Source organism: Bacteroides sp. D22, from assembly GCF_000163675.1.
Taxonomy (GTDB): Bacteria; Bacteroidota; Bacteroidia; order Bacteroidales; family Bacteroidaceae; genus Bacteroides; species Bacteroides xylanisolvens.
Window position 1 is genome coordinate 57,672 of record NZ_GG774816.1, and the last position, 44,578, is coordinate 102,249.

General features: G+C 45.0%; 29 protein-coding genes (1 of these 29 running past the window's edge). 20 read left to right on the forward strand and 9 right to left on the reverse strand.

The window, feature by feature from the left end:
* A protein-coding gene (locus HMPREF0106_RS06170; protein WP_032851568.1) for an efflux transporter outer membrane subunit crosses the window boundary here: on the forward strand, positions 1–626 show its final stretch. Its footprint begins 739 nt before the window's first position; 626 of the gene's 1,365 nt are visible here — the last part of the coding sequence; the start codon falls outside the window, past its left edge; the stop codon is at positions 624–626.
* Positions 627–783: 157 nt separating this feature from the next.
* Here HMPREF0106_RS06170 and HMPREF0106_RS06165 read toward each other — a convergent pair whose 3' ends face one another.
* The gene (locus HMPREF0106_RS06165; protein ID WP_009040683.1) at positions 784–4,728 is read right to left on the reverse strand and encodes a hybrid sensor histidine kinase/response regulator transcription factor; all 3,945 of its coding nucleotides are present in this window, start codon (positions 4,726–4,728) and stop codon (positions 784–786) included.
* A gap of 36 nt (positions 4,729–4,764) precedes the next feature.
* On the reverse strand, positions 4,765–7,212 hold the full coding sequence (locus HMPREF0106_RS06160; RefSeq protein WP_009040684.1) for a glycosyl hydrolase family 95 catalytic domain-containing protein: 2,448 nt from the start codon (positions 7,210–7,212) through the stop codon (positions 4,765–4,767).
* A gap of 142 nt (positions 7,213–7,354) precedes the next feature.
* Between HMPREF0106_RS06160 and HMPREF0106_RS0125020 the strand changes: the two genes are divergently transcribed.
* Positions 7,355–7,603 carry a hypothetical protein gene (locus tag HMPREF0106_RS0125020; RefSeq protein WP_232286789.1) on the forward strand — a complete coding sequence of 83 codons (249 nt, stop codon included), beginning with the start codon at positions 7,355–7,357 and terminating at the stop codon, positions 7,601–7,603.
* Between the two features lie 136 nt (positions 7,604–7,739).
* A complete protein-coding gene (locus HMPREF0106_RS06155) occupies positions 7,740–9,497 on the forward strand; it encodes an AAA family ATPase (RefSeq protein ID WP_009040686.1) in 1,758 nt (585 codons plus the stop codon).
* A 48-nt stretch (positions 9,498–9,545) separates the two neighbouring features.
* On the opposite strand, the gene HMPREF0106_RS06150 is transcribed toward HMPREF0106_RS06155, so the two are convergent.
* Entirely contained in the window at positions 9,546–9,746 is a 201-nt protein-coding gene (locus HMPREF0106_RS06150) for a hypothetical protein (protein WP_225450101.1), read from the reverse strand.
* Positions 9,747–10,554: 808 nt separating this feature from the next.
* Here HMPREF0106_RS06150 and HMPREF0106_RS06145 point away from each other — a divergent pair.
* From HMPREF0106_RS06145 to HMPREF0106_RS06125, 5 genes are all read left to right on the forward strand, one after another.
* Positions 10,555–12,207, forward strand: coding sequence for a glycosyl hydrolase family 18 protein (locus HMPREF0106_RS06145; RefSeq protein ID WP_009040688.1), 1,653 nt, complete (start codon positions 10,555–10,557; stop codon positions 12,205–12,207).
* Between the two features lie 29 nt (positions 12,208–12,236).
* The gene (locus HMPREF0106_RS06140; protein ID WP_004312870.1) at positions 12,237–15,593 is read left to right on the forward strand and encodes a SusC/RagA family TonB-linked outer membrane protein; all 3,357 of its coding nucleotides are present in this window, start codon (positions 12,237–12,239) and stop codon (positions 15,591–15,593) included.
* Between the two features lie 13 nt (positions 15,594–15,606).
* Positions 15,607–17,421 carry a RagB/SusD family nutrient uptake outer membrane protein gene (locus HMPREF0106_RS06135; RefSeq protein WP_008023680.1) on the forward strand — a complete coding sequence of 605 codons (1,815 nt, stop codon included), beginning with the start codon at positions 15,607–15,609 and terminating at the stop codon, positions 17,419–17,421.
* A gap of 43 nt (positions 17,422–17,464) precedes the next feature.
* Positions 17,465–19,288 (forward strand): DUF5006 domain-containing protein, encoded by a 1,824-nt coding sequence (locus tag HMPREF0106_RS06130; RefSeq protein WP_008023682.1) that lies wholly within the window; start codon positions 17,465–17,467, stop codon positions 19,286–19,288.
* 98 nt (positions 19,289–19,386) lie between these two features.
* Positions 19,387–21,711 (forward strand): family 20 glycosylhydrolase, encoded by a 2,325-nt coding sequence (locus tag HMPREF0106_RS06125; RefSeq protein WP_009040689.1) that lies wholly within the window; start codon positions 19,387–19,389, stop codon positions 21,709–21,711.
* A gap of 205 nt (positions 21,712–21,916) precedes the next feature.
* On the opposite strand, the gene HMPREF0106_RS06120 is transcribed toward HMPREF0106_RS06125, so the two are convergent.
* Positions 21,917–23,596, reverse strand: a complete 1,680-nt coding sequence (locus HMPREF0106_RS06120) for a SulP family inorganic anion transporter (protein ID WP_009040690.1) — start codon at positions 23,594–23,596, stop codon at positions 21,917–21,919.
* Positions 23,597–23,845: 249 nt separating this feature from the next.
* Here HMPREF0106_RS06120 and rbr point away from each other — a divergent pair, with 249 nt between their 5' ends.
* Positions 23,846–24,424 carry a rubrerythrin gene (gene rbr / locus HMPREF0106_RS06115; RefSeq protein ID WP_004298806.1) on the forward strand — a complete coding sequence of 193 codons (579 nt, stop codon included), beginning with the start codon at positions 23,846–23,848 and terminating at the stop codon, positions 24,422–24,424.
* Positions 24,425–24,581: 157 nt separating this feature from the next.
* Here the strand turns inward: rbr and HMPREF0106_RS06110 are convergent, their stop codons facing one another.
* Both HMPREF0106_RS06110 and nadB read right to left on the reverse strand, forming a co-directional pair.
* The gene (locus HMPREF0106_RS06110) at positions 24,582–24,857 is read right to left on the reverse strand and encodes a DUF4884 domain-containing protein (protein ID WP_004312856.1); all 276 of its coding nucleotides are present in this window, start codon (positions 24,855–24,857) and stop codon (positions 24,582–24,584) included.
* 2 nt (positions 24,858–24,859) lie between these two features.
* On the reverse strand, positions 24,860–26,431 hold the full coding sequence (nadB, locus tag HMPREF0106_RS06105) for an L-aspartate oxidase (protein WP_009040691.1): 1,572 nt from the start codon (positions 26,429–26,431) through the stop codon (positions 24,860–24,862).
* Positions 26,432–26,537: 106 nt separating this feature from the next.
* Here nadB and HMPREF0106_RS06100 point away from each other — a divergent pair, with 106 nt between their 5' ends.
* From HMPREF0106_RS06100 to dacB, 3 genes are all read left to right on the forward strand, one after another.
* The gene (locus tag HMPREF0106_RS06100) at positions 26,538–26,990 is read left to right on the forward strand and encodes a PH domain-containing protein (protein WP_009040692.1); all 453 of its coding nucleotides are present in this window, start codon (positions 26,538–26,540) and stop codon (positions 26,988–26,990) included.
* A gap of 41 nt (positions 26,991–27,031) precedes the next feature.
* A complete protein-coding gene (gene lpdA, locus HMPREF0106_RS06095; RefSeq protein ID WP_009040693.1) occupies positions 27,032–28,375 on the forward strand; it encodes a dihydrolipoyl dehydrogenase in 1,344 nt (447 codons plus the stop codon).
* Positions 28,376–28,531: 156 nt separating this feature from the next.
* Entirely contained in the window at positions 28,532–29,938 is a 1,407-nt protein-coding gene (gene dacB / locus HMPREF0106_RS06090) for a D-alanyl-D-alanine carboxypeptidase/D-alanyl-D-alanine-endopeptidase (RefSeq protein WP_009040694.1), read from the forward strand.
* A 314-nt stretch (positions 29,939–30,252) separates the two neighbouring features.
* Here the strand turns inward: dacB and HMPREF0106_RS06085 are convergent, their stop codons facing one another.
* Positions 30,253–31,752, reverse strand: coding sequence for an acetyl-CoA hydrolase/transferase family protein (locus HMPREF0106_RS06085; protein ID WP_004312851.1), 1,500 nt, complete (start codon positions 31,750–31,752; stop codon positions 30,253–30,255).
* 177 nt (positions 31,753–31,929) lie between these two features.
* Positions 31,930–32,391, reverse strand: coding sequence for a hypothetical protein (locus tag HMPREF0106_RS06080; RefSeq protein WP_009040695.1), 462 nt, complete (start codon positions 32,389–32,391; stop codon positions 31,930–31,932).
* A 336-nt stretch (positions 32,392–32,727) separates the two neighbouring features.
* On the opposite strand from HMPREF0106_RS06080, the gene miaB reads away from it, so the two are divergent.
* Positions 32,728–34,101 carry a tRNA (N6-isopentenyl adenosine(37)-C2)-methylthiotransferase MiaB gene (miaB, locus tag HMPREF0106_RS06075; RefSeq protein ID WP_009040696.1) on the forward strand — a complete coding sequence of 458 codons (1,374 nt, stop codon included), beginning with the start codon at positions 32,728–32,730 and terminating at the stop codon, positions 34,099–34,101.
* Positions 34,102–34,284: 183 nt separating this feature from the next.
* Here miaB and HMPREF0106_RS06070 read toward each other — a convergent pair whose 3' ends face one another.
* Entirely contained in the window at positions 34,285–34,998 is a 714-nt protein-coding gene (locus HMPREF0106_RS06070; RefSeq protein ID WP_008023698.1) for a S24 family peptidase, read from the reverse strand.
* 484 nt (positions 34,999–35,482) lie between these two features.
* Here HMPREF0106_RS06070 and HMPREF0106_RS06065 point away from each other — a divergent pair, with 484 nt between their 5' ends.
* The 7 genes from HMPREF0106_RS06065 to HMPREF0106_RS06040 all read left to right on the forward strand — a co-directional run.
* Positions 35,483–35,884 (forward strand): hypothetical protein, encoded by a 402-nt coding sequence (locus HMPREF0106_RS06065; protein ID WP_009040697.1) that lies wholly within the window; start codon positions 35,483–35,485, stop codon positions 35,882–35,884.
* A 21-nt stretch (positions 35,885–35,905) separates the two neighbouring features.
* Positions 35,906–36,775 (forward strand): DUF4373 domain-containing protein, encoded by an 870-nt coding sequence (locus HMPREF0106_RS06060; RefSeq protein ID WP_009040698.1) that lies wholly within the window; start codon positions 35,906–35,908, stop codon positions 36,773–36,775.
* Between the two features lie 204 nt (positions 36,776–36,979).
* Complete coding sequence (locus tag HMPREF0106_RS06055) at positions 36,980–37,498, forward strand: HU family DNA-binding protein (protein WP_004302871.1); 519 nt, start codon at positions 36,980–36,982, stop codon at positions 37,496–37,498.
* Between the two features lie 101 nt (positions 37,499–37,599).
* Positions 37,600–38,136, forward strand: a complete 537-nt coding sequence (locus HMPREF0106_RS06050; protein WP_009040699.1) for an N-acetylmuramoyl-L-alanine amidase — start codon at positions 37,600–37,602, stop codon at positions 38,134–38,136.
* A 5-nt stretch (positions 38,137–38,141) separates the two neighbouring features.
* A complete protein-coding gene (locus HMPREF0106_RS27195) occupies positions 38,142–38,237 on the forward strand; it encodes a smalltalk protein (RefSeq protein WP_005681936.1) in 96 nt (31 codons plus the stop codon).
* Between the two features lie 126 nt (positions 38,238–38,363).
* Complete coding sequence (locus tag HMPREF0106_RS06045; protein WP_009040700.1) at positions 38,364–41,450, forward strand: RHS repeat protein; 3,087 nt, start codon at positions 38,364–38,366, stop codon at positions 41,448–41,450.
* Between the two features lie 50 nt (positions 41,451–41,500).
* Positions 41,501–44,578, forward strand: a 3,078-nt coding sequence (locus tag HMPREF0106_RS06040; RefSeq protein ID WP_009040701.1) for a DUF6443 domain-containing protein, incomplete at its 3' end; no start/stop codon positions are given.

Sequence of the window (44,578 nt, forward strand, 5' to 3'; positions counted from 1 at the left end):
GCAACTATGAGCGTGGTGTATTGGCAAAGCAACAGTTTCCTGCCGACTTCTCGATAGGAATTCCTGTACGGATGCTTTCTTCCCGTCCGGATGTCCGTTCGGCAGAGCGGACGTTGGAAGCGGCGTTCTATGGCACCAATGCGGCACGTTCGGCTTTCTATCCTTCCATCACTTTGAGCGGGAGTGCCGGATGGACAAACTCCGCCGGGGCGATGATTATCAATCCGGGTAAGTTTCTCGCGTCGGCGGTAGGTTCGCTTACGCAGCCGCTCTTTAACAGAGGACAGGTGGTGGCACAATACCGCATTGCCCGTGCGCAACAGGAAGAAGCGGCGCTCGGTTTTCAGCAAACGTTGCTCAATGCCGGTAGTGAGGTGAATGATGCGTTGATTGCCTATCAAACCAGTCAGGGAAAAAGAATCTTGTTGGATAAACAGATCACTTCCCTGCAAACGGCTTTGCGAAGCACTACTCTGTTGATGGAGCATGGTAATACAACCTATCTGGAAGTGCTTACCTCCCGGCAGTCGTTGCTTAGTGCGCAACTCTCGCAGACGGCCAATCATTTTACTGAAATACAAAGTTTAATTAACCTATACCGTGCTTTAGGAGGAGGTCAGGAATAAACTGTATCATACTCTCTGTTTTTTAATTTAATGAAAGAAGGGCTGCCGGAGAAGTGATTCTGTGGCAGCCCGTTTGTTAATCGGTCAATATCGGTCAATATGCGGCGAATTGGCTTGCAGCCGGAAACTTCAGCCAGCATAAAGAATAATGATGGTATTATTTATCAGCCAGACCTTTCTTTTTTCTTTCTTTATATTGACTGGGTGTTTCCCCGGTATATTGCTTGAAAGCCGTACTGAAATAACTCGGAGTGGTAAACCCGGTTTTCTCTGCAATTTCAGAGAAGGGCATATCCGTGCCGGATATCAATGTAATAGCTTTTTCTATACGGAGCTTACTGATATACTCGTTCGCTCCCATGCCTGTAAGTGCTTTCAGTTTGTTATAAAGCGAAGAACGGCCCAATCCTACTTCCTGGCAGATAAACTGAATGCCCAGATTGGAATTTTCTATATTTTCCTGGATGATACTATTCAGTTTAATCAGGAATGTTTCGTCTGTCAGGCTGATGGTGCTTTCTTCCGGTGTGGGGATTAATCCTGCATTCAGATACCTTTTCTTGGTATATTCCCGGTTTTTCAACCGGTTGCGGATAAGTTCCATTAGCATTTCCACTTCGAAAGGTTTGCTTAAATAGCCGTCCGCTCCATTCTTGTAACCGCTTATTTGGCTTTGCCTGTCATCTCTGGCAGTTAGCAGAATGACTGGGATGTGACTGATATTGATATCCTCTTTAATCGTTTTACAAAGTTTATACCCGTTCATCCGAGGCATCATCACGTCACTGACTATAATATCAGGGACATGGCTTCTGACCAGTTGAAGGGCTTCCACCCCGTCTCCGGCGATAATTATCCGTTTGAAGTATCCTTCGAACGTTCTTTTCAGAAAGTCTGTCATATCCGGATTGTCATCCACTACGAGAATAGTGTATGGAGTGGTGTCGAATACCTCTTTCGCGGACGGCTGCCCGCTGTTATCATCCATCATCAACTCGTTCAGATAAGCTTTTGGCTCGCAGATGATTTCTTCCGGTTCCTGCCTCAACGGCAACTCAAAGAAAAAGCTGGCTCCGGTTTCTTCATTATCCTGTGCGCCGATAGAGCCGCCGTGCAGTTCCACCAGAATCTTGGAGTAAGACAAGCCGATTCCTGTTCCGCTCTGTTCTCCCGTTCCCTGGTAGAAGCGGGTAAAGAGCTTGTGCGTATCCACTTGCTTTAGTCCACATCCCTGGTCGATGACGGAGATACGCACCCGGTTTTCTTCGGGCAGCAGTTCCGAAGCAATCGTTATTTCCGTGTCCTGCGGACTGTGTTTCAAGGCATTGATAAGCAGGTTACTTAGGATAATCTCGCATTTGTCCTTATCGAAACTGACTTTCTCTATCCGTGGGTCGAGCTGATAGCGGATATGCACATTCTTTGCTTCCCCCTCACTGATAAAATCCTGCGAAACGTGTTCAATCCATTGATTGAGCGGATGAGGCTGAATTTGCAGTTTACTCTCCCCTACTTCCATTTTCCGCACGTCGAGCACCATATTAATCAAGTTCTTCATCCGTTGTGCCTGCCGGTAGATGGCTTTTAACGGCAGATATTGGCTGTCTCCGGAAGAGAGCGACTTCAAAATCTGATTGAGTGGCGCATGAATCAGCGTCAGCGGAGTCCGTAGTTCGTGGCTGATATTGATAAGAAAACGTACCTTTTCCTCGTACATCTGTTTCTCATGCTCTTTCATCGCCCATTTCAGTTTTTCCTGATTACGTTTCAATGTTCTGCGGAAAGTTTCGATGATTATGGTGGCAATGAGAATGGTGCAACCGAGAATGAACCACCACGTGCGATACCATGGTGGGAGTACGGTTAGTTCCAGTATTTTCTGGTTGGGAATCCAGCTACCGTCTTTCGCTGTGCATGAAGCCATAATTTTGTAATTGCCCGGCGGTAATGACCGGATTACCAATTCCGGCTGGTACGATTCGATATACTGGTCGTTCAGCCCCTCTATCCGGTAGCGGTAGACTTTCTTGCGGAAGATATCCTCTTCTTTCGACATGATTCGGATAGTGATATTGCTGTCCCATGGGACAGAGATTGCTGCCGGATGACTATATAGTTTGTTCTGTGCAGGCTCACCATTGATGATAATATCCAACAGTTGCAGTTCCGGCATTTCCGATGTATTCAGCAGCAGCTGGCCGTCAATGCGCAGCATACCCTTTACACCGCCGATATAGACATCCCCCTCATTGTTTACCAACCGGGCGTTGGGCAGATATTCGTTTTGGATAGCTCCGTTCGACTCTCCGAAGAGAACGAACTTCTGTTCCTGTATAAGCCAGGCGAAAAGCAGATTATCCGCACCTATCCATACTTTGCCCCTCTGGTCGCATTGCACCATGTTGACTTCGGTAAACAGGTTGGTAGGGATGTGCGTCTGCTTTTGGGAAACGGGGTTGTAGTGGATAAGGCCGAAATTGCTTCCTATCCAGAAATCGCCGTGCTCGTCGTGTGACGCCGAACTGATTACGGTATCCTGATAACATTCGAAGGTTGTTTGCAGCAAGGAATCCCCATCGTGCAGTTCGTAGATATGTTTGAAATCGTTGATGTAAGTCCGGTTGTTCTCGTGCTTGAAGGGGACGAGCGTGCCGACAATACTTTTCCCTTCTTCTCCGGTGACCTTGTCGAATTTCTTTTCTTTCAGGTGATACTGGTAGACATGGTCGCCCAGTAATAACACGGTGTTGGGGGTGTTCTGATATAAGTTGACCGATTTACCCCGGTTGCAAAGTTGTGTCGTAGTTTCTTTGTCGACAATGGTAAAAGGCTGTTTCTCCCCGGTTGCGGGGTTGAATATGAATACTCCTTTGGAGAAAAGGGAAATCAGTAGTTTTCCGGGAGTGAATCCGCTGATAAACGCTATTTTATCGTTCCAGGTAGAAAGATAATGGGTGAATTTCTCGGTACGCGGGTTAAAGAGGTTGATACCGCCGCCGTCCGTACCAATCCAGATACTGTCGGTCGATTGGCGGTAAAGGCTTCGCACGGTGCTGTTGCTTAGTCCGCGGTCGTTGCCGGGGACTACGTCGGTGTAGGTTTTCATGAACACTTCCCGGATGCTGATTAATCCGTTGCAGGTGCTTCCTGCCCATATATTGTTATTGTGGTCGTTGTGCAGGCAGAGAATGGAGTTGGCGGGGAGAGAGTAGTTTTCACGTCCCGGGATATATTCCAGTTGGGAGATTTCCCCGGTTTCGGAGGTGAGGATATTGATTCCGCCGCCATCTGTTCCTATCCACAGTTGCCCTTCCCTTTCGGCGAGGCTTAGGACGATGTCGTTGCTAAGGGCGGAGTTGCGGGTGGAGTACGAAGCCAGTAGTTTGCCGTCGTATGAGTAGCAACGAAGTCCGCCGCTGTAAGGGGCAATCCATATTCTTTTCCGGCTGTCGGTCATCATGGTGGTAATTTCCGGCCCGCAGTCGAAAGGGGGCCGGCTGTGCTCTCCGGTATGCAGGTCTACGAGGTATATGCCTGTCCAACGGCTGCAACAAAGCAACGTCTTTGAATCCCACATACTGAGAGCGTTGATTTTAAAAGAGTTGGCGTTGAAATATTGCAGAAGCCGGAGAGAAGAATCGTTATAACTATATTTGTAAATCCTGTCCTTGCCGCCAAAGAGGATTCCGTCCGGGACAAGGCAGAAGGAATAGGCGGTGATATTCTTCCCGTCCTCGTCCGTGGGGAACGTGAAGTCGTTGCTCTGCTGTTGGTAGCGGGCAATACCTTTTTCAGTCAGTACCCAGATGTTGTGTTGCTTGTCTTCGGCAATCTGATAAATCAGGTTGTGGAGAAGCGAGTTCGGGTCGTTTGCCTGGTGTTTGTATCTTTTCAGTTCGTGCCCGTCGAACTTTCCCAGTCCCGATTTGGTACCTATCCATACGAAACCCTGCTCATCCCGGAGAATACAGCGCACGTTGGAAGGCAACCCTTCTTTCAGAGAGATTTGTTTAAAGTAATAGTGTTCTGCCCGGAGAGGGAGAACACCGACTAACTGTATGATAAAGAAAAGGCTTGGCAGAACAGCGTATTTGGTTTTCATGTAAAGCAGGTTTGTTTATGAGGACAGATGCCTTCTTTATAATACGGCTAACTTGTCCCCTTTTAAGGTGATTTCGTATTTTTTCCCTTTTACGGTCTTGAACTTGAGCGTCTTGTCTCCGTATCTTACGTTACAGGGGATTCCGGATTTGGAATGGATGATAGCTTTCTCCAGTTGTCCCTCTTTCCAGGAGATGGAAACCTCAAAATTTCCTTTGGCGCAGATTCCGCTTATTGAGCCGTTTGCCCATGCATCCGGCAAAGCGGGAAGAAGTTGGATGAATCCCATGTGGCTTTGCAATAACATCTCGGTTATTCCTGCCGTACCGCCGAAGTTTCCGTCTATCTGGAAAGGCGCATGGGTATCCCAGAGGTTGTCCAGTGTACCGTTTTTCAATAAGTTGCCGTATAGTTTATACGCATGGTTTCCGTCTTGCAGGCGTGCCCATTGGTTGAGCTTCCAACCCATGCTCCAACCGGTAGCGCCGTCTCCGCGATGTTCCAGTACCACTCTGGCTGCCTGTGCAAGTTCGGGGGTAGTCACGGGAGAGATGGTATGCCCCGGATGCAATCCGAACAGGTGGTTGACGTGGCGATGTTCATCTTTCGGGTCGTCTATGTCGGTAGACCATTCCAACAACTGACCGTAGCGTCCTATGCGGTACGGAACTAGTTTTGCCAATACATTCTCCCATTGCTTGCGTTCTTTGGCGTCCGTTCCGAGCACCTTGCTTGCCTGGATAGCGTCCAGTAATATTTCACGTACTACGGCATGCGCGAAAGTGACTCCCTCGTCCACCGGGCCGTGTTCGGGAGAAGTGGAAGGAGCGGCGGTGTAAGTCCCGTCGGGCTTGTGCCACAAGTGGTCTACCGCAAACTGTGCGCTGCTTTTGATAAGGTCGTAGCCGATTTCCTTTAAGAATTTCGTGTCACGGGTATAATCATAATACTCCCATATATGCGTTGCCAGCCACGGACCGGCGGTAGGATTCAGGTTCCATGCCATAGATTTGCTGGATAAGGGAGCTGTGAATCCGAAGATATTGGCAGAGATGGATGCTGTCCATCCGCGGGCGTTGAAATAGGCTTGTGCTGTCTTCTCGCCGGGTTTTACCAGGCTGCGTATAAAGTCAATCAAAGGCCATGTACATTCAGAGAGATTGGTGGGGCACGCAGGCCAGTAGTTCATTTGAATGTTGATGTTATTGTGGTAATCTACCCGCCACGGGCCGTCGGTATTGTTGTGCCACAATCCTTGCAGGTTGGCTGGCATGTTGCCGGGGCGCGAACTGGCTATGAGCAGATAGCGTCCGAACTGATAGTACAATTGTTCGAGCTGATAGTCCGGCACGCCTTTCTTATAGCTAGCCAGTCGTTTGTAGGTCGGCAGGTTGGGAGTGCCGATTTCCGGATTGATTTCAAAACGTACCCGATTGAACAGCGCGGTATAATCGGCTTCGTGATTACGATAAAGCTCGTCATAACCTTTTTTCAGGGCATTGTCCATCATAGCCAGAGTCGTTTGTGACGGGTCGTTGCCGACGTAGGCTTTCGGGTCTTTGAAGTCTGGGGCAAAGTTCATCTTATAATCGGTATCTGCCGTAAGCAGGAATACCACTTCGTCAGCATCCTTCACAATAATCCGGTCGTTTTCTGCTTTCAGTGTTCCCCCTTTGTGGATAGCTTTGATTCGGAAAGCGAATTTCATTCCGTTGTTATTGAGAACGCCGGTATATACTAATCCGTCGTTTCCATCTGCTTCCAGATGGCTTTTTGCTTCGTTGTTGGGACAATAGCTAAGTACAAGATTCTGTTTTCCGCCTTTATCGGCAGCAAACTTCATGACCATAACGCTGTCCGGATAGGATATGAAGTATTTACGTTGATACCGTATCCCGTCTTTGTCAAATTGCACCACAGCCATCGCCGAATCCAACGACAGGATGCGGCGGTAATTGCTCATATTGATTTCGCTGAGTCCGGTTTCCACATAAAGCTCTCCCATCGTGGTAAAAGCGCCGAAGCGGAACGGAGTCTCGTCTTTTTCTTCATAAGCTCCCAGCCCGTTGAAGTTTTCTTGTGTGAGATACCCCGCCTTTTTAGAATCCCCGTTCAGGAAAGCCTGCCGGATTTCTTTCAGTACACCTGACGACTGTTTGTTTACGTTCCAATAATACTCGGCGCCTTTGGCGGTATTCGGCCCCCCTTTCCAGAGAGTTTTTTCATTCAGTGTGATTCGTTCTGCGGATATGGAGCCCATGATATTCGCTCCTAGGCTGCCATTCCCGATAGGTAGCGAACGGCTTTCCCATGCTTTGTCCGGATTCGCCCCTGTGCCGTTGGCACGTAGCCAGATAGCTTGTCCATCGAGATTGTTGGGAGTGTCGAACCATACGGAAAGCCCTTGAGTATAATCCACCGTCTCTATGGACGCTGCGGAAAGAGAAAAAAGTGTGCAAAGAATAAGAGGGCAGAGTTTTTTCATAATATGTGTTGTTTAAAGGAATGTGAGATACAAAGGTACTTGTTTTTTAAGATTCTGTCTAGCGGGTTGGTTTCAATTTTTACCAATAGGCTTTTAAAAATCGCTAAAAGTGCTTCTTTGTGGGTTTGGTAAGATGTTTCTAATGAAGAACCGGGTCTGGTTTGCATTCAGTATATCCAACTTTCAAAGAAAAACACTCCGACGGATGATGTCCGGTCTGGAGATAAATACTACCTTTGTTTCCTATATAAAAACAAGTATGTATCTGACAGGTATGAGCCGGGAAGAATTATATGCCGAAGCATATAAGGACCTCATTGCAATATCGACCCCAATGAACATGTTTATAGATAAGGTGTGTAAGAAAGCAACGATGATGAGTCCATTTTGATCTATTGTTTCTTGCAGTACTCATGGAAGAGTATCAGGGCAGAGAACATTTTTAAAATCATTTGTTTGTGAAAGTAGCGGAAAGAGCGTATCTTTGTTTGCACTGATAAAAAGTGAACTCATAAATACACCGGATTATGGAATATGTATCATCAGAAAGAAAGTTGCTGCCATACGGCATGATGAACTTTGCGGATATTCGTCTTGATAATTATTATTATGTGGATAAAACCTCGTTCATCCCTGTAATAGAACAATCGGACAGATTCTTCTTTTTCATCCGCCCGCGCCGGTTCGGCAAGAGCCTTACGCTGAACATGTTGCAACACTATTATGATGTGCGTACACGTGACAAGTTCGATGCTCTGTTTGGCGATCTCTATATCGGAAAGCATCCCACACGAGACCGTAACAGTTATCTGGTGTTGTATCTCAATTTCTCAGGAATTAGTGGAGAGTTGCACAACTACCGTCAAGGGTTGGATGCACATTGCAATACCAGCTTCGATTATTTCTGTGATATTTATGCAGAATACCTGCCGAAAGGCATTAAGGAAGTCTTGAATGAAAAAGCAGGAGCTGTTGAGCAGTTGGATTATCTATATCATCAGTGTGAACTTGCCGGGCAGCAAATATATCTTTTCATTGACGAATATGACCACTTCACCAATGCCATCCTCTCGGATGCCGAAAGCATTCACCGATATACGGAAGAGACCCACAAGGAAGGCTACTTGCGCGCCTTCTTCAATAGGGTGAAAGCCGGAACCTATTCCAGCATCAAGCGTTGCTTCATCACCGGAGTGAGTCCCGTCACGATGGATGACCTCACCAGTGGATTTAATATCGGCACCAACTATTCCCTCACACCGAAATTCAACGCAATGATGGGGTTCACCGAGGACGAAGTCCGCGAAATGCTGACTTATTATTCTACTAAAGCTCCATTCCATCACACTGTAGATGAGTTGATAGAACTTATGAAACCGTGGTATGACAACTATTGCTTTGCGCAGGAGTGTTATGATCAGCCAACCTTGTACAACTCCAATATGGTGCTCTATTTCGTTAAGAACTATATTGATAATAACGGAAAGGCACCGCGAAATATGATAGAAAGTAACATTCGTATCGATTACGAGAAACTGCGTATGCTTATCCGCAAGGATAAAGAGTTTGCGCACGATGCCTCCATTATCCAGACTTTAGTGAGCCAGGGATACATCACCGGCGAGTTGAAAGACGGTTTCCCAGCTGCCAACATTGTAGATTCCGATAATTTCGTGAGCCTGCTCTATTACTTCGGCATGCTCACCGTGAGCGGAACGTACAAAGGTAAGACTAAACTTATCATTCCCAACCAAGTGGTGCGTGAACAACTCTATACTTATCTGCTGAATACATACAATGAAGCCGACCTCAGTTTCAACAACCATGAAAAAGATGAGTTATCCTCTGCTTTGGCTTACGATGGCGCATGGCAATCTTACTTCGACTACATCGCCGATTGCCTGAAACGCTACGCCTCTCAGCGCGACAAGCAGAAAGGAGAGTCCTTCGTACATGGCTTCACGCTTGCCATGACAGCGCAAAACCGTTTCTACCGTCCCATTTCCGAAGCAGACACGCAATCCGGATATGTTGACATTTTCCTGTCTCCCATGCTGGAGATTTACCCTGACATGAGCCATAGCTACATCATCGAGCTGAAGTATGCCAGATACAAAGACCCCGAAAGCCGGGTGGAGGAATTGCGGGCGGAAGCTATTGCCCAGACCAACCGCTATGCTGACACCGACAGGGTGAAGAACGCTATTGGCACTACGCAACTACACAAGATTGTGGTAGTGTATAAAGGTATGGAAATGAGAGTTTGCGAGGAGGTAAATTCTTGAGATACAGCATTCGATAGCTGTTAATTATCAGGAAAAGAAGTAGAGAGCTTATAAAGTAATATTCATTTCGGTATAGTACTGAATCATTACAGTATCGAATAAATTTCCCCACTGGATATTTATTTTCCATCTTTCCATCTCCCCTTTCACCTTTTCTCTGTCTCTCCGATGAATAAGGAGTTTGCGGGTGAAGTGCAATAACTTCACCATCTCTTCACCTGTGGCGATTAGTTTCAAAAATTGTTTCAAGGCTTGAAACAATCCGTTTCACACCGAGAAACACTTCGTTTCATACGGTGAAACACTTTGTTTCCCGGCGTGAAACTTTTAGTTTCAAATAGGGTTGAAACTAATTACGAAATAGCTTTACTAATTTTGCTCGATGGTGATGCGGTAAGGAATAAAACTATGTGTGGATGAACTTGTTCAAACCAGTACTGAAGTAAGCAGAGCCATGTACTTGACTTGCTCAAGTCTCTTACATCATTTCATTGTATGTAGTACTCCATCCCCCACTCAAAGGAACCCAAGCCCACATTCCACCGACTTTTGCCCACGTGATGAATCTATATACCCCGCTTGTTGGGCATATATATTCAGCGTGGTGAGTATATATACCTACTACGCTGAATATATAGATCCATCAGCTAATTTGAGAAAACTGAATGCGCTGAAAGCACTCTACCTTGTTTGCAGTATCTTTCTGCGAGGGATGTCTTTTTCCGCTTTCAGCCGCTATTTCCTCCTATCAAGGCGTTTGCAGACAACACTGAAACGGCTGAAACCGGATTATAACATGAATATTCAATAAGAGGGTTTTGGCAAGGTCAGAACCGGATAGTTGGGTGTTTTAATCATTGTCTTTTTGAGATAAGAACCATTTCTCCGATGGAACGGGTTGATTTGGTGAAAAGTGAATATTTAATGGCTATTTTTTAAATATTGATTTTTGTTGTTGTACCTATTTTTGTGACGTTGATTTTAGGAGAAAAACCAATTGTTTGATTAATGGAGACTCTTATTGTCAGCGAATAGAAAATCTTAATAACTTAAATTTATGAGAAACAAATTCTTTTTATGTCTTTTCGTGTTAGTATCGCTAACAGCTTGTAAAGACACTAAATGGGTAGAAGTTCCGGGTGGAATGCCCCCTGAAGGAGCAATCACCGGACAGCCGGGAGTGGATGATCCGGCTGAGAAAACATTAATCAATTGTCAATACATTGGTGGTGACCCTTTCGAATTAAACCGTATTCCGGTAGAAAATCTGATTGTCAGCAATGATCTTATTTATTTGGCTGCGCGTCCTTATGCTAATGGAGATATAGCTTTTGACTTGCCTATAAATGATGCAACTTTTACAGGCGGGGTTTCGCATGAAGCTACTTATGAGGGACGTAGCGGTGTGATAAAATTTGACGGAACCGGAAAAATGAATGGAAAAGATGGATTATTGCATTCTACAGAAGAGACATTTAATAAAAGTTTCACTTTTGCTACCTATATATTTATAGATGAGTGGGTGCCCGGAGCATATATCTTTAAAAAAACAAGTGGAGATAAAGTGTTGGCTGCCTTACAATTAGGTGCTAACGAGCAGACTGTGAGCTGGGCGTTGGGAAATGCATCAGTGACAGCAGGTACCTATGTGGATGCCAAGGGTTTGGCTCCGGGAGCTTGGCATTATCTGGCGGTAGATTATGATGGCAATAAAAAGCAATTCAGGATTTTTGTAGATGCGTGGTCTTCTACGCTTGACAAAGAAATCGTATTGCCTACTGCCCGTGCCGATTTTTATATAGGTGAAAACTTCAAAGGCCGTTTGGATGGAACTTCTTTTTGGAGTATGGCAGCAGGTACTGGTGGGAAGAATGGTATAAAATTCGATAATTGGAATATGGTAGCAAAAGTGTTGGCTTATTGGCAATATGATGATTCTACCAATCCGGGGAAGGACTCTCACACTTGGTTGGACCGTTGGAAAAAAATACGCGAAATCTTGGCAGCTCAGGTAGGTAATGACAGCCGAAAATTACGATTAGGATTCGGCAGCGGGCAATGGAGGCAAATGATGAGTGCTGATAATACGCGTACCGCATTTGCTAATAATTTGAAGAGTGTTTTGAAGGAATATGAATTTGATGGAGTAGACCTTGATATTGAATGGCCTACTACGGAGACAGAATATGCTAACTACAGTGCGACGATTGTGAAAATCAGACAGATACTTGGCAAAGACGTATGTTTCTCCGTATCCCTTCATCCGGTTGCTTATAAAATTTCGAAAAATGCGATTGAAGCTTTGGATTTTATGTCTTACCAATGCTACGGACCGGCAGTGATGCGATATTCTTACGAGCAATTTGTAAAAGATGCAGAAATGGCTGTTGAGTACGGGATTCCGGCAGATAAACTGGTTCTCGGTGTGCCTTTTATCGGGACTACCGGTGTAAATGGAGAACAAGTCTCTTACTCTGATTTTATAAATGGTGGACTTTCGGATGTTGCTTTGGATGAATTTACGTATAATGGCAAAACGTATACTCTTAATGGTCAGAATACGATTCGTAAAAAAGCGAAGTATGCTTGTGAGGAAGGCTATAGAGGAATAATGAGTTGGGGGTCCGATGTGTCGGTAAATAATGAAAAATCATTGTTGAAAGCGATACAAGAGGAGTTTGTTGCTTATGAGATTAATAATCCCAAGTAAATGTAATCTTAATTATTAAATGTAATATTATGAAAAAAGAAAAATTAATGAAGATACAAGAACGACTTGTTTTTCTTCTGATTTTCCTATTCTTATTGCCGATAGGGGTCATTGCCCAACAAAAGATGATTACGGGGCAAGTAGTGGACGAACAGGGAGAAGCTGTTATTGGCGCCAGTGTGATGGTGAAAGGTGCAAAAACCGGAACAATTACGGATTTGGACGGAAATTTTTCTGTTCAGGGAAAAGCGGGGCAAACGCTTTCTATAAGTTATGTTGGCTATACTCCATTGGATGTGAAAATTACAAAATTACAAAACAATCGATTCGTATTGAAGGAAAACACGGAAGTGCTTGATGAGGTTGTTGTTGTCGGTATGGATACGCAAAAGAGAAATACAATTACGGCGGCGGTATCTGTAGTGAAAGGAGATGATATCGTCAATCGTCCCATAACGGACCTCACCAGCGCTTTGCAAGGTAATGTAGCAGGATTAAATTTCGCATCGGATGCAATGGGAGGAGCTAAAGGAGGTGAGTTGGGTACGGATATAAAATTCAATATCCGTGGTGTTGGCTCTATCAATGGTGGCGAACCGTATGTATTGGTAGACGGAATCGAACAAAGTATGCAGAATGTGAATCCCGCCGATGTTGCTAGTATCAGTGTGTTGAAAGACGCCTCGGCAGCCGCGATTTATGGTGCCCGTGCCGCCTATGGTGTGGTATTGGTTACAACTAAAAGTGGAAATTCGGAAAAAGCTAAAGTAAGTTATTCGGGAACAGTTGGTTTTAGTTCTCCTATCCGTACTCCACAGATGATGAATTCTTTGGAGTTTGCTTATTATAATAATGCTTTGTATGATGCCGGTGCATCTGCTTCGGGGATTAATAGAATCTCAGACTCGGTTATAGAAAAGATTAAGGGATTCATGCAGAATCCATATTCAGAGGAATTTCCGGGAATAGATGTATCTAGTAACGGAGAAGACTGGGCTAGTGCATATTATGCCCAGTATGGCAATACGGATTGGTTTAAATACTATTACAAGGATAAGTCCATTCGTCATTCACATAATTTGAGTGTACAGGGTGGATCGCAGAAGATAAACTACTATATCGGTATGGGATATGTCTATCAGGAGGGCTTTCTGGATCATGTTAAGGATGATTTGAGCAAGTATAATCTGAATACAAAGCTACAGGCGAAGCCTACTGACTGGTTGAGATTCAACCTAAATAATAATATAACTTTGCAAATGATAAAACGTCCGATGCCCAACCAGTCTATTATTTATAATAAGATAGGTTCGCATCGTCCGTCACAAGTTACACATTTGCCGATTGATTCAAAATATAATATTCCCAGCTGGAACGAAACGCTTTTCATGCAAAATTCGAATTATGAAAATAATCGGCTTTCAGATGCCTTGTCAGTATCCGCTACGGCTACTCTAATGAAAGGATGGGATGTTACGGCTGAAATGAAGATACGTTTTGATGTAGAAAATAACAATATGATTCTATATGAGAATCCGCAATATGAAACTCCTTTAGGGACGCTAAAACCGGGTGATGCTACTGGACGCAGGCAAGGATTCTCTTATCCGAATATCGATTGGAAGTTAATGAAGTTCGGTTCTTATGCCCGTGGAAGTCTGTTCAATTATTATTTGTCGCCTAATGTGTCCAGTATGTATATTCAGCAATGGGGAAAACATTCTTTCAAGGCAATGGCGGGATTCCAAATGGAAATGAAAGAAGATTCCAATGAGTATATGTATAAAGATGGAATGATGAGTAATGATATCTTTTCTTTTGCAAATGCCAGCGGGAACGTCATAGCCGGAGAAGATCGTACACATTGGGCTACAATGGGGGCTTACCTTAAGTTGAACTGGAATTATGACAATATATATTTCTTTGAGTTCAGCGGGCGTTATGATGGCTCTTCACGTTTTGCAAAAGGAAACCGTTGGGGATTTTTCCCTTCATTCTCTGCTGGTTATGATATTGCCAGAACAGATTACTTCCAGAGGCTGAAACTTCCGGTGTCTCAATTGAAAGTCCGTGTGTCTTATGGTCGTCTGGGTAATCAGAATGGAGCCGGATTATACGATTATCTGGCTACTATGTCATTGGATGCTTTGGGATCTAATGGTTGGTTATTGCCTACTGCCTCTTCTGCCAGTGCTATCAAGGGAACGATAGCAAAGACCCCTAAAATGGTAAGTCCGTTTATTACATGGGAAAAAGTGGATAATGCAAACTTGGGACTTGATTTGATGCTGTTCGACAATCGGCTTTCTTTAGAAGCAAATATATACCAGCGCATGACAAGGGATATGATTGGTCCGGCCGAAGCTATTCCCGATATTAGTGGTATAGCTTCCGAAAACCGCTCTAAAATAAATAATGCTACATTGCGTAACCGCGGATGGGAGCTTTCGGTGAACTGGCATGATCAGCTGAAATGTGGATTTAGTTATGGCGTAGGATTCAATGTGTTTAGCTATAAGGCTGTCGTTACCAAATATAATAATCCAGATGGAACCATTTACAATAATCACACCGGGTATGGTCCTAATAAAGGATATTATGAAGGGATGGATCTTGGTGAGATTTGGGGGTATCAGGCTGACGACCTTTTCATGACAAACCGTGAGATTGATGATTACTTGCGAAAGGTGGATATGAGTGCGCTCAAGCCGGATGACATGTGGCGTCGTGGAGATTTGAAATATATAGATTCCAATAATGATGGGAAAATAGATGGTGGTGACGGTACGATATACAATCATGGTGACTTGAAGATTATTGGTAATACAACTCCCAAATATTCGTTCGGTATCAATTTGAATGTGGGATATAAGGGTTTTGAAGTATCTACTTTATTGCAAGGAGTGGCAAAAAGGGATTTCCCGATTTCGGGAAGTAGCTATATGTTTAGTGCAGGTAGCTATAACTTCAAGGAGCATCTGGATTATTTCAGCCCGGAGACTCCGAATGGCTTTTTGCCTCGTCTGACTAGCTGGAAAAATAATCAGGACTTTTATGTAAATACAGGGTATAATTCAACTCGCTATTTATTGAATGCAGCTTATATGCGTATGAAGAACCTGACTGTATCATATAATTTCGATAAGAAGTTGCTAAAACATATCGGTATTAGTCGACTGAAATTGTATGTAGCATGCGATAACCTGTTTACTGTAACAAAATTGCCAAAACAGTTTGATCCGGAAACGCTTAATCAGGTGAACGGAATGGCTGGAGGTACTACTACAGAGGCTCCGGGTCTAACCTCACCGGTCGTATCTAATGGTAATGGTATGGTGTATCCGCTAAACCGGAATTTTGTATTCGGACTTGATTTTACTTTTTAAATAGAGGATAATGATGAAAAAAATATATTTATTAGCAGTAGCTTTAGCCGGTACTTTATTGACTTCCTGTTCTGACTTTCTGGATAAAGTGCCTTTGGTGGTGCCCAGTAGCGAGACATTCTTGACGAATCAAAGTGCCGTGACTAATTATGTCAATGGTTTGTATATTGCTCTTCCTTCTGCAGGTGCCTATGGCATGGGAATAATGGGAGAAGAAAAGAATAGTGATAATATGGTAGCCATGGTGTATGACAGGCGTATGAACGGGGAGTTGCAAGAATCTATCGGAGGCGTAACAGAATGGCAGAAAGGATACCAGAATCTACGTAGTGTCAATTACTTCTTAGAATATTATAAAGTACCGGCAGCTGAAGAAACAGCGGAAGTATTATCTCTGAAAGGAGAAGCCTATTTCTTTCGTGCATATTGGCACTATTACTTGTTGACTAAATTCGGCAGTATTCCTGTGATGGACAAGTTTTGGGATGGAAACGCTACCGTTGGCGGGTTACAGATTCCGGCACGTGATCGTTCGGCAGTGGCACAATTCATTCTTGATGATTTGAAGGCAGCTAAAGAGTTGCTATATTCCCGCAGCAAATATCAGGGATTGCGTATTTGTAAAGAAGCTGCTATGGTTATGGCGATGAGAGTGGCACTCTTTGAAGGTACGTGGGAGAAATATCATAAAGGTACTGACTTTGCCGCTGCCGAGTATAAATCAGATGATTTTTTGCAGCAAGTACTTACTTTGGGGGATGAATTGTTTCAAATGGGTATTACATTAAACACAAAAGAGAATGATAAATCAGTGAAGAATATTGATGATGCGTATGGAAACCTGTTCAATTCAAAAGATTTGTCGGCTACTCAGGAAGTGTTGTTTTGGAAGAAATATTCAATTGCCGACAACTTGGTTCACAGTTTAAATACGAATTTATCCAGTGGAATGTGTGATGCTGAAGGACCAGCCGGACTTTCTCAATCATTAGTAGATAATTATTTAAGTGTGGATGGCAACTTTATTGATCCCACAGCCGCAAAATTTAAAGATTTCAATGAATCTTTTAAGGATAGGGATGGTCGGTTGCTGGCCACTGTAATGCATTCGGACTGTAAATACAAATCGATGACAGTGAAAGGAGCTAAGAAAATGCTGGTGAAGGCTTATTCAGAGGAAGATAAAGATTTAATCAATCCTCCTCAAATTGTAAGTACCGGAAATCAGAGTAATACTACCGGCTATCATATCCGTATGGGAATTGATACTACATTCGTAAGTGGGCAGGGAGAAACTGCCACTCCAATGATTCGTTATGCAGAAGCCTTGCTGGCTTATGCAGAAGCTGCGGAAGAATTGGGAAAATGTGACGCTGCTGTTTTGGAGAAGACTATAAAGCCATTACGCGAACGGGCCGGAGTCACTTATCTCGCTCCATCAGCTATTGATCCCAATTTCCCTGATTTTGGTTATACAATTTCTGCCAATCTGCAAGAAATCCGTCGGGAAAGACGCTCTGAACTGCCATTGCAGGGAATGCGTTTGGATGATTTGATGCGTTGGAGAGCACATAAGTTATTCCAGGGGAAACGTGGCGGAGGCGCTTACTTTGGAGCCGGCAGCGTTTTATATAAATCAATTGATCCGAAGAATGAAGAATTGGCTCAAATTCTGGTAGACAATAACGATTACTTGGATCCACTGAAAAATGTTCTTCCACGTGGGTTCCAGTTTGATGCGGGACGTGATTATCTACTTCCGATTCCACCGAGCGAGATATCATTGAATAAAGAACTGACACAGAATCCGGGGTGGCGCAAAAATTGAGAAGCATCAACTTAAGTTCATTGATAATTATAAAGAAAAAAACATGAAGAATATATTCTACAAACTATTTTCAATATCTCTATTGGGTGTATGCTTGATGGGATGTGAAGATGAAACTAAGTATTTGCCTTTACCACAAGCTGTTCCTTTTACGATGACTGTCAATAATACGACTTTTGTAATGGGCGAAAAGTTAGTTGTCGATTTGGATATTAATCCGGATAAGGATGGAAGCGAGGTTTTGGCTAACGAAGATTTTGATATTTATTTTACCGCTAAAACTGGTACGGAGGATGTGTCCGGCGTATTCAAAGATTTTCATAACATCGTTACTTTTCCGAAAGGTGAGAAGAGTATTCGTGTTGAGTTCCCTCTGAAAGAAACTGGATTGGAAGGAAGTAAAAACTTTAATTTTGTAGCTTTTTCCCGCGGATACGAGATTGGTAACCCTAGTTTTCCTATGAAAGTGTCCGATTACTATCGGGTAAATATGGCAATACAAGGCAATGCGGACAATATAGTAACGGAAGGTGATAAATTTGTGTTGGTAGCCAGTCTGGATAAACCGAGGGCAATACCTATTGTGGTAAGTATCAGCGCAAAAGCGGAGGATGAGAGCTCTTTTGAAAATTTGCCCAGTGAACTGACTATTCCTGCAGGAGCGCTGAACGCAAAAACTGACCCTATATCTTTAGTTATGGATGGAGCGAAGACAGGAGACAAGGAGTTGACATTGAATTTCACTTCAAACTCTGAAGCTAATCCGATGAAGTCTGATAAATTAGTAATTATGATGACTGACCTCGAATCTCTTGCCAATCCGGATATGTATGATCCGACCTTGGTGTATGAACATCCGGAATATCCATTTGTATCTAAAGGCAATAAAAGCAAATTCGATGCTTGGTGGGGGAGTGACAGAAGCTCGTCTGTAGAAATAACCGGAAAAACGGGTGCTAAACCTGGAACTGATTATGCTTCGTTAACTTCGCATCCCAACCAGAAATTAGCAGAGGAAGGATGGAAATTCTGGAGTGGCGTAGAGTTCCATTTTATACAAAGCTCTTTCGGGTGGAGTATGCCGACGAAGCCGAATACGTCGTTTGGTAACTATAGGCATTGGTCTTTTAATTATATTCCAACTAAATCAATACAAGATGTGTTTGCTGCTAATCGCGATAAATGTTCTAATGTAACAGAAGACGGTACTTATCAATTGTGGGTACAAGCTGGTTCCACACCGGGAGACGGACTTGGTGCGAGTAGAGATTACGGTTCGGCTGCTGTATATATTGGAAGAGGCGGTTCAGGTGCTTCTACCCGTTTTATACACATCAATCCGGGAATGCGTATAGAAATGAGAGTGCGTGTGACGGGAGATCGTACGGGTATTGTTCCGGTCATTGAGCTTAGAGATGCACCTGGGGGCGTATTTGATAAACAAATACAGAGAATCGATATTCTTAGAAATACGAAAGGAAACTTGGTGACACAAGGTGTTTTCTCGACAATGGAAGATGGTACTAAAACAAGCCCACTCCCCAAAATTGGTGATTATAATATTTATTGGGTAGAATTGACTACAGATGGAATAAAAGTAGGAATCAATGGAAGTACGAATGTAGATGTCCCTTCGACAAGTTCTTGGGGTTTTGCTCCTGCAGATGGCTTGGCTTTGGATTTCCTTTTTGCTCCGGCAGACAATCGTCCGGACGGATGGGATAGTGTATTGAAGGCTATTTCCGAACCTAAGACCGATCCGAATACACCTATGATGGAAATTGATTGGATTCGTTTTTATACGAATAGCACGTATTCGGACGAAGGTGTGACATACTGGGCAAATGCAGGTCAATTATTCTACTAATATAGTGTTCTGCTTTCAATAGATTAATTGATAAAATGTCGGAAGTCAGGTGTTTATGCATCTCTTTCGACATTTTCACTCTTAAAAGTTTTATTACCATGAAGAAAGAAATCTTAATTATTCTCGTGCTATTGACGTCTTTGATTAGTATGCATGCCGCCAACTTGACATCTCCCCCTATTTCAATAGTTCCCCGTCCGGCGCAGGTCGTGCCGGGAGAGGGCAACTTTACCTTCTCTTCTCAAACGCTGTTTTCGGTAGAGAACCATGAGCAGGCTGTCATCGTCCGCAACTTTATAAACTTATTGAAGAGAAGCTCGGGGATCACCTCACAGTTGGCAATAGGTGGCAGTGAGAAGAGCCATGTCTGCTTTACAACCGACTCTTCTTTAAAAAGCGAAGCCTATCAGTTGGCAGTTACTCCGGAACAGATTCAGGTAAAGGCATCGGATATAAAAGGCTTTTTCTATGCATTACAGACCATCCGCCTATTGTTGCCGTCGGCTGTTGAAGGCAATCAACAGGCTAAGAATATCCGATGGAGTATCCCCGCAGTAACCATTCAGGATGAGCCACGCTTCGGCTATCGGGCATTGATGCTGGATGCCGCCCGTTTCTTCATCCCCAAGGAAAACGTGTTGCGTATCATCGACTGTATGGGCATGCTCAAAATTAATACGCTTCATTTCCATCTCACGGACGATAACGGCTGGCGATTGGAAATCAAGAAATATCCCCGCCTGACGGAAGTGGGAGCATGGAGAGTGAACCGCATGGACGTTCCCTTCTATTTCCGCCGTAACGCCGAACCGGGTGAGCCCACTCCTATCGGTGGACTTTATACACAGGAAGATATTAAAGAAATGGTCTCCTATGCTGCCGACCGCCAGATAGAAATTATCCCCGAAATAGATATGCCGGCTCACAGCAACGCTGCACTGGCTGCCTATCCGCAACTGGCCTGCCCCGTAGTAGACAGTTACATCGGAGTAATTCCAGGTTTGGGCGGAAGTAATTCGGGAGTGATTTATTGTGCCGGAAACGATAGTGCTTTTACATTCTTGCAAGATGTTTTAGATGAAGTGATGGCAATCTTCCCTTCGCGATATATTCATCTGGGAGGAGATGAGGCGCAGAAAGGGTACTGGAAAAAATGCCCGCTTTGCCAGCAGCGGATAAAGAAAGAGCACCTTGCCAACGAAGAAGACCTGCAAGGTTACTTTATGAAACGGATGAGCGACTATGTACGCAGCAAAGGACGCGAAGTGATAGGTTGGGATGAACTGACAAATAGCAGTTTCCTGCCGGAAGGTGTTATCATCCAAGGCTGGCGCGGACTCGGTACGGCTGCTTTGAAAGCCGCGGAAAAAGGACATCAGTTCATTATGACCCCTGCCCGCATCTTGTATCTGATTCGTTATCAAGGCCCGCAATGGTTCGAACCCCAAACTTATTTTGGAAATAACACGCTGAAAGACATCTACGATTACGAACCTGTGCAAGCGGACTGGAAACCGGAATATGCTTCTTTGTTAAAGGGCGTACAGGCATCTATGTGGACGGAGTTCTGCAATAAGCCGGAAGATGTCGATTATTTAGTGTTCCCCCGTCTTGCCGCCCTGGCGGAAGTGGCATGGACACAGCCTGCACGCAAGGAATGGACTGCGTTTTTGAAAGGACTGGATGCCTATAATGAGCATCTGACAGCTAAAGGCATCGTTTACGCCCGTTCAATGTACAATATCCAGCATACGGTAACTCCAAACAACGGAATGCTTGAGGTGAAACTGGAATGTATCCGTCCTGATATGGAGATACATTATACGACGGACGGCAGCGAACCTACGGCAACTTCACCGCTCTACGAAAAAATAGTGCCTGTAAAAGAGGCGCTTACCCTAAAAGGTGCAATTTTTGCGCACGGCAGACAGATGGGAAAGACATTGATACTTCCTGTCCGATGGAATCTGGCTACCGCCAAACCTGTACTGGGAACCAATCCGACTGAAAAGCTCCTGACGAATGGAATACGCGGAAGCCTGAAATATTCGGATTTCGAGTGGTGCTCATGGGCGGACAATGACTCTGTCTCTTTTACGATTGACTTGCTGAAGCTGGAAATGCTGAACACGTTGATATTGGGATGCATCACGAACAATGGAATGGCTATCCATAAACCGGCATCCGTGAGGGTGGAAGTTTCGGATGATAACTCCAAGTTCCGCGAAGCCGTCGTGCAGAGCTTCACGTCTGAAGAGATTTTCCGTGAAGGGAATTTTATAGAAAACCTGTCATTGAAACTGGGAGGCACACAGGCACGTTATGTACGTGTGACCGCCAAAGGTCCGGGAGTTTGTCCTGCATCTCATGTGAGACCGGGACAGACATCGAGAATCTTTTTTGATGAAGTGATGCTGGAGTAAGACAAGCCAAGCAGGTGTGGAGGGCGGCGCATAAGCGCGGATTATTTTTTAAAGTCTAGTAAGGTGACGATTGATTAAATAGGCTATATATAGCTTGCGTGTTGGATATATAGATCCAACACGCAGGTCATATATGCCGTACACATTGGATCTATATGTCCAACACGCACGGTATATAGCTCCTGTAAGTGACTGATAATTAGTGTTATTCTACCAGACTTTTCGCTCTTTCCAATGCTACATTGATATTCGGGCAGATATTCTCTTTTCCCAGCAACTCGTAGAATCCGGCTTTTTCCAGTACATCATGCACGTTCTTGTTGACTCCCGAAAGGATAATGGTAGTCTTTTCCTTCTGTGACATTTCGCAGAGAGCAGTCAGGTTATGAATACCTGTGGAGTCGATAAACGGAACCTTGCGCATACGGATGATACGTACTTTCGGGCGGTCTCCCAGTTGTGTCATTGTTTCTTCAAACTTGGTAGCGATGCCGAAGAAATAAGGGCCGTTGATTTCGTATACCTCTATACCTTTGGGAATCATCAGGTTTTCTTCGTGTACGGTAATATCCGATTCTTTATTCGGGTCAATCTCATCGGTAATTACCGAGATTTCGGTAGTCTCCATGACACGTTTCATAAAGAGGACGCAAGCAATCACCAATCCTACCTCGATAGCGACAGTCAGGTCGAAGATAACGGTCAGGAAGAACGTGATAAGCAGTACGGTAACGTCCGATTTCGGATTCTTCAGTAAAGCTCTGAATACACGCCATCCGCTCATGTTGTAAGATACGATGACCAGTACTCCGGCAAGGCATGCCATCGGGATATATTGTGCGAGTGGCATCAGGAAGAGCAGAATCAACAGCAATACTACTGCATGGATGATTCCGGCTATCGGTGTCTTACCCCCGTTGTTGATATTCGTCATGGTACGGGCGATGGCTCCGGTGGCAGGAATACCTCCGAACAGAGGAGCTATGATATTGGCAGCTCCCTGTGCAATCAGTTCTGTATTGGAATCGTGGCGGTCGCCTATCACACCGTCGGCTACCGTGGCAGACAGCAGCGACTCGATAGCTCCCAATACGGCAATGGTGATAGCCACCGGAAACAGTTCCCTGATAGCTTCCCAATCCAACGCAGGCACAACGGCATCGGGCAACTCCGATTTAATGGTGAAGCGGTCGCCGATTGTCTGGATGCAGTCGATCCCTCCGAAAGTTTTCATCAGGTAAACGGCTACCGTGACTACGATGATGGCAATCAGCGAGCCGGGAATTTTCTTTGAGAACTTCGGAGTGATGGCGATAATAATAATGCTGACAATGCTAACGATGGTATTCCACCAGTTGATCGTGTCGAAGTGTCGGAAATAAATCAGCCACTTCCCGACGAAGTCTCCCGGCACTTTCTCGTCTCCGAAAGATAAACCGAAAATATCGGCAATCTGGGTTGTGAAAATAGTGACGGCGATACCGCTGGTAAATCCGACGATGATAGGATAAGGAATGAATTTGATGACAGCTCCCAGCTTGAACACTCCTAATAATACAAGGAGTACGCCCGCCATCAGCGTGGCTACAATCAGTCCGGCCTCGCCGTATTGTTGTATGATGCCATAGATAATGACGATAAATGCTCCTGTAGGACCGCCGATCTGGACTTTGCTGCCTCCCAACAGGGAAATGATGAATCCCGCAATGATAGCAGTGATAATACCTTTTTCGGGCGAAACTCCCGAAGCGATCCCGAAAGCGATAGCCAGTGGAAGCGCCACGATACCTACGATGATGCCGGCCATCAGGTCCGCCATAAACGTTTCTTTCGAATAATTCTTTAGACAAGAAACCAGTTTGGGTTTAAATTCAAATAGCTTCATTTTTAGATGTTGTTATACGTGTACTCTGTTCTTTTTTGCAAAGTAGAGGTTGCAAAATTAGATAAAATAATCGAAATAAGTATGTTTTTGAACATACTATTTGTCTGTTGATAGATTTCATCAATGAGGTGATAGTTTTTATTCATTAAGAAAAGGTGGTTTATTGTGAACAAATCGCTTATATTTGCGTTATAAATAGTACGACAAGTTACGTTTGGTAATCAACCAATTTAAAATATATATAGAATTATGGCTAAGAGTATTAAAGGAACTCAAACAGAGAAAAATCTGTTGACTTCATTCGCAGGAGAATCACAGGCTAGAATGCGTTACACTTATTTCGCAAGTGCAGCTAAAAAAGAAGGCTACGAACAAATTGCGGCTATTTTCACTGAAACTGCCGATCAGGAAAAAGAACATGCAAAACGTATGTTTAAGTTCCTCGAAGGCGGTATGGTAGAAATCACTGCCAGCTATCCGGCCGGTGTAATTGGTAATACACTTGAAAATCTTCGCGCTGCCGCAGCGGGTGAACATGAAGAATGGTCACTGGATTATCCTCACTTTGCCGACGTGGCAGAACAGGAAGGTTTCCCGATGATTGCTGCTATGTACCGCAATATCTCCATCGCAGAAAAAGGTCACGAAGAAAGATATCTTGCCTTCGTAAATAACATCGAAAATATGACTGTATTCGCTAAAGAAGGCGAAGTGGTATGGCAATGCCGTAACTGCGGTTACATTGAAATCGGTAAGGAAGCTCCTGAAGTTTGCCCGGCATGTCTGCATCCACAGGCTTATTTCGAGGTGAAGAAGGAAAACTATTAATCTACGGATGAATAGATAAATCTCGAATGATTTAAATAAAGGAAGAGGCTGTCTAACATGCCCCGAAAAAAAGAAATCACCCCTGTCAGAGTCATTATTTGAACTGCTGATAGGGGTGAAATCGTTAAAAAGAGACTAATTAGACACCCTCTTTTCGTTATCGGTTTGGTATACTGTCTTTATAAATAGTAATTGTCCTTTTTCTTGTTGAATCATTCTTGATACTGGTTACATCTCCCCGGGTCGTGAAATACACATAGTTTCCCAGATCGAGAAAACGGTACACTTTCACTCCGTCGTGCTCGAACAGATAACTGACTTCATAAGTCTGGTTATTTTCCGATTTTCCGCTTTTCAGTGGAATACCTGCATAGCAGGAAGCTAGTCCCGTTATGCAGAAGAAAAGAATAAAGGTCCGAATCAATGTTTTCATAATCATTTCTTCACGTGAGGATAATCTATCGTATAATGTAATCCGCGGCTTTCCTTACGCTCCATTGCTTGGCGCATAATCAGATAACCCACATTCACCATATTACGCAATTCGCAGATTTCTCTGGACGCTACGCTGCGTTTGAACAGGCTTTCAGTCTCTTCGTAGATAATATCGAGTCTGTCCCAGGCACGTTTTAGACGGAGGTCGCTGCGGACAATACCTACATACGTACTCATAATCTGGTTCACTTCCTTCATACTTTGCGTAATGAGCACCATTTCTTCCGGCGAACGGGTTCCTTCGTCATTCCATTCGGGAATATTTTCATTATAAGAATATTGATCGACCACTTGTAGACTGTGTTTGGCGGCAGCGTCGGCATATACGACTGCTTCTATCAGTGAGTTGGAAGCCAGGCGGTTGCCTCCATGCAATCCTGTGCAGGAACATTCTCCCACGGCATAAAGACGTTCGATGGAAGATTGTCCGTCCAAGTCGACAAGGATACCTCCGCAGAGATAATGGGCGGCCGGGGCTACCGGGATATAATCTTTCGTGATGTCGATGCCCAGGCTAAGACATTTTTCGTAGATATTGGGGAAGTGTTTCTTTGTTTCTTCGGGATCTTTGTGGGTGACGTCCAGATATACATGGTCGTCTCCGCGGTTTTTCATCTCGTTGTCGATGGCGCGTGCCACGATATCACGGGGAGCGAGCGAAAGACGGGGATCATATTTCTGCATGAACTCTTTGCCGTCCATTGTACGCAGTACACCTCCGTAACCACGCATTGCTTCCGTTATCAGGAAAGAAGGGCGGTCTCCCGGATGATATAGGGCGGTAGGGTGGAATTGTACAAACTCCATATCCTTCACCGTACCTTTGGCACGGTAAACCATGGCGATACCGTCTCCGGTAGCGACTAGCGGGTTAGTGGTTGTTTTATAAACGGCTCCTACTCCACCGGTAGCCATCAGCGTCACTTTGGCAAGATAGGTATCTACTTTTCCCGTTTTCGGATCGAGGATATAAGCACCATAACATTTGATGTCCGGTGTCTGGCGGGTTACAGTCACTCCCAGGTGATGCTGTGTCAGGATTTCAATGGCAAACTGGTTTTCGATGACCGTGATATTCGGATGGCGTTGTACGGCTTTAATCAGGCTGTCCTGAATTTCCGCTCCCGTATTATCTTTATGGTGAAGAATACGGAACTCCGAGTGTCCGCCTTCGCGGTGCAAGTCAAATTCGCCTTTCTCGTTTTTGTCAAAATCCACTCCCCACTTAATCAGTTCTTCAATTTGTGCGGGAGCTTCGCGCACTACCTTTTCTACTGCGGCACGGTTACTGATCCAATCGCCGGCAATCATTGTGTCTTCAATGTGCTTGTCGAAATTATCCACCAGAAGGTTGGTGACGGAGGCTACACCTCCCTGGGCGAAGTACGTATTGGCTTCTTCCAGCCTACTTTTACAGATAAGAGCAACTTTACCTTTGTGCGCCACTTTCAGCGCAAAACTCATACCGGCAATTCCGGAACCGATAACGAGGAAATCGAATTTTCTTACCATAATCTTGTTATTTCTCACCGCAAAGCTACAAAATAAGTTACTTCGTTGTACTTTTCGTTGTCACTAATTCATAAAATTGCTACCTTGCAGGCAAAAATCTGACAAAATGAATCGAATTTTTCATGCCCGCATCGCCTGGTACCAATATTTCCTGTTGGTGGTGCTTACTGTGAATGCCGTCGGCGCATTGTGGTGTAAGTATATCTTAGTGGCGGTACTGTTTATGTTGATGCTGATTGTAGTGATCGAACAAATTATACACACTACTTATACATTGACAACAAACGGTGATCTGGAAGTCTCACGTGGTCGTTTTATTCGCAAGAAGATCATCCCGCTTTCCGAAATTACCGCAGTCAGGAAATACCATTCCATGAAGTTCGGCCGCTTCTCGGTGACGGATTATATCCTGATAGAATACGGAAAAGGGAAGTTTGTTTCGGTGATGTCTGTCAAGGAACAGGAATTTGCAGAACTACTCGAAAAGAGAATGTTCGTAAAGAAAATAAAGGCCACAGAGGTAATAGACTCTGTAGACTCTCAAGCGGATGAATCGTAGCATGTTTTGATAATAATGAAAAGATTAACTGATTATATACTATGAAATATCAAGTAATTATCATTGGTGGCGGTCCTGCGGGATATACGGCTGCCGAAACTGCCGGTAAAGGCGGTTTGAGCGTATTGCTTATCGAAAAGAATAGTCTGGGTGGTGTCTGTCTGAATGAAGGCTGTATTCCTACGAAAACATTGTTGTATTCGGCAAAGACTTATGACAGTGCAAAACATGCATCAAAGTATGCAGTCAATATCCCGGAAGTCTCTTTCGATTTGCCTAAGATAATAGCGCGTAAAAGTAAGGTAGTGCGTAAACTGGTGCTGGGAGTGAAAGCGAAGCTGACTGCCAACAATGTTACAATTGTATCAGGAGAAGCGCAGATCATTGATAAAAATACGGTTCGCTGCGGGGAAGAGACTTACGAAGGAGAGAATCTGATATTATGTACGGGTTCGGAAACCTTTATTCCCCCTATTCCGGGAGTGGACGCGGTGAACTACTGGACGCACAGGGATGCTTTGGACAGTAAAGAATTGCCAGCTTCTTTGGCTATTGTTGGTGGCGGGGTAATCGGTATGGAGTTTGCGTCGTTCTTCAATAGTTTGGGAGTACAGGTGACGGTGGTTGAGATGATGGACGAAATCCTGGGTGGAATGGATAAGGAGCTTTCCGCTTTGCTTCGTGCGGAATATGCCAAACGAGGTATTAAATTCCTGCTTAGTACGAAAGTGGTCGGCTTGTCGCAAACGGAAGAAGGGGCTGTTGTTTCTTATGAGAACGCGGAGGGAAACGGCAGTGTCATTGCAGAAAAGCTGTTGATGAGTGTCGGCCGTCGCCCGGTGGCGAAAGGTTTCGGGCTCGAAAACTTGAATTTGGAGAAGACAGAGCGTGGCGCTATCAGAATTAATGAAAAGATGCAGACTTCTGTGCCGGGCGTGTATGTTTGTGGTGACCTGACAGGATTCTCTTTGCTCGCCCATACGGCTGTTCGTGAAGCGGAAGTTGCCGTACATTCCATCTTGGGAAAGGAAGATGCCATGAGTTATCGGGCTATTCCGGGCGTAGTCTATACCAATCCGGAGATTGCCGGAGTGGGTGAAACGGAGGAATCGGCGTTGGCAAAAGGTATCACTTATCAGGTTATCAAACTTCCGATGGCTTACTCCGGCCGTTTTGTGGCGGAGAATGAAGGCGTCAACGGAGTCTGTAAAGTACTGCTGAACGAACAGCAACGGGTGATTGGAGCCCATGTATTGGGCAATCCGGCTTCGGAGATTATCACTCTTGCGGGCACTGCCATTGAGCTCGGATTGACGGCAGCGCAATGGAAAAAGATTGTTTTCCCGCATCCTACGGTAGGAGAGATTTTCCGGGAAGTGTTATAAAGGGATTCCGATATCTGCGATCGTTCATTGATGCGGGTATCTTACTGATAAAATCAAATATATGATGAGAAAATATATAATCACTCCGGCCTTATTGGCAATAGTTTGTATGGTGATGTGTCATTGTACATTTGTTGATATCATAAACTGTATTGTATGAAAAAAAGTCTTTTGTTGGTCACCCTTTCAGTTTGTTTGTTGCCACTTTGGGGACAACAAAATTTCTCCCGGATAGATTCGCTTATCAAGAAGATGCTCCCCGAAGCATCCGAGGTCGGCATATCCGTCTACGATCTGACGGCTAAGAAATCACTTTATAACTATCGTGCGGAGAAACTTTCCCGTCCTGCCTCTACAATGAAGCTGCTGACGGCTATTACCGCCCTCTCCCGCCCCGAAGCTGCCGAACCTTTCCGCACGGAAGTATGGCACGATGGCGTGATAGAACATGATACTTTGCAAGGCAACCTGTATGTGGTAGGCGGATTCGATCCTGAATTTAACAGCCAGTCGATGGATTCATTGATAGAAGAGGTAATCACTTTCCCTTTTTCGGTGATTAACGGACAGGTGTACGGCGATGTTTCGATGAAAGACTCTCTTTATTGGGGTAGTGGATGGGCATGGGACGATACCCCTGCGGGCTATCAGCCTTATCTCTCTCCATTGATGTTTTGCAAGGGGACTGTGCAGGTTTCTGTCGTTCCCTCTACAGTGCAGGGAGATACTGCAAGTGTTTCCTGTCAACCTGTATCCTCCTATTATACAGTGACGAATCAGACGAAAACACGTACCTCTTCTGCCGGAAGATTCTCTTTCACGAGAGACTGGCTGACGAATGGCAATAATCTCCTCGTTTCGGGCAATGTCACTTCGATCAGAAAGGACGATGTAAACATCTACGATTCTCCCCGTTTTTTTATGCATACTTTCCTGGAGCGTCTTCGTGGGAAAGGAATCACGACTCCCCAGTCGTATGGTTTTGCCGAATTGCCTCGTGATAGTGTGACTGTAGAACGGATGGCTTGCTGGAATACTTCCGTGCAGAAAGTGCTGAACCAGTTGATGAAAGAGAGTGATAATCTTAATGCGGAAGCATTGCTCTGTCGCTTAGGAGCCCAGGCTACGGGAAAGAAGCAGGTGGCTGCCGAAGATGGTATTGTCGAGATTATGAAATTGATCCGTCGCCTGGGGCATGACCCGAAAGACTATAAGATTGCCGACGGTTGCGGACTGTCCAATTATAATTACCTCTCTCCTGCCCTGCTGGTGGACTTTCTGAAATATGCGTACTCGCAAACAGAGGTGTTTCAGATGTTATATAAATCTCTTCCCGTTGGCGGAGTGGACGGAACATTGAAATTCCGGATGAAAGGTACTCCTGCCTTCCGGAATTTTCATGCCAAAACAGGCTCGTTTACGGCAATAAATGCGCTCGCGGGCTATCTGAAGATGAAAAACGGACATGAAGTGGCCTTTGCCATTATGAACCAGAATGTGCTTTCGGCAGCTAAGGCACGGGCATTTCAGGATAAGGTGTGTGAGGTGATTATTGGGAAATAGATGGTGTCATAATACTCAAATTGAAAGACTTACCCCTGCTAAAGCTCTGTGCAACAGAAGCACTTTCCTAAAGAAAAGTGTTTTGACACCCCAAAACAACCCAAGTGGAATTTCGTTGTTGAATCCGATTTCTATGTTGTCATAGGTTAAGTTTCTACTCTTTATGAAGGGCTTATTGATTCTTCTATAACTTATTGATTTTTCTATAAAAAGATAATTGTATTCTCTAATAAGCAAAAATCGTTGGATTTTGTTTACCAGAGAATACAATTATACTTGTTTAGAATCGAATATTGTAAATCCTATATTCTATATTACTTGGCGTATTCAGCCCAATTGGTATTCTTCATATCGCCACTTTTAGCCAACTCTGCGTGCATACCAAGTGCAGCCTGAATAGCGTGTGGAGTCTGCGCGCGGTTGCCGGCCAGTTTGAGGTAATCCCAAAGAAGCTCTTTGTAGTCAGGATGAGCACAGTTTTCGATGATGGCTTGTGCACGTTCTTTCGGACTCTTGCCACGAAGATCGGCAACACCTTGCTCGGTGATAACGATATTGACATCGTGCTCCGTGTGGTCGTGGTGGGATACCATCGGTACGATTGCACTGATCTTACCTTCCTTAGCCACAGACGGACAAGTGAAGATAGAGATGTAAGCGTTGCGGGTAAAGTCTCCCGAACCACCGATACCGTTCATCATTTTTGTTCCGCCGATATGGGTAGAGTTTACGTTGCCGTACAGGTCGACTTCGATGGCTGTATTGATAGAAATGATACCGAGACGGCGTACTATTTCCGGGCTGTTTGAGATTTCCGACGGACGGAGAACCAATTTATCGCGGAAGAAATCCATATCGTTGTAAATGCCTTCCAGACAGTCGTTTGTTACAGTCAGTGAGCAGGCGCTACCAAATTTGATACGTCCTTCGCGAATCAGTCCGATCACGGAGTTCTGTATTACCTCTGTGTACATTTCGAATGGAGGAATCGTTTTATCACGTCCCAATGCACCGAGTACGGCGTTGGCGATGTTTCCTACACCCGATTGCAGGGGTAAGAAAGTAGACGGGATAATACCACGTTTCATGTCGGCAGCGAGGAAGTCGGCAACATTCTGTCCGATTTTGTCGGTCAACGGATCGGCAGCGGCGAAAGAACGGGCTTCGTCCGGCCAGTTGGTTTCTACTACGCCAATAATCTTTTTCGGGTCTACCTGAACGTAAGGGAGCCCGATACGGTCACTCGGTTTATAGATAGGAATCTCGCGGCGGTAAGGAGGATCGAGCGGTTCGTATACGTCGTGCATACCCATGCCGGATTTGCTGTGTGCGCTGTTCAACTCCACGATGATCTGGTCGGCCAGACGGCAGATCGTCGGGGAAATACCACCGGCGGCAGTCAGATAAATCTTTCCGTCGGGAGTCACTTCGCAGGCTTCGATGATGGCTACGTTCACTTTGCCCATGAATCCGTAGCGCACTTCCTGTGCCATTTGTGAGAGGTGTATGTCGTTGTAGGCAATCTCTCCGTTGTTCACAGCTTTGCGGAAATCAGCGTTGGTAGTATAAGGGGCGCGGTAGCGGATGGCTTTGGCACGTGACAGTACGCCGTCGCAGGACTCTCCTGTTGATGCACCTGTGAAAATTCCTACTTGAAACGGGTTTCCTTTCGCATGTTCTGCTTCAGCAATTTTTGCGAGTTCGGCTGTTACAGCCTTGGCCGTTCCGGCGGGAGTAAATCCGCTTAGGCCGATGTTGTAGCCATGTTTAATCAGGCTTGCAGCTTCCGCTGCCGAAATACGATTGAGTGACATAAATAGTAAATTTCGTGTTAAAATACAGTTGATATTTAATAAGTTAATAATTCTATTCGCTTTTCGGATAAGATATCAGGCGCGGGTTACACGGGTTTCATGGTTTCCGGAAAAGTTGGATTGCATAGAGCGACAGCGTAATCCGTGCTTGATATGTCTTTATAATTTCAATTTCCCTCAATATTTCCGTTGAAGTATTTCTCCCCAGATAATGGCTCGGCGAGCTTCTTCTGCCGAATGAATCGTAAAATCTTCTTTATTGTCGGGTGAGTCGTGGGGAGTGTTGTAATGAGCACCTTGCCGACTGTTCCGTTCATCTTGTGCAGCGCTGTTTGCAAGAGATGCAGCCACGGATACTTCTTCTTTTTTCTTTTTTTGTTTCGAAGTTTGCTGTTTGGAAAATTGTTTGGAAGCCGGTTGTTCGCGAGGAATCGGCCGGAGCAGTTCGTCCAGGGATTTGGGGCTGCCCCACGCTTCGGGTATGGGAACGGCATCGGGGTTTACTTCAACCGGAGATGGCATTGGGGGAACGGGGTGCTTGGCTTTAGCCTTTTTCGCCTTGCTGTTTTTATTCACCTCTTTGAATATTCCCACAAGAATGACGCCTGCTATCAAGAGAAATTTCAAAAAATCTTCCATTGTGCTTCACATCTAAATAGTTATCCGCCAAAGGTAGGCATTTTATCTGGTTTGAACTAACATTTGGGCATGAAAAAAGGGCAGCTTCACAGCTCCCCTTAATTTTTTTAACCTAAACCTTAACTATGAAAAAATCTAATGTTTCTTTCATTGCACAAATGTGAAAAATAAATTTAAATTTGCCAAGTATATGGATGGAAAATGTTTATCCTCTTAACATAAATTACAAATTTGCTTGCCAAATCATCAATTTTTGCGTTATTTCTGTGTCAATTAACTACTTATTGAAAGTGAAGCCGTATCTTTGCATCCGAATTTTTAAACTAAGATTTGAGTATGAACGAATTAACGGGAGCGGACTTTAAATCCGCAACTGAAATGACTGATGACAACAAGAAGTTGTTTATCGAAACATACGGCTGCCAGATGAACGTAGCCGACAGTGAGGTGATTGCATCGGTGATGCAAATGGCGGGATATTCCGTAGCTGAAACGCTGGAAGAGGCTGACGCTGTGTTTATGAACACTTGTTCTATCCGCGACAATGCGGAGCAGAAGATCCTGAACCGCTTGGAGTTTTTCCACTCGCTGAAGAAAAAGAAAAAGCGCCTGATTGTGGGTGTACTGGGTTGTATGGCCGAACGGGTAAAGGATGATCTGATAACGAATCATCATGTCGACCTGGTAGTCGGTCCGGATGCTTACCTGACGTTGCCCGATTTGATTGCCGCCGTTGAAACCGGCGAGAAAGCAATCAATGTGGAGCTTTCTACTACCGAAACTTATCGGGATGTGATTCCGTCGCGTATCTGTGGCAATCATATTTCCGGCTTTGTGTCCATCATGCGTGGTTGTAACAATTTCTGCACTTATTGCATCGTTCCCTATACTCGCGGACGTGAGCGTAGCCGTGACGTGGAAAGTATCCTCAATGAAGTGGCAGATTTGGTGGCAAAAGGCTATAAAGAAGTCACCCTGTTGGGACAAAATGTCAACTCATACCGTTTTGAGAGGCCGACAGGAGAAGTGGTTACCTTCCCGATGTTGCTCCGAACAGTGGCCGAAGCCGCTCCGGGGGTACGTATTCGTTTCACGACTTCCCATCCGAAGGATATGAGTGACGAAACGTTGGAGGTGATTGCACAAGTGCCGAATGTATGTAAACATATTCATCTGCCTGTGCAGAGCGGTAGTTCCCGCATCCTGAAACTGATGAACCGTAAGTATACCCGTGAATGGTATCTGGACCGGGTGGCAGCTATCAAACGCATCATCCCCGATTGCGGACTGACTACCGATATTTTCTCCGGTTTTCATTCTGAAACGGAAGAAGATCATGCCATGTCGCTTTCGCTGATGGAAGCGTGTGGGTACGATGCTGCTTTTATGTTTAAATATTCCGAGCGTCCGGGAACGTATGCATCGAAACATCTTGAAGATAATGTGCCCGAAGAGGTGAAAGTCCACCGCCTGAATGAGATTATCGCTTTACAGAACCGTCTGTCTGCCGAATCCAACCAGCGTTGCATCGGAAAGACGTATGAAGTGCTTGTGGAAGGTGTTTCCAAGCGTTCGCGCGATCAACTGTTCGGCCGTACGGAACAAAACCGTGTGGTGGTGTTCGACAGGGGTACGCATCGTGTCGGTGATTTCGTCAATGTGCGTGTCACAGAGGCTAGTTCGGCTACGCTGAAAGGGGAAGAAATCTGATTTCACCACAGAGGACGCAGAGGACACAGAGGTCTTATTCTCATAGTCGTGGCTGTCTTGTAGTTGTGACTGCCTGTACGGTATGTGGCAACTGCGCTTATACAACACATCCTGTGGAGGCTTTGAGGATTAATATAAAAAATCAGTGTTCCTCTGTGTCCTCTGCGTCCTCGGTGGTGAAACTTACATCATCATGTGTCTCCTGATGGAGAACTTCACAATTGCCATTGCATTGATGGACGCGAATGGAATATCCATCGGTTCATGGTGTGTGTTGTAACTCACCAGTTTGAGATGACCTTCTTTCTCCGAACGGTTCACGTATTTTACTGCCAGATACTCGTCTCCGTCAATCATAAACGACACCAGGTATATTTCCCCGTAAATGACATTGTCGAAACTGCTGATTTCTTTATATCCGATAATGTCTCCCGATTTCAATATTGGGTACATGCTGTCTCCGTTGACGTAGACCGCCCCGTCGCAGACGGATATATTGGGAATCAATATCTTCCCCAGTGCATACTGCTTTTTATTGGTGAATAATGTTTTCAGGTTCGCTGCTGCCGTAATGTCGTATAATGTCACGCTACGGTCGTCTATTGGTTCGGGCGTTTTCGGATTGTGTATAATCTCGACTTCTCCCTGCACCAGTTCGCTTTCGCAATGTCTCGGCTGATGTTTTGGATTTCCTTTTCCCAATAATAACCAGTTGTAGTCTACCTTGTCCCCCAATTTGTCGAGCAACAAGCGGAAATCGATGCTGTTTCGTGCGCCCCAATTGGTGACTGTGGCTCTCGAAACTCCCAGATATTCAGCTAGTTCGCTGTCTCTTTTTAGGTTTAACGCCTGTTTGGCACGCTTGATGATACCTAATACATCCAAATTTGTATCCATTCTGTTTTTTTATTTAAAAGACTAATCCCGGATTTATAAATGGCAGCTATAAAATGGCTGACTAAAAAAATATGTTTACTATATGTTTATAATCAATGACTTGTAAAATAGTTGAGATTAAAAATGAAAACCAATGTTTTATTTATGAAAAAAAATATTCTATCTTTGTCCCATTGATTAATAGAAAACGTTTCAAAAATATAAATTAAAAACGGATATGCCATGCAAAACTTCAAGAAAAACACCGAAACCTTGAAAATTTCTCATCCGCCACCTGCGGAAAGCTTGCTGATACCTGTTAACAGCTATTTCCTCAAATGTTAATAGCTATTTTTCTAACCATTAATACCTGAAATGCCAGATGTTAATACCTGGCAATAGGATAACAAAAGGATAACATATTGTATACGAATACTCCGTATTTGGATGATTACAGACCTGACTGATAAAAACTAGCATTTATAATTTATAATTGGATAACAAAATGAAAAGCTCAAAAGTACAAACACTGTGCGTTTGCGGATGTTGCAAACGCTCTCTTCCGGCAAGTGCCTTTTATATCAATAAGAAAACCGGTCTTCCCGGCAACTACTGTAAGGAATGTCGTAAAACTGTCAGCCGGAACCACCGGAAGAACGAGAAACGCTCCCTGGCATGCGACAGGGAAAGCAGTTATCCGGTAATTACCTCTACGGAAGATCCCACGTTGCGACGGGAACTTATTCTGCATGCCCTTGAAACCGTAGCTGCCAGCATTGAACGGAAAAGGCGGAAAGTCCGTGAATCGGAATTTGAATACGAATCAGGTTCTGAATCTCAATCCGGATCAGTCTTTGAATTGAAATTAGAATCAAAATCAGGATCAAAATTAGAATTGGCGGACTGATTTATAAAAACAATTTATATCATGGGACGAATAAAACAAGGGCTTGACTATTTCCCTTTGAATACCGATTTTATGCACGACCGTGTCGTACGCCGTGTGATGAAGCGTGAAGGCGATTCCGTCTTCACGATCCTGCTCTATACCCTGTCTTATCTATATTCGGGCGAGGGTTATTATATTCATGTCGACGATGACTTCTATGACGAACTCTCCGACCAGCTCTTCAGCACGGACAACGATAGTGTCCGCCGGGTGCTTCATCTGTTTGTGGAGTACGGTTTCTTCGATTCCTCTCTCTACGAACGTTACGGCATCCTGACTTCCGCCGACATTCAGCGGCAGTTCCTTTTTATCACTAAACGCCGCAGCCGTCGTCATATTTCTCCGGACTACTGTCTACTGCCGGATGAGGAAACCGTACACTCCACCCTTCCGGATGCTGTTGCAGAAACCCCGGATATTGTAACGCAAACCCTCGATACTGTAACAGAATCTCCGGATACTGCAACAAAAAGTACCCTCATAAAAAGAAAAGAAAAAGAAAGTAAAGAAAACATCCTCCCTAACCCTCCTTTGCCCAAAGGAGGGGATGAGAAAGAAGAGGGAGGAGATTTTTCTAACAGAAAACCGGCGAAGAAGAAACGTGAACTGACACAGTCGGATATTGACCGGATGCAAGCTCCTGCTGACGGACACCCGCGCAACCTTTCCGGACTGTTGGATAACCTTCGCCTTTATCATATTCCTCCCTCCGAACAGTATGCAATCGTGCTGAAAAGTAATTACGGAGAAATCGGTGGTAAGGTTTGGAAGGGTTTCGGCGTCATTCGGGCAAGTGCCGGAAAAATCAAACTGCCCGGTCATTATTTGTTGAGTGTCCTGAATAACTGAATTAATGAGGGTTATGATGCTAATGTATTGCATAATATATTGTAAATTAGTAGTATAGTGGCAAATTTCCATATTAACGAATTTATTAACGCACACTTTCAAAATCTCTTGCACAGACAGAAATAAGGTCTTATATTTGCATTGTCGATAAGCTTAAAGACACAGATAAACTAGAATTATTAACGACTAAAAACTATTACAATTATGCCAGTATTGTACAAACCCTTCCAGTCAACTCTGGAAGACAAAAAAAGCGGTAAAAAACTCTTCTATCCCCGAGTTGTACGTTCGGGAAACGTAGATTCCGCACAACTCTCGAAAGAAATAGCAGCCTACTCTTCCCTCTCTCCGGGTGACGTAAAAAACACACTCGACAACCTGGTGACGGTGATGGGGCAACACTTGCAATCTTCGGAAAGTGTAAGCGTGGACGGTCTTGGTACCTTCCGTATGGTGATGGTGGCTCGCGGCAAAGGTGTGGAAACCTCTGACGAAGTGTCGGCTGCACAGGCTACGCTTACTGTCCGCTTCCAACCGACAACGACTAAGAATCATGACCGTACTACCGCTACCCGTTCGATGGTGACCGGTGCGAAGTGTGCCCGTTATGATAAACTTGTTTCCGATGCGGGTAGTGCAGGAGGCGGTAACTCCGGTGGAAGCGACAAGCCCGGTGGAGGCGGTAATGAAGGAGGCGGAGAAGCGCCCGATCCGGCTGCATAAATGACGTCACGGCAGTGAGGAATACACAAAATGTAAACGACAAACTTCGTAGGCTTAACTAAACATTTGACTTTTAACTAAACTAGAAATCATCCACTAACATGAGGATTATCAACTTGATTGTGGTGCATTGCAGCGCCACGAGGGAGGATTGTACACTTTCTCCGGAAGATTTGGACCGTTTGCACCGGCGCCGCGGATTCAACGGAACAGGCTATCACTACTACATCCGCAAGGATGGAACAGTGCACCTCACCCGCCCCATCGAACGCATCGGAGCACACGCCAAAGGTTTCAACGCTCATTCGATAGGTATCTGCTATGAAGGTGGTCTGGATTGCCGGGGACGCCCGGCAGATACCCGGACTCCGGCACAACGGGCTATGCTCCGGCAACTCGTCGGGCAGCTACAGGAGAAATTTCCCGGTTGCCGGGTATGCGGACACCGGGATCTTTCGCCGGATCTCAATGGAAACGGTGAGATAGAACCAGAAGAATGGATTAAACAGTGCCCGTGCTTTGAGGTGGCAAAGGAATTCAATGAGTTCGGAGCATTTGCCGATAAAACTGATGAGACTGGAAGTACGGAGAAACACAGAGTAACACAACACATTAAAGAACAGAAAGGAGGTAAATGATGGCAATGAAGAAATCAGTATGGGATATGATCCTGAAAGTGGTTATCGCAGTGGCTTCAGCTTTGGCTGGCGTTTTGGGCGCTAATGCGATGAATTTGTAAGAAATGCTTGATATGTGAAAAAGTGCCTTCGGCAGATTTATTTTAACCGGCTGCCGGAGGCCTTTCAGACATGAAAATAAGACTAAACCAATTTATTAAACTATTCATTTTAAAGAACGACCATTTATGAATAAATTATATCTACACAAAAACAAAATGAGACTGGGGCAGTTACCTTTTATAGGGGTAATGTTTGGCTTTCTCTTTTTTTCTGCTTTCGTGCATGGGCAATCTACGAATACAATTTCATTGGATGTGCCGCAGGTTGTCCCGGTCTCTCCCACGGTGGCTGCCATGGAAAAATATCAGTCCTATCCGGTAAGCCACTGTACGGGCATCCCGGACATAACGGTACCATTATATGAGATTGTGGCGGGTGAAGTGACAATCCCTGTTACATTGTCTTATCATTCTTCCGGTCTGAAGCCGAAAGAGCGCAGCGGTATTGCTGGAACGGGATGGACGTTGAACCTGGAACCTTCAGTAAGCCGCCATATCAATGGTGTGGCGGACGATGAATACAGGGAAGGCTGGTTTTACGTGGCAGATGAGCAAGTTCCCTGGCAACCGGACAGACAGATGGAGTTTTATGAGAAGAAAGTGAATAACGGGACTGATATGCGTCCGGATAAATTCATTTACAAACTGCCTCAAGGTGGAGGTAGCGGCTATTTTCGCACGCGTCACACGCCTATGTGGACGGTTCCCCGCAACAACGACCTGGTGAAGTGGAATTATGACGACACGATGAATATTACGGACGAGAACGGCCTTCAATATTATTTTGGAGGAACCTGTGAGAAAACAGGGGATAACATCACCCGCTGGCTGTGCAGCTCCATCTGTTCCGCACGGCATCCGGAGCAGCAATTGGTGAACTTTTATTATGACTCCGGGCATCTTGTCAATCCGCGCACGTATTATAACCTGGATGAGCAGTTGATATTTAAAGATATAGATCGTCCTAACCGTGAGACGCTCCTGATAGACGGTTCCTCTTATTATCGTGTTTGTCCTCCGGATGATTATCAATCTTCGGAAGGGCTCCAAGAAGCCAGGTTGGAAAGTATCAGCCGGGATGAAGCCGGTGTGGGTTTCTCGGACCCTGTCCATTATACGGACGGCGACATAGAGGCTGCTTATGTGTCGATGGTTGAATTTCTTGATAATAGTCTGTCTGTCAGTTATAAGCGTGTTGGACGAGACGGTACTACTTCGAGTACGGTGCTTGATGAGATGGAGGTAAAGGACGGGAACGGAATGCTGGTGCGTACGATTAGATTTTATATCACTCCATACAATGACAACACTTCACTTACGAAGCTGGATTCGGTGCGTATATCTTCACCCGGAGTGGAGGACCGCGTATGGTCTTTCGATTATGGAGATGTCCGTCGCGTGCCCTCAATCTATACGATCTCCGTAGACCATTGGGGGTTCTGTAACGGTCCGGAAAACAGCGGACAAAGCAAGCTTCCGGGTATACGGGAAGTGGTTTCGCTCGATCTTAATGGTTTTTCGAACATGCATAGTTTTGTGGTGAATTATCCGGGTGCTAACCGCAATCCGAGTCCGGGTTATGCGAAGCTCGGAGTTTTATCCCTGATAACTGATCCGCAGGGTGTACAAACCCGCTTCAGTTATGAAGGAAACTATGGCGCTTTCCGGGATAGTCGCAAGGACGAGTCCCACCGGGATTATCTTCATCCTGTAGGCGGTTTGCGTGTTTCCTCTATTGAAAGTTATGACCCTCATACAAACCGTCGGATCAGGAAGAGTTATAAATATGGCCTGACCATTCCGAACGTTCCGAATTATGAACCTGTCTGGGGTGGTGGCGCTATCAGGCACATAGTGACGCAGCGTGATTATCAGTCGGATGGGATTGCCATCTATAGAGATCCTGCAACCAATGCGGAATGGAAAGAGGAACTGACGATTTATGGTTCCATGCCTGTCTCCAATATTACGTTGCATGACGGTAGTGCTGTCATGTATAATGTGGTGTCAGAGCAGACCCGGGGGGATGACGGTACCCAAACCACTACCATGTACTATTATGATGTGAAACGTCATGCTTTTGAAGACCTGTTGGTATGGGACGATAGTGATCCTTCCGGTTCCGTGAAACAATTTGTAGATGAATCTATTACCGAAAAGACAGAAGCTTTGGTGCGTCGTAAACCCTACTATTCACATGAGCCTTCCGGAGATTTCATCTATGGTAAAAGCAATCAGCTGTATGGTGCTTTGCTTCGCACGGAATATTACCGTGGCAGTGAACTGGTTTCAGTCGTGGAGAATAATTACTCAGCAAAGAAGATTGAAAACCAGCAAATACAGATATTGGTACCCGAACGGCATATTGTCACAGGTTGGAAAGAGTTTGAGGAGAGTGGTTACTCCGGTAAATATTCTGTCTTTACCACTCACCGCGAAAATTTGGATATAGACACGTACCGGCAGTTGGATAAGGAAGTTACCAAGCGATATTATACCTCCGAAGGTAAGCGGCATGTTTTTTCCACCGAGAAACGGTATGCGTATGATTACGATTTTCTTGATCCCGGTTTTTCCTTAAAGCCCCGGCGGGTGGAAACCATGCGTAGCGACAGTATAGCGGTGGTGGATACCTATGACTATCTGCTCAATTATCCCGCTATTCTTTCCTACCATAAGCATACGGAGGGAGAAAACAACCGGGAAAGTCGTATTCTTTTTAACGCCGGCAGTTGCCTTCCGCAGAAAGTGCAGTCGCGTACGGACAAGCAGGCGGACTTTCGGGACGAAGTGGTTTACCGCCGCTATGACGCATCCGGCAACGCTGTCGAGATAGCTGGAAAGGATGGAACTCCCGTCAGTTTCCTCTGGAGTTATAACAACTGTTTCCCCATTGCTCGAATAGAGAATGCGACAATCGATGAGGTATGTGCAGCTCTGGAGATTGAGTCGGCCGATGAATGGACATACGACAGTGTCCCGGATTCCGATGTACGGGTCAGGATCGGCTCTTTAAGAGAACTGCTTCCCGATGCACGCGTTACTACCTACGAATACGTTTCTTTGCACGGTGTGACGGCAATTACCGATCCTAACGGTGTCACCACCCGCTTCGATTATGATAATTACAGCCGACTGACCGGCAGCTATTATCTGGATGCAAACGCCCGTAAAGTAATGTTGCAGAAGTATGTTTATCATTTCGGAAAATAAAAGGAATACAGGAAAACTGGATAATTTAAAAACTGACAAAACTAGAAATTATGATACGAAAATTATTCTTATTGATGTTATTTGCGACTTGTTCGTACAGCCTGTTCGGGCAGTCTTCATTCTATCATCGCATGGAAACGGCGATAGATCTCGGGGTTTGTGATAGTACATATTATTATGAAGGAACGCTTAATACGGGAGATTACTCGAACGACTATGTGCTTCCTTCATATAAAGAACCCGACTTTTCATTTGGTAACGAGATATTCTTTAAGTTGACGCTGACACGTTCCATGGATGTCGGTATTGGGATAAACGGTCCTTCGGAAGTAGGTACTTTTGCCCATATATTGGATGTAACAGGTAAGGAAGTAGACCGCCTAAATTTGGGGTATGCAGACTTATGTATTTCCTTGCTTCCCGGCACGTATTATATTGTAGCGGAGTCTATGGACTATGGTGCGGGTAAGGTTGTTGAGGAAGGTCTTATTTACTTGTATATCTATATTGACGAGCGTGAGGTAGGCGAGGATTTCTATTACCCGATGGATCTTGGCACCTTTGGCAGTGAGTTCACCGTTTCGCATACGGATAACATAACACTGTACGTATCTGATTATGAGCCGGGTGCCGACAACCATGACGACTATCACGACATGGTGTATTGCTTCACTCTACAGTCTCCTGTTCGTCTGAAGCTGGAGAACAGCTCGGAGTACTGTCATACCTTGTTGAAACGTTGGGAGGACGACGTGGTGGAACCGATATACGCTGCCTCGGAAAATCTGATGTATTATGATTTGGAACCGGGCATTTATTATATTCATACCTGGGCACTTGGCTGGGGATATACTTGGCAGACCGTTTCCCTCACGGGTACTCCTATTCCGGCGGGGAGCAGTTTTTCTTCTCCTATTGATATTGTAGGTGAATATTATGGCACAGCTTTTTACTACGACCATACGTTTGATACTTCTGTCTTTGTAGGCAGCAAAATGTCGTTCAAAGCGGGAAGCGAAGTTTATTATCGTGTTACTTTTACGCAACCGATAAGTTTGGATGTCTGTAACTGTGATTCGGAGGTGAACGACACCTACTTGATGGTGTACTCTTTGAATCAGGAATTGCTGTATGTCAATGATGTTGCCTGGGGCCGTGGAGCATGTGACAACGGAGAACATGCTTACCTTCAGATTCCTTATCTTTCTCCAGGCACGTACTACATTGTCGTGGATGGTTCTACAAATGGAAAAATAAATTTGTTTATAAATGGAGTGCTGTCTGGCCCTGTAGGAGACGATCCTGATACAGCTATTGATGCAGGCACATACGGCCTTCTGTTTACAGACACACGGGACACGTCTCTTTATGGCGACCGCACCAGCGGTTTTATATCCGGCTGTACTCCTTTTAATGATGTGTTTTACAAATTCACATTGACCTCTCCGATGGATTTGCGGGTCAGCCATTGCGGCTCTGTATTGTCTGAAACGCATCTTGGTCTGCTTGATTCCACTCGTTCCATGCTTTATTCAAGCGCCGACTCTTGCGAAATAAAAGTGGACAGCCTTCCTGCCGGCACATATTATATTGTTTCCGAGGGAAATAGTGCGAATGGCTTTATTACTACTAATCTTGAGACACTTGTGTCTCAAGATTCGCTGTCTCCTACATCTACCCAACCGTATGTACTTTCGTATGTTCCGACAGTTGCTACGGATGATGTCCTTTCTTTAGCGGATGATGAAGTCCGCCATGAAATTCAGTATTACGATCATTTCGGTAACCCTACGGTCAAGGTTCAGCACGGCTTTTCCCCATTGGGGCATGACCTGATCACATTGCAGGACTACGATGCCCTGAACCGGGGCAGCAAACTCTGGCTTCCTGTGGCGTATGGCAGCAGTGACGGATCTTATGTGAATCCCGGCAAATTGTCGCAAACCGCCCGTTCCTTTTGTCTTTACGGCATGGATTCACATCCCTACAGCCTTACTGTGTATGACGGCTCCGCGTTGAACGAGGTTGTTGAGGAATATGGTCCCGGCAAGAGCTGGCATACTACGGGACATTCCGTGAAGAATGACCGCATGACGAACGTTTTAGCATCCGTCCGTCTTTATGGCGTGGATGAAAATTTCTCGCTTACAATGTCCGGCCTTTATTCTCCGTGCATGCTGGATGCTGTCCGCACTACCGATGAGGACGGAAATGTAACTTACGAGTTCAAGGACAAAATCGGTCGAACGCTTCTGACCCGGCAGATGAACGGTGACGAAGCTCATGATACCTATACGGTATATGACAATTACGGTAATGTCCGCTTCGTACTTCCTCCGCTGGCTGCGGATAGTTTGACGGCAATACAGTCATATGCTGAAAGCCATCCTGTTTTGCAGAAGTATGCTTACATCTACCATTACGACAAGTATAATCGTTGTATCTATAAGAAACTCCCCGGTTGTGACCCTGTTTACACGATTTATGACGCTGCCGACCGACCTGTTTTTACTCAAGACGGTGAACAGCGCAAACGAAACGAGTGGTCTTTCAGTATTCCCGACGGGTTTGGCCGTGTTGTATTGAGCGGCATTTGCAAGAATCAACCGGCTTATGGTGCGGAGTCCACCCCTCTTGATACTGTTGTTGTAAAAGCCGTTTGGGCGAATGAGGAGAATCCGTTGAAAGGTTACCGGTTGGAAGGTATAACCTTAAGTTCCCCGACTGTCTTGTTGGTCAGTTATTACGATTCCTACGATTTCCTTGGTAAAAACGGTATTCCCGATGACGCAACGACGACTTACTGCGAAACAGCCGGTTATGGCAAACGTTATGGAGATGATTGCAAAGGGCAACAAACCGGAATCTTGACCGCCCTTTTTACTGACAGGGAATATACAGGCTTCATTTACTCGGCATTGTACTATGACGACCGCTACCGCGTTGTCCAACGTAAGGGCAATAACGGGCAGAACGGTACTGAATCCGTTTATACGGCTTACAACTTCGAGGGCAGCCCAACGAAAGAGAAGCATGTGCACAGCGCTCCCGGACAGGCACCTGTAACCGAGGTTCATACTTATACCTACGACCTTGCGAACCGCCTGTTGAAGAGCGTTTATCAATTG

Excerpts from the sequence above, each read along its gene's own strand:
- nadB (WP_009040691.1), bottom strand. The coding sequence starts at position 26,431 with ATGGTAAGAAAATTCGATTTCCTCGTTATCGGTTCCGGAATTGCCGGT.
- HMPREF0106_RS06155 (WP_009040686.1), top strand. The coding sequence starts at position 7,740 with ATGGAATATGTATCATCAGAAAGAAAGTTGCTGCCATACGGCATGATG.
- HMPREF0106_RS06085 (WP_004312851.1), bottom strand. The coding sequence starts at position 31,752 with ATGTCACTCAATCGTATTTCGGCAGCGGAAGCTGCAAGCCTGATTAAA.
- HMPREF0106_RS06060 (WP_009040698.1), top strand. The coding sequence starts at position 35,906 with ATGGGACGAATAAAACAAGGGCTTGACTATTTCCCTTTGAATACCGAT.
- HMPREF0106_RS06130 (WP_008023682.1), top strand. The coding sequence starts at position 17,465 with ATGAAGAATATATTCTACAAACTATTTTCAATATCTCTATTGGGTGTA.
- HMPREF0106_RS06125 (WP_009040689.1), top strand. The coding sequence starts at position 19,387 with ATGAAGAAAGAAATCTTAATTATTCTCGTGCTATTGACGTCTTTGATT.
- HMPREF0106_RS06055 (WP_004302871.1), top strand. The coding sequence starts at position 36,980 with ATGCCAGTATTGTACAAACCCTTCCAGTCAACTCTGGAAGACAAAAAA.
- HMPREF0106_RS06070 (WP_008023698.1), bottom strand. The coding sequence starts at position 34,998 with ATGGATACAAATTTGGATGTATTAGGTATCATCAAGCGTGCCAAACAG.
- HMPREF0106_RS06065 (WP_009040697.1), top strand. The coding sequence starts at position 35,483 with ATGAAAAGCTCAAAAGTACAAACACTGTGCGTTTGCGGATGTTGCAAA.
- HMPREF0106_RS06110 (WP_004312856.1), bottom strand. The coding sequence starts at position 24,857 with ATGAAAACATTGATTCGGACCTTTATTCTTTTCTTCTGCATAACGGGA.
- HMPREF0106_RS06160 (WP_009040684.1), bottom strand. The coding sequence starts at position 7,212 with ATGAAAAAACTCTGCCCTCTTATTCTTTGCACACTTTTTTCTCTTTCC.
- dacB (WP_009040694.1), top strand. The coding sequence starts at position 28,532 with ATGAAAAAAAGTCTTTTGTTGGTCACCCTTTCAGTTTGTTTGTTGCCA.
- HMPREF0106_RS06165 (WP_009040683.1), bottom strand. The coding sequence starts at position 4,728 with ATGAAAACCAAATACGCTGTTCTGCCAAGCCTTTTCTTTATCATACAG.
- HMPREF0106_RS06145 (WP_009040688.1), top strand. The coding sequence starts at position 10,555 with ATGAGAAACAAATTCTTTTTATGTCTTTTCGTGTTAGTATCGCTAACA.
- HMPREF0106_RS06050 (WP_009040699.1), top strand. The coding sequence starts at position 37,600 with ATGAGGATTATCAACTTGATTGTGGTGCATTGCAGCGCCACGAGGGAG.
- lpdA (WP_009040693.1), top strand. The coding sequence starts at position 27,032 with ATGAAATATCAAGTAATTATCATTGGTGGCGGTCCTGCGGGATATACG.
- miaB (WP_009040696.1), top strand. The coding sequence starts at position 32,728 with ATGAACGAATTAACGGGAGCGGACTTTAAATCCGCAACTGAAATGACT.
- HMPREF0106_RS0125020 (WP_232286789.1), top strand. The coding sequence starts at position 7,355 with ATGAAGAACCGGGTCTGGTTTGCATTCAGTATATCCAACTTTCAAAGA.
- HMPREF0106_RS06140 (WP_004312870.1), top strand. The coding sequence starts at position 12,237 with ATGAAAAAAGAAAAATTAATGAAGATACAAGAACGACTTGTTTTTCTT.
- HMPREF0106_RS06135 (WP_008023680.1), top strand. The coding sequence starts at position 15,607 with ATGAAAAAAATATATTTATTAGCAGTAGCTTTAGCCGGTACTTTATTG.
- HMPREF0106_RS06045 (WP_009040700.1), top strand. The coding sequence starts at position 38,364 with ATGAATAAATTATATCTACACAAAAACAAAATGAGACTGGGGCAGTTA.
- HMPREF0106_RS06100 (WP_009040692.1), top strand. The coding sequence starts at position 26,538 with ATGAATCGAATTTTTCATGCCCGCATCGCCTGGTACCAATATTTCCTG.
- rbr (WP_004298806.1), top strand. The coding sequence starts at position 23,846 with ATGGCTAAGAGTATTAAAGGAACTCAAACAGAGAAAAATCTGTTGACT.
- HMPREF0106_RS06080 (WP_009040695.1), bottom strand. The coding sequence starts at position 32,391 with ATGGAAGATTTTTTGAAATTTCTCTTGATAGCAGGCGTCATTCTTGTG.
- HMPREF0106_RS06120 (WP_009040690.1), bottom strand. The coding sequence starts at position 23,596 with ATGAAGCTATTTGAATTTAAACCCAAACTGGTTTCTTGTCTAAAGAAT.
- HMPREF0106_RS27195 (WP_005681936.1), top strand. The coding sequence starts at position 38,142 with ATGAAGAAATCAGTATGGGATATGATCCTGAAAGTGGTTATCGCAGTG.